The following is a 57,671-nucleotide window of genomic DNA, read 5'->3' as shown; positions in this document are numbered from 1 at the left end:
GCCGCGACCGGGGCCGTGGATCGGGCGGCGGCGGAGTTCGGACGGCTCGACATCCTGGTCAACAACGCCGGGATCGCGCCGTACGGGCCGCTGGAGGACGTCACCGCCGAGGAGCTCGACCTGACCCTCGCGCTGCACGTCCGCGCGGCGTTCGTGGCGGCGCAGGCGGCGGCCCGCCATCTCGGGCCGGGCGGGCGGATCGTCAACATCGGCAGCAGCCTCGCCGAGCGCGTCCCCTACCCCGGTTGGACGCTCTACGCCATGAGCAAGTCGGCGCTGACCGGGCTGACCCGGGGCCTGGCGCGCGATCTCGGGCCGCGCGGGATCACCGCGAACGTCGTCCAGCCGGGTTCGACCGACACCGAGATGAATCCGGCCGACTCGCCCGACGCCGAGTTCGAGCGGGGGTTCACGGCGCTCGGCCGGTACGGGCGCGCGGAGGAGATCGCCGCGATGGTCGCGCACCTGGCGGGCCCGGGCGGCGACTACGTGACGGGGGCGGCGATCGCCGTGGACGGGGGGTACGCGGCCTGATGGCCTGGGTGCTGCTGGTCGTCGCCTCCCTGATGGAGCTGGTGTGGGCGACGGCGCTGAAGGAGTCGGACGGCCTGACGAAGCTCTGGCCGACGGTCATCGGGCTGTCGGTCGCGGTCCTCAGCGTGGTGGTGCTGTCGCTGTCGCTGCGGGTGCTGCCGGTCGGCACGGCCTACGCGATCTTCGTCGGGCTGGGCGCGGTCGGGGTCGCGGTGGCGGGCATGGTCGCGTTCAGCGAGAGCGCGTCGCCCGTCCGGCTGGGGTTCCTCGCGCTCATCCTCGTCGGCGTCGTCGGCCTGCAAGTGGTGGAGGACTCGTAGGCCCGGCCCCCATCGGGCACAGTAAAGGCATGGCCACGGAGATGCTGGGGATCGACATCGGCGGGTCGGGGATCAAGGGCGCGCCCGTCGATCTGGCGGACGGCTCGTTCACCCGCGACCGGTTCCGGGTGGACACGCCGCAGCCGTCCAAGCCGAAGGCGGTCGTGAAGGTCGTCCGCGAGATCGTGGAGCATTTCGGGTGGGACGGCCCGGTCGGCGTCACCTATCCCGGGGTGGTGATCGACGGCGTGACGCTGTCGGCGGCGAACGTGTCCAAGCACTGGATCGGGCTGGACGCGGCGTCCATGTTCGCGGACGAGACCGGGCGGGACGTGACGCTGCTCAACGACGCCGACGCCGCCGGGCTCGCCGAGATGCGGCTCGGCGCGGGACGCGGCCGCGGCGGGACCGTCGTGGTGCTCACGCTCGGGACCGGCATCGGCAGCGCCCTGTTCACCGGCGGCGTCCTCGTCCCGAACACCGAGTTCGGGCACTTGGAGATCGGCGGGCGGGACGCCGAGGAGCGCGCGTCCGCCAAGGCCCGGGAGGACGAGGGACTCGGCTGGGAGAAGTGGGCGAAGCGGCTCGGCGTGTACCTGCGGCACCTGGAGGCGCTGATCTCCCCGTCATTGATCATCCTCGGCGGCGGGGTGAGCAGGCGGTCCGCGCAGTTCGTCCCGCTCATCACGGGGGTGCGGGCGGAGATCGTGCCGGCGCGGCTGGTGAACAACGCGGGCATCGTGGGCGCGGCCATGGCGGCGGCCCGGACGCAGTCCGTTTCTAAGGTCTGAGCCGCACCGTCGCGATCTCCCACGGGCGCAGCGCCAGCGCGGCCGACCCGTCGTGGACGTCGATGGGCAGCCCGGGACGTCCACGCAGGTCGACGCGGGTGGCCTCGGTGAACGCGCCGCGCAGGACGGCGGTCGTGGGCTCGTCGGACTGGGCGACCATCCGGGTCTCGATCCAGCCGTCGCGTGACCGGAGGGAGGTCATGACGACGCCGTCGCCCGAGATCGCGACACCCTCGCGGGACGGCGGAGCGGGCGCGGTGGCATGTCCGTAGCCGACGGCGGTGAGCAGGTCGTGCCGGTACGCCTCGGCCGCGCGGAGGACGTCGGCGCCGGGACGCCCGCCGCCGCACGGCATGATCGCGAAACCGGCCGTCCGGAGGCCCCGGCACTGGGCCGTCGGGGTCGGGAGCTGCGGACCGGCGGGCTGGTCGCGGTGGGCGTTGCGGTCCCGCGACAGGTAGCCGATCGAGCGGAGCAACGTGAGCGCCATCTCCCGTCCGCCGCCGGTGATCTCGTACTCGGTGGCGTGCTCCAGCAGGACGGCGAGCCCGCCTGCGGCCACGAATCCGGACGCCGGGTACGTCGGGACGGGACGCTCCCCGAAACCTCCCTCGGCCGTCAGCCCGCGCTCGGTGATCGCGAACTGGCCTTCGGCGAACGACGAGGCGGCCTGGCGCGGCAGCGGTACGTGCAGGCGGACGCGGTGGTCTTCGCAGCGGTTGTCGAACGTGACGCGCAGCCGCAGGAAGGGCTCGCCCGCGCGGAGTTCGGCCCGGGTGGTGACGGTCACGTCCTCCTCGGCGTCTGAGCGGGCGTCGCCTTCGACGTGTCCAGACGCGGGCCAGCGGTAGGTCCGGACGATGTCGTACGCGGCCAGCAGCGGGCCGCTCCAGACGGGCTCGACGTGCACGGTCAGCGGGTCCTCGATGACGCGGTCGGCGGCGGGCGGGGCGTAGTTGTAGGAGTCTCCGAGGTCGCCGCCGTCCACGATCCGTCCTGCGCCTTCGATGACCTGGCCGGACGGGGTGCGGAGGCTGAGCGTGCCGTCCTCGCGGATCTCCGCGCGCAGCAGCCCGTTGTCCAGGACGTTCCCGCCGGCCGTGACCGGGCCGTCCGGAGCGGGCGAACCGGCAGCCGGGGTCACCGTCGTCAAGCCCAGCGCGGGCACCTCGACGAGCGCGGCGACGGTGCGGCGCGGGTCGGCCAGGATCCGGACGCGCCACTCCCCCTCCGCCCCGCGCAGCGCCTCGCGCACGTCGCCGACGTCGAACGGGGCGTCGGCCCGGGACGTCACGTGGAAAGTGAGCGTGCGGTCGTCCCGCGACACCGACCAGTCGCGGATCTCCTGCCCGAACAGCACCCGCCCGTACACGCGCTCCAGGACGATGGGCAGGTCGGAGGCCGGATGGACGGCGTCGTCCAGCACGGTCGGCGCGATGTCGAGTGTCTGCGCGGGCACGGGACGCCCGTCGCCCGTGACGAGCCCCGGCCCCCCTTCCGGCGCCGGGACGTCCACGGTGATCAGGCCGGTGCGGGCCGCCGGGGTCGGGTTGAACACCAGGTGCGAGCCGAGCGGCACGGACGCGGCGCGCTCGGCGGTGACGAGGTCGCAGACGGCGCGTCCGAGCTGCTCCGCCTCCGCCATGTGCGCCGCGACCTGCTCGGCGGTCTCGTCGCTGCCGCAGCCGGTCACGGAGTCGTGGCAGCTCGTCTCGATGAGCCGCCGCCATGCCAGGTCGAGGAACGTCCGGGCCGATGAATCCGAACCGCGGCCCGCGTACCAGAGGGCGGTCAGCGGTTCGGCGTACCGCTCGACGAGCCGCTCGGCACGTCCCAGCAGCTGCTTGAGCCGGACGCGGGCGGAGATCACGCCGGGGAGGATGTTCGCGCGGGCGTGCGACCGCAGTTCGCCCCGGACGTGGAGCAGCCCGTCCACGGACGTCGTCTCCCCCGCGAAGTACCCGGCGAGGGTGTCGAGGCGCATGCCGGGGCCGGCGCCCGAGATCCGGTCGGCGAGGTCGGCGGCGGGCGCGGTGTGGTCGGCTCCGTACATGGCCAGCAGCGGCCCGCCGCGCGGATACCAGCGGCCCATCGCCTCGGCGAAACCGGCGGCGCGGCCCGGGAGCAGCGACGCACCGTCCTCCAGCCCCCGCCCACCACCATCCAACGGACGAGCTCCGCTCGACGGCCCGTGCCCGAACTCCTCGAACATCGAGGCGGCGTTGCCGTAGCCGCCCTCGGGCAGGTACTGGGTCCGGATCGCGGTCCCGTCCGGGGCCTCCCAGGCGAACGCGTGCGACCGGACGCGGTCGGGCACGCCGCGCCACACGCACGCGTGCTCGATCCCCGCCAGCTTCAGGATCTGCGGCGTCTGCGCGCAATGCCCGAACTGGTCGGGCAGGTAGCCGACCATCATCACGGCGCCCAGCTCCTCCGCGCGCCGCATCCCGAGCTCCAGGTTGCGGACGATGTTCTCCCCGGAGGACAGGAACTCGTCGTGCAGGATCTGCCAGGGCCCGACGGCCAGCCGCCCCTCGGTGACCAGCGCGGCCACGCGCGCGCGCCGCTCCGGACGGATCTCCAGGTAGTCGTCGACCGCCGCCATCTGCCCGTCCAGCGTGAAACGCCAGCGCGGGTCGGCGTCCATACGGTCGAGGACGCCGTCGAGCAGCGACACGAGCCGGAGCCGGAAACGCTGGAACGGCAGGTACCACTCGCGGTCCCAGTGGGTGTGGGGGACGACGACGATCTCGGGGGACGCCACCCGCCCCGCGGCCTCTACCCGCACAGTGCGATCACCTCGTTCTCATGGGTTTCCAGGCGGTGCATTCCCGGGCCGTCCGCCGGCATCCGGACGCGGTCGCCCCGGACGGCGGCGCGCCGCCCGTCCGGCCGGACGAGGACGGTCCCGTCCGCGCCGATCGCGATCAGCTCCCCGTCGACGCGCAGCAGGACGGGCGCGTCCGGCCCGGCGGAGATCGACGTGCGGCCCGCCGCGAGGCCGCCCAGCACGCCCGCCGCACCGTCGTCCTCGGCGAGGACCCAGGTGACGGGCTCGCCGACGTTCTTGAACTGGTCCGGGTCGTGGAAGTCGCTGCCGCCGAGCGGGACGACGCCGCCCGGACGCCACACGTCCGCCCATGCCAGCGGCGCGCCCCAGCGCCGGTCCCACCAGGTCGGATGCCAGATCTCGGCGAACCTGGGCCGGGACGCGGCGGGCAGCGGGTGGCGCCAGGCGCAGTCGCCGCTCAGCGGATGGTTGATCGACATGAGCCCGCCGCGCGCGTCGGCGAACGCGGCCCAGTCGGCGCTCGGCCGCCGGAAGTCGACCCAGCCGGTGTCGCCGAACACGTTCGCGTGCCCGAGGTCGGTGGTGACCTCCTGGCCGGGCAGCAGCGTGATCCCGGCGTGCGCCCCGGCGGCGGGCAGCCCGGGATGGTGGCTGACGGTGTTGTGGTCGGTGACGGCGAGGAAGTCCAGCCCGCGGGACGCGGCGAGACACGCCAGTTCGTGGACGGTGAGCGTCCCGTCGCTGTGGACGGTGTGGGAGTGCAGATCACCGGCGAGCCAGCGCATCCCGTCCGATGCGGGCAGGTCACGGCGCGGCGGGCGTTCCGGACGCGGCGGAGGCGTCTCGTCAGGCCGTGGTGGAAGCGCCCCGGAACAGGTGACCTTGACCTCGTACGGGACGCCGTCGGGCGGTATCCGGTGCAGGCCGAGCCAGACGTGCCACGTGCCCGGTTCCAGTTCCCCTGGCAGGTACCCAGGCGTCGCCCACTCGGCGGTCACCGTGTACTGGCGGCGTGCCCCGCCGGACCAGCCCCGGAACCCGTCCGGGCCGTGGCAGCCCAGGTCGATGACGCCTCCCTCGAAGGACAGCTCGACCGTGATCGACGCCGTGCCGGACGGGACGTCGATGGGCAGTTCGCGGAGCCCTCGCTCCAGGCGGTCCTCCAGGCTCCAGCGCCCCCGATGCACGGTCACCGTCATCCCTGTCCTCCGTCCTTGATCGTCGGAGCCATCGCGGGCGCCGCCGCCGTCACCAGTTCGCCGTCCCGGTAGAGCAGGACGCGGCCGGGGCGCGGCACCGCCCAGCCCTCGGTGCCCGGCTCGGGCTCGCTGCCCTCCGCCACGACGACGCGCACCGGTCCGCCCTCCCCGTCCAGGGTCACCAGCGAGGACCCGCCCAGGTGCTCGATGACGGACACCGTCCCGCCGAACGCGCCGCCCGCCGGATCGGCGGGGACCTCGCTGAAGTCAAGGTATTCGGGTCGTACCCCGCACACGACGTCCGTTCCGTCCGGAATTTCCCCCCGCACGTCATCCGGGACGGGCAGCCGCGCCCCCGCGACGGTGACGGACGCGTCCCGGACGGTCCCCGGAAGCAGGTTCATCGGCGTGGATCCGATGAACGCGGCGACGAAGAGGTTCGCGGGCCGCCGGAACACCTCGACCGGCGTGCCGAGCTGCCGGATCCGCCCGGCCTCCATGACCGCGATCCGGTCGGCGAGCGCGAGCGCCTCCGCCTGGTCGTGGGTGACGAAGACGGTGGTGACCCCGAGGTGCAGCTGGAGCCGTTTGAGCTGTGTGCGGGCCTCCAGCCGGAGCCGCGCGTCCAGGTTCGACAGCGGCTCGTCCAGCAGGAAGATCCGCGGTTCGGCGACCAGCGCGCGGGCCAGCGCGACCCGCTGCTGCTGGCCGCCGGAGAGTTCGGCGGGACGACGCCCGTCCAAGCCCAGCAGGCCGAGGAGGCCTGCGGCGTCCTTGGCCCGGCGGTAACGGTCCGCCCGGGCGGCCCTCTTGACGCGCAGCGGATACGCGATGTTGTCCAGGACGTTGATGTGCGGGAACAGCGCGTAGTCCTGGAACACCATGCCGACGTCGCGGCGTCCGGGAGGCAACCTCGTCACGTCGGAGCCGGCGAGCCGGATCGTCCCGTCGGTCGCGGTCTCCAGCCCGGCGATCGTGCGCAGCAGCGTCGTCTTCCCGCAGCCGGACGGGCCGAGCAGCGCGAAGAACTCGCCCTCCGCCACGTCGAGGTCGAGCGCGTCCAGAGCCCGGACGCCGCCCGGGTACACCTTCGTCAGCCCCCGGATCGTGATGTCGGCCATCAGCGCTTGATCCCTCCGTGGAAGCGGAATCCGTAGCGGCGGCTCACGAACAGGTACATGAGCACGACCGGCAGCGAGTACAGCAGCGAGAACGTGGAGATCAGCGGCAGGTCCGGCTGGCCGCCCTCGGTGTAGAAGGTGTACATGATCACCGAGGCCGGGGCCTTGTCCGGGTCGCGGAGCAGGAGGAACGGCATCAGGAAGTCGCCCCAGACCTGCGCGACCGTCCACACCGTGACGGTGGCGAGCCCCGGCCGGATCACCGGGACGACCACGTGCCGCAGGATCTGCAGCGGCGATGCCCCGAACACCCGCGCGGCCTCCTCGTAGGACGTCGGCGTCGCGTCGGTGAAGTCCTTCAGCAGGAAGATCGCCGCCGGGAGCAGCCCGCCGGTCAGCACCAGGATCACGCCGAGCCGCGAGTCGACCAGGTGCAGGTTGAAGGCCAGCAGGAAGATCGGCACCATCGCCGCCGTCCCGGTGATGATGGACGACAGCAGGAGCAGGACGTACAGCAGCGCGTCCCGCCCGGGCACGCGGACGCGGCTCAGCGCGTAGGCCGCCAGCGCCGCCGCCGTGACGACGAGCGCGGCCGTCCCCACGGCGAGCAGCACCGAGTTGCGCAGCGACGCGAGCGCGTACGGGTTGTCCATCAAGAGCTGGAAATTGTGCAGGGTGAACTCGGGCAGCGACGCCGAGATGCCGGGATCGGCGTCGAACGGCGCGAACGCCAGCCAGAGCAGCGGCAGCGAGAAGAACCCGAGGACGGCCGAGACGAACGTGGCCAGCCCGATCCTCCGCAGCACCTCCCGGACGGTCTCGTTCACGCCACCGCCGCCTTCCTGGAGCGGTCGCGCAGGGCGCGCAGGTACAGCAGCGCGATCACCAGGTTGATCAGGATCATGATCAGCGAGATGGCGGCGCCGAAGCCGAGCCGCCCGTCGCCGAGCGCCGTCCGGTACACGTAGACCGACATGATCTCCGACCGTCCGTCCGGGCCCCCGGCCGTGATCAGGAACGGTGTGAAGTCGTTGAACGTCCACAGGCTGACCAGCAGCAGACTCGTCAGGACGTGCCCGCGGATGCGCGGGAGCACCGCGTCCCGCAGCGTCTGCCACGTGGACGCGCCCGCGAGCCGCGCCGTCTCCAGGTGGGACGGCGGCACGTTCCCGATCGCCGCGCCGTACAGCATCATCGAGAACGCGGTGCCGCGCCAGATGTTGAACACGACGATGCACGCCATCGGATGGTCGAGCAGCCATGCCGTGCCCGGCGTGCCGAGAAGGGCGTTGAGGGTGCCGCCGTCGCGGTCCAGCAGCGCGATCCACAGGAACGCGATGACCGACCCCGGCAGGATCCACGCGAGCAGCACCAGCCCCTCCACCAGGCGCCGCAAAAGCCCGCGCCGGTCGCGCATCACCCACGCGATCGCGAACCCGAGGACGGTCTGCCCCAGCACCGCCGACCCGACGACGAACTGCAGCGTCAGCCACAGCGACCGGTGGAAGTCGCCGTCGCCGAGCACGTCGCCGTAGTTGTCCGCGCCGACGAACTTCGGGTCTGACGCCGCGATGCCGGTGAGCCGGTAGTCGGTCGTGCCGAGATACAGCGTCCAGAGGGCGGGGAACACCAGGAACACCGCGATGAGGACCAGCGCGGGCGCGACGAACGCCGCCGCCCGGCCGCGTCCCAGCCCGGCCGCGTCGTCCCCGGCGTCCCGTGGCGCCGGAGGTCCGAGGTCAGCGCGGGGTGACGTTGGCGGCGCCACCGACGATCCCTTCCAGCTTCTTCGCGTATTCGGCGGCGGCCTGGGCGGGGCTCTTGCCCGCCACGACGCTCGCCGTGGCCTCCTGCAACGCCGTCGAAACCTCCGGGTAGACGGCGAGGCCCGGACGGTACGACGTGACGGGCAGCACCTTCTCCGACACGAACGTCAGGAACGGGTCGCCCGCGAGGATCTCCTTGTTCACGTCCGTGCGGGACGTGAGCTCGGGCGTTCCGGCCGTCCGCGCCTTGGTCATCTCCGCCGAGTTCATGAAGGCCAGCAGCTCGAACGCCTGCTGCGGGTACTTCGTGTTCGGGTTCATGACGGTGACCGCGCCGCCCGACATGCTCACGTACGACTGGCCGCGGACGCCCTTGCCCGGGGCGACCGCCGGGATCAGCGCGTAGCCGACGTCCTGGTCGCGGGTCTTCATCTTCGCGACGCCGGTCTTCGGGTTGAGGACGTCCCGCCAGAAGTAGTCGCCCTCCGCCAGGATGCCGATCTTGCCGGCGGCGAACTCCTCGAACGACTTGTCGCGCCCCTTCGCCTCCTGCTGGAGCTTCGGGTCGCCGAGGCCCTCGGGGCCGTAGATCTGCGCGTACAGGCCGAGGACCTGCTTGACGGCCTGCCCGCCGCCCGTCCACGTGCCGCCGGTGTAGATCTCCGCGCCGGCACCGGCCAGCATCGGCAGGACGCCCTGCATGCTGGTCGCCTCGCCCATGGCGGTGCCCGCGTTGAGCTGGATCGGTGTCACGCTGGGGAGCCTTCTCAGGGCGCGGCCGGCCGCGATGATGTCCTGCCAGGTCTTCGGCTGCCAGCCGTCCGGGAGCCCGGCCCGCGCGAACAGCCTCTTGTTGCAGAACAGGACGCGCCCGTCGGTCGCGGGCGGGATGCCGTAGCGCCTCTCCTCGAACATGGCCAGCTTCTGGACCGTTCCAGGGATGGTCGGCCAGCCGTCCCACGCGTCCGCCGGCGCGCCGACCACCTCCGGCAGCGGCCTGAGGTAGCCGGCCTGCGCGAACTCCCCGACCCAGATGCCGTCGACGTCCATGATGTCGGCGCCCGACCGGGACTTCAGGTCGAGCGCCAGCTTCGTCTTGTACGACTCGTCGTCCACGCCCTGGCCGCGGAACGTCACCTTCGCGGTGACGCCCTTCGCCTTCTGCGCCGCGACGAACCCGGGGATCACCGTCCTGGTGATCCACTCCGCCTCTTCGGTGTTCTTGCCGCCCTCGATGGCGTTGCGGGTGATCGTCAGGGAGTAGCTCTTGGCGTCCTTGCCCCGGTTCGGATCGGTCGAGGACCCGCCGTCGCCGCACCCGGCGAGCGCCGCGCCCGCCATGACGAGCGCGGCCGCCGCGCCGATCCGCCTCGTGGAGAAGTCCCTGCCGGAATAGCCCATGGGTGACCTCCTACAAGCGTCACCACTTACGGTGAACGAAGAGGTCGATCGCGTAAAGGCGTGCGGGTCCGCGTCTTGGCGGCGTCCCGGTCAGGGGTCCATGAGCTCGGCGGAACGGGCGGCGAACGCGGCCATGGCCTTCGCGGTGATCGGGCCGGGCGCGGCGGCCAGGACCGTTCCGTCCACCGCGCGGATCGGCTGGACGTCCCGGGTCGTGGACGTCAGGAACGCCTCTTCCGCGCGGTACAGGTCGTCCAGCGCGACGTCATCCTCCTCGCCGCCGCACCACTCCAGCGTCAGCGCGCGCGTCACCCCGGCCAAACAACCGGACTCCAGCGGCGGCGTAATGAGCCGCCCGCCGAGGACGACGAAGACGTTCGTGCCCGTGCCCTCGCACAGGTTCCCGGCCGTGTTGCCGAAGATCGCCTCGCCGCCGCCCCGCTCTCTGGCGTACGCGAGGGCCAGCGCGTTCTCCGCGTAGGACGTGGTCTTGAGCCCGGCCAGCGCGCCGCGCTCGTTGCGCGACCACGGCACGACCGTCACGTCCGCCGTCGCCGGGAACGGGGGCTGCGGCGCCACGATGATCGACACCGTCGGCCCCGCGTCGCCGCGCGCCGACCCGAGCGGCCCCGGGCCGCTGGTGTAGGTGATGCGGACGCGGGCCAGCGGCCACTTCGGCGCCGCCGCCAGCACTTCGAGGGTCCCCTGGGCGAGCGCGTCATGGTCGGGCTCGGGCAGGCCGAGGCCGGTCGCGGAGCGGGCCAGCCGCCGCAGATGCCGGGTCAGCGCGAACGGCTCCCCGTCCGTCGCCTTCACCGTCTCGAAGACCCCGTCGCCGACGAGCATGCCGTGGTCGAAGACCGACACCGTCGCACGCTCAGGATCGACGAGTTCCCCGTTCAGCCAGATCGGGACCTGCGCCGTCACCGGAAGCCACCTCCAAAAGCCGAGCCGCCTTCAGCTCGGTCTCGCGCCATTCGCGAAGCGGATCGGACCCCCACGTGATGCCCGCGCCGGTACCGAACCGGAGCAGGCCGTTCTCCGCCCAGAAGCTCCGGATCCCCACCGCGAGGGCGCCGCGCCCGGCGTCCGCGTCCACCCAGCCGATGGCCCCACAGTACGGGCCGCGCGGCACCGGTTCGAGCACCTCCAGAAGGTCGAGCGCGCTCGCCTTCGGGGCGCCGGTGACCGAACCCGGAGGAAACGTCGCGGCGATCAGTTCCGGCCACCCTCCCCCGGCCATCCGCGCCCGGACGGTCGACACCAGGTGGACGAGCCCCGGATGCTCCTCCAGCTCGCACAGGCCCGGCACCTCCACCGACCCGACCTCGGCGACCCGTCCCAGATCGTTCCGGACGAGGTCGACGATCATCACGTTCTCGGCGTCGTCCTTGGCCGTCAGCCCGTCCACGGTCTTCGCCGTCCCCTTGATCGGACGGGACTCGACCACGTCCCCGTCCCGGGACAGGTACAACTCGGGCGACGCACACGCGACCTCAAGCCCGGGCACCTTCATCGTCATCGAGTACGGAGCCGGATTCCCCGTGGCGAGCCTCGCCCCCAGCCCCGCGATACTCGACTCGCCGGGCAGCTCCGCGGACAGCACCCGGCACAGGTTGGCCTGGTAGACGACACCGTCCGCGATCGCGCTCCGGATCCTCTCGACGCCTGCCATGTACGCGGCCTCGTCCAGCGAACTGCTCCACTCCCCCGGCCTCGCCCACACACCCCCCGGATGTTCTGCCGGTCTCACACTCTCGAACCGGGCGCACGTGGCCTTCCCCTCATAGGTCACGACCACGGCCCACCAGCCCTGCGAATCCAAGGCCCCCAGATCGTTCGTCAGATCGACGAGACCCGTCGCCAGCAGACCCCCCGCGTACGCGAAACTCACGGCAGCACGCACCCGAACGAACCGGCCAGCCCCGCCAGCCCCTTCTCCGTCACGACCAGCGCCCGGCGGGTCGTGCCCCGCTCGAACCAGCCCAGCTCGATCATCCGCGCCGTCAGCGCCGCGCCCAGCGCCCCGTTCAGATGCGGGCGCCGCTCCGTCCAGTCCAGGCACTGCCACGCGAACCTGCGGCGAGCCTTCCGCAACGCCGCCAGATCCAAGCCCAGCGCCCCGAACCGCTCCGCGCCCTTCTCAGTCACCTCGAACGCGTCGTCCCTACCCGCCTCGATGAGCCCGCCGCCGACCAGCGCCGCGAACAACGCGACCCCGGCCTCCCCGGCCAGATGGTCGTAGCACGTCCGGGCCTCGTGCAGCCGCCGCGCGTCCCGCGACTGCCGCAGGCTACGCACCTCCACCGGCGGGCTGATCCGCGACAGCGCCTCGATCACCTGCGCGACCTCGCCGCCCCGCAGCCGGTAGTACCGGTGCCGCCCCTGCTTGACCACCGTCACGAACCCGCCGTCCAGGAGCCGCGCCAGATGCGCGCTAGCCGTCGGCGCGCCGACGCCCGCCGCCCGCGCCAACTCCCCCGCCGCGAGCGGCCGCCCGTCCAGCAGCGCGGTCAGCATCGCCGCCCGCGCCCGGTCCGCCAGTAGCGCCGCGACCGGCGCGAAGTCCGCACTCAGACCATGCTCCGAGCCCATGCCCCGACTCTAGGCGACGCACTCTTCGCCCCACGTCGAAGCGTCCCGCCGCGAAACCGGTTTGGGGAACCGCCGAGGACGCGCTAAGGTTTTCCCCGTCGCCGCGAGGCGGCACAAGCGGAAGTGGCTCAGGGGTAGAGCATCACCTTGCCAAGGTGAGGGTCGCGGGTTCAAATCCCGTCTTCCGCTCTGAGGGGCCTTTCAGGCTGTGACCCAGAAGGTCTCCTTCTGGTGGAGTGGCCGAGAGGCGAGGCAACGGCCTGCAAAGCCGTGTACACGGGTTCAAATCCCGTCTCCACCTCGCAAGGGCGATTAGCTCAGTGGGAGAGCGCTACCTTGACACGGTAGAGGCCACTGGTTCAATCCCAGTATCGCCCACCACACTCCTGCGCAGGTCAGGGGCCATGCTCGTGTTGTTAACGACCGAGGCCTCAAGCCTGATTGGGCGATATCTGGGCGATGATCTTGCTCTCGTCCGCTGCCACCGCTCCCGACCTGCTTCCTCGTCCACAGTCTAGCGAGAACCTTCCTCATCTGGGGTGCGGCGGTGACGAGCCGGTCCCGCTCATCGGCCCGCAGAGCCAGCAACGAGGTCTCCCACCGCTTCTGCAGGGTCCGAAGAACCTCGCTCTTTCATCACGGGCGTCACGTCCTCGTAGACATCGGCCACCCCGGGCAGTCTGTGCCCCAGCCGGGCCGCGCGTGCCACATCGGGGACGCCGTCCTCGGCCGGCCAGGTCCGCTGGGCATGCCGTCCCTCGTGGAAGCTGAAGCCCCGCAGCACCGGTGCCCGACGCCGGTCCGGGTCGGGGTTGTCGAGGTCGCCGTCCCACGCCGACCGCCAGAACCGCCGAGCGAAGTGGCTGCGACGCTTTCGCGAAGATAGACGTTGCGCGGATGCGTGATCTTGTTGGCCAGGGCGTACTCCTCGGGGAAACGGCAGCGGCAGTAGGGCGCACCGTTGTTCCAGGAGCCTTCCATTTTGCGGTGGCAGATGCCGCAATGCAGGATGCCCCGCAGCATGTACAGATGACGGGCACGGTGTGGCTTGTGCCGGGCCGGTCCGTGACCCCGGGCCGCTAACCAGCTACGGACATGATCTTGTGGTGAGACCTGTCCTACCAGAGGCTTTACGTCCGCGTGCATCTACGGCTCGACACTCGGCCCGTCCGCAGAGCGCGCTGCGCGCTACCTCACGTAGATCATTTCACTGAGAAAACATCACTCAGTGGAAAATACGTCTACGGGAGGGGGTTCCGGATATGAGAGGGATTGCCCGTCCATGTCTATAGTCGACAAAGAGGAGGGTGCGGGATTTACTTTGTCGGCTGCGATTACAGCCATTTCTGCATCGAGTGCGGAGTCTTCCCGAGTATGCGAATGAGAATAAGCCGTCAAGCCAGTGACGTTCAATTGGACTTGCGTAACCCGGGCTGTTAGGTTCGAGATAGCCGTGTCCAGCTGATTCTGCATGTCCGCAATCTTCTGCTGCAGACCCGCAACCTTTTGTGCCGCAGAAGTCGCCTCAGAAATTGCCTGGCTGACCCTCGCCTGAAGGTCAGAGTTCAGAATCCTTCCCGTGACCTCAACATCCCCCTGAAAGTGTCCAGCCTTCCCCTGATCCGCCTTCGCGAATAGGGCATTCCCCTTCTTGGTCACCGCAATTACTCCGGTGCCCTCGTCGCAGGCTCCGAAGACGCCATGCCCCCCTGCCGCGAAACTAAAACCCACGACCCCACCGTGATGAGGATTCCGAGACTCGCCTCGCACCCCCTCGCTCGCCTCCGACTGGCCATGCACGGCGACGCCGGTCTTACTAAGACCGATGACGCCCGTGCCCTTGTCGGACTGCCCCCAGAGGCCTTGGCCACGCTCCCCCATGTGGAAGCCGGCGACACCAGACTTTCCGACTGTAGAGGAAATCCCACGTACGCCATCGTTGTGGTCACTTACTCCTACCACGCCGACGGAATTGGGGCCTGAGAATCCATGACCCCAAACTCCATTTCCTGTACCCCGGCCGTAGAGTCCGTTTCCGCCGCTCTCATTTACGCCAGCCACACCAGCTTGACCCTCGCCCTTGCTGACCCCGAGTACACCATTCCATTTCTCGCTCTCGCCCAGGACGCCAGGGGTGTTAGGAGTTGTTGCCGTGCCGTGGACTGTAGCCATTTGCGTTGCTCCATTCGTGGCTGACCATCAAGCGGCTGGTGACCGACGGCCGTTTTGTCCAGGAAGGACGCGGGCGCAAGGCCACCCTGCGGGCGACCACCGAGACACGGCGGTCGATCGAGCCCGACATCGAGTTCGTGCGGCTCATGTACCGGCAGGACCGCGGCGAGGCCCCGTGGGACGGGGTGTGGCACCTGGCGGGGTTCGCGATCCCGGAGTCGGCGCGGCCCGCCCGGGACGCACTCCGCGAGACGATCGTCCGTCTCGGCGGCGCCCCGTCCAGAGCGGCCTCTACATATCACCCAACGCTTGGGAGAACCTCATCGAACCCGAGGTCGCCAGGCTCGGCGTCCAGGAGCACGCCACCCTTCTCACCAGCCGGGACCTGCGCGTCGGTCCCGAACGCAACGCCCGCGCCCTGGCCTAGGCGGCGTCGGCGCGCTGTTCGGCGGCGGCCTGCGCGCGCTCGGCCTCGACCACCTTGGCCCATGCGGCATCGACGTCGCGGCGGCGGTCGGCCTCGGCGTCGCGGGCCTGCCACTCGGCGACGCGGCGGGCCTCGGCGTGCTGGTCGGCGGTCCGGCGGGCGGCGGCCGCGTCGCGCACCGCGCTGTCGCGGGCGTCCTCGGCCGCCTGCCGCGCGGCCTGGGCTTCGCGGTCTGCCGCTCGGCCTCGCCGACGCGGCCACCGACCGCCTCCAGCACCCGCTCGCCGGCGGCGCGGTCGGCCAGCACGCGGGTCAGCTCGCCCGGCCCCTGGCGGTCGACCTGCGCCGCCCCTGGGAGGAACCGGCCGAACCCACCAGGTTGAGCCCGGCCCGGGTGCGGCGGGGGTTCCGGAACCTCCACACGAAGACACCGTCTCCAGCACGTGCACCCAAACCCACCACGCCAGGCCCCGGGCGCCCATCCGGCTCGAAGAACCGCCGCCCGGCGACCCGCCATGATGTGGGACGCGTCCTCGCCACCGGCGAGGCATACGCCCGCCCCGCCCATCACAAGAAGGGCACCAAACCCCGCCGAACTGGATAAATAACAAGCTTAGTCTCTCGGCTCCGGCCGACCGCTTTCCGGCACAACGCGGCCATCGCCACCGCCTCGGCCGGCGTCATGGCGGCCGCGGCCGTCCTGGTCTTCGGGACCGTCTCCTCGGCCGCTACCGGCTCGGACGCGGCCAGCGCTCAGGGCACCGTCACCCGTGGGTCCACCGTCTGCGCCGGACCGGTGAACGTCCACCCGGACACGGGTTCGTTCCTGGCAGCCAACGGCTTCGCCTTTGACCGCAACAATCGCGACGGGATCGCCATCGACTGGACGGTCCGGCGTGGCGACGTCATCACTTCCCAGGGCGGCACGAGCTTATTCACCGCCGCCACCGTCATCCGCTCGGAGCACACCGCCCGCTTCCAGGTCACAGCGCCTGCGGGCGACGCGAACCTGCCCGGCTCCATCTGGATCTGCGGTACCTCGTCCCAAAGCCAGTCCATTTCGTGGACACGTCGCTGAACACTGTCGGAGCCTGACCCGGCAGCCTTCCTCGTCCGCGCCTCTCGCGCCTGGTTCGGCTGGGATCGCGGCACAGCCCCCGCGATCCCAGCCGATGGCCCGGCCATTGTTCGGCCCGGCAGCGGCTCAAGCCAATGGACGCGATCCGTCCAGCTCGGCGTGGATCGTCTCCTGCTGGAACCTGACAGCGGCCTGCCTGGCCTCCTGGCCGAGCCGCCGCCAGATGGCCAGGCTCGCCTCGGCGTGCTCGAGGGCCTCCTCCAGGCGTCCGAGCCCACGCATCGTCACCATCAGTTCCTGCAGGGCCATCGCCTCCTGGAAAGGGGAGGCGAGCGCGCGGCTGACGGTGAGCGCGGCGCGGAAGTCCTCGACGGCCTCGTCCGGACGGCCGAGCGCCCGCTTCGCCCGGCCGCGGTTGATCATCAGGTGCTGCCAGGCGGACGGCTGTCCCCCGACCCTGTCCGCCAGCGCCAGCCCGCGCTCCAGCCACGGCAGCGCCTCCAGGGGACGCCCGAGCCGGATGATGTAGAGATAGGCGATGTTGTTCAGCACCTCCAACTGCGACCACCAGTCGCCGGAGCGCCGGCTGATCGCCAGGCTCTCCTGGAAGGTCGCGAGCGCCTCCTCATGGTCTTGCCGATGGGAGGCGAGCAGGGCGGACACGTTGAGCAGCCGGTCCAGGATCGCCTCGTCCCCGCCGTCGTGGGCGGCCCGGATGCCGCGGCGGACCTGCGCTTCGCCCCCGTCCAGCCTGGCGACCTGCCATAGCCCGCCGCCGAGCATGTAACGGGCCCGGGCTTCGGCGGGGAACTCACCGCGCGCCTCCGCGGCGTCGGCGATCTCGGCGGCGGGACCGTTGAGCCGCGGCCATAGGAACGCGATGTCGCCCAGGGGGTCGAGGGCGAGCAGCAGGTCCGCGGCGACGGCGATCGGCGCGCCGGGGTCCCCGGCGGCACTGCGGACGGCTCCGAGGATGCCGTCGAGTTCGTTCAGCACCCAGGTCTGTCCCTCGGCCAGGTCGGCGAACGCGACCCCTGCCGAGTGGGTGGCCGCCATCGCGTCGGCGAGCTTGCAGCCGTTGCGCAGCAGCCGGTAGAGGTTCCGGGCGGAAGCGAGATAGTGGTCGAGGAGACGGCCCAGGACGGCGCGCCGGTCGGCCTCGGTGTCCTCTTCAAGAGCGAGGTGGGCGGCGTAGGTGTGCAGCAGGTCATGGAAGCGGTACCGGCCGAAGGTGCGTTGCTGCAGCAGGTGCACGTCCAGCAGGTCCTCCAGGAGCCGGTCGGCCTCCTGGAGCGCGATGTCGGCGACTCTGGCGGCGGTGTGAGCGTCGAAATCGGGACCCGGGTGCAGGCTCAGCAGCCGAAACAGCCGCTGCTGGACGGGTGTGAGCTGCCGGTAGGAGAGGGCGAACGCGGCGGCGACGCTGCGGTCGCCGGTGGCCAGCTCGCCCAGCCGCCGCTGCTGGTCGCCCAGGCGTTCGGCTAGGTGGGCGAGGGTCCAGGTGGGGCGGGTGCGCAGCCGGGCGGCGGCGATCCGGACCGCCAGCGGCAACAGGCCGCAGAGCCTCACCACCTCGTCCAGGGCCTGCGGTTCGGTGACGGCGCGCGCGTCGTCGGCGATCCGGGTGAAAAGTGCGGCGGCGTCGACGGGCGGCAGCACCTCCAGGGACAGCGTGCGGGCGGCCTCCAAATCGGTGAGCCGGCGGCGGCTGGTGATCAGCACCAGGCTGTCGGGGTCGCCGGGCAGCAGCGGCCTCACCTGTTCGGCGCTGGTGGCGTTGTCGAGGACGATCAGGGCCTTGAGGCCGGCCAGTTCGTCCCGCCACAGCCCGGCCCGTTGATGCAGCTTGTCGGGAATCCGCTCCCTCGGCACGCCTACCGCGCGCAGGAGCGTCTCCAAGGCGGCGGCCGTGGTGCCGAGCTCGTCTCCGGCGGTGTGCGCGTGCAGGTCGATGAACAGTTGCGCGTCGGGGTAGCGGTCGGCCAGCCGGTGTGCGGCGTGCACCGCGAGGGCGGTCTTGCCGATCCCCGCCATCCCGTCAATGGAGCTGATCACCACCGCGGTGGTCGGCTCCCCCTCCGCCGGCAGGGCGGAGATGAGCCGGTTCAGTTCGGTGGCGCGGCCGGTGAAGTCGGCGAGGTCGTGGGGCAGCTGGTGGACGCGCCTGCGTCGATCCGGTGGCGACGCCGCGAGGCCGGGGTCGTCGGAAAGGATCTGCTGGTGCAGTCGCTGTAACTGGTCGCCGGGGTCCAGGCCCAGTTCCTCGGCCAGCGTCTCGCGGGTGTCGTGGAAGACCCGCAGCGCTTCCGGCCGCCGACCGGCTCGGTGCAATGCCAGCATCAGCTGTCCGGCCAACCGTTCCCGGAGCGGGTGCGCGGCCACCTGCTCGCTCAGCTCGCTGATCACGCTGTGGTGCCGTCCGAGGTCCAGTTCCAGCTCGATGTCCTCCTCCAGCGCCGCCGTCCGTCGCTCCTCCCAACTGGTCACCTGCGGCTGAAGCGCCGGGCATTCCAGCCCCGCGAGCACCGGCCCCCGCCACAGGTGCAGGGCCGCGCGGAACTCGGCGACCGCCTCCGCCGGTTGCCCGTCGGCGGCATGCCTGCGGGCCCGCCTCACCCGGCTGTCGAACACGGCGGCGTCGAGCTCGCCCTCTCCGACGTCCAGCCGGTACCCGGCGCCCGCCGCCACCGGCCCTGCCAGGCCCCCGTCGGCGAGCAGCCCCCGCAGCTCGGACACCAGATTGCGGACGCGTTTCTCCGCGGTGGGAGGCGGCTCCTGCGGCCAGACCACATCCACCAAATGGCTCAGCGGCACCACATAACCTGCTGACAGTAACAATGCGGCCAGCACCTTCCGCTGCCCGGCACCGCTCAGTCGCAGCGGCTCCCCACCCGTCCAGACCTCCAGCGGGCCCAAGATCTTGAATTCTCCAGCCATACGACATCAACTCTCGGCATCTTGGCAGGCAAGGTCGGTCGCCGCCCAACTCGACACTGACCTCGAACACAATACTGCGTGTTTCGCGGCAGGCGAATGAATGCACTCTTCACCTGCACGGCAAGTATCTGGCCCGCCTCACGACTCTCCGTGACCCGGCGAACTCATGCGAGCGAAGACCGCCGTCTTTGTCGACATGAGTGCGGGCACCCGGAAGCGAAGAAACTTTCTTTTGGAAATCTCATTTCGTTGCGTAATTCCGTCCGCCCTTCGGGCATCTTCGCCGATGCCACGCCGAGCCATTAGCCGTCCCACCCCTAACTGCTATGGACCGGGCATGGACGGGACATGGACGGCGCCCGCCAAGCTTCTCGCATGGAAAGGCCCCAGCAGCTCTCACTCACGTACCTGACCGTGGCCTTCGCCCCGGCCACTCCAACGTCGCCGCCATCATCGGTCCGCGCTCTTGCGACCGGCTCGACGACCGCTCACCGTCAGCGACGTCATCCTCGACAACGAGCCGCGGCCTGACAGCGCGATGACCATCCACGACAGCCACGCCGCTCCCGGCCACCAGCTGACACGCGGCGACAGATCCGCACTGGAAACGGTGGCCGTCCTGTTCGGACTGGCCCTCATGCCCGTCATCACCGCGCCGCTGGCCTCCCTGATCGGCCCGGCCACCGACAGCAAGCAGGCCGCAGCCGAAAAGACCGCCACCGCGCCAGACCACGGCAGAGCGATCGGTCACACGACTGCGCTGACGACCACCACCCGGCGATGGACTCCTGTCACCCACACCACCGTCACTTTGAAAAAACGAGGGACGTACGAGGTGACGCAACAGGTCCGCGGCCAGTTCGTCACCGCACGGAACCGGTCCACTCACGCCTGGATCATCTCCCGGGTGTTCAACCTCACCGCCGGCGTCCCGGTCAAGGAAAGCAATCTCCTGGTCGCCACCAGCGCCAACCACCCGCCCGCCATCAATCGCGATTACGGCACCACCGCCAGCGGCCGCGCCTTCATCGACATCGACAGGCCCACCACCATCCGCCTGGAAGCCATGCAGGCATGGGACGCAGGCACAGTGACCAAAAGCCAGATCATCACCGATTCCAACGGATTGACCCAGCTCCTCTACAAAGAACTCGCCTGAGCCGTCCAGACAATGGAGCCGCAGCGCCTACTCCGGCAGCGCGGAATTCGTGAGCCGTATCGGGTTTGGTGAAGTTGTTGATGTACCCCGAGTTTGGTGGTGTCGGAATACCGGAATCTCATGCCAGCAGTGGGGCCGAGTGGATCCTCTCGTACTCGACCGGGCTCAGCATCCCGGGCGCGCTGTGGCGGCATCGGCGGTTGTGGAAGATCTCCAGGTACTCGAAAATCGCGTTGGCCAGTTCGATGCGGGTGCGCCGGCGCTGCCGGTTGAGCAGCTCGGTCTGCATGCGGCCAGTCGGGGGACGCTTCGCCAGCTAGAGCCCCATCGGAGGGCGACCACGAAGCGACACCTGGGCACGGAGTGCTACCGAGGGCGGCGTCCGACCCAACGTGTGCAGAAGGCCACCCGGCGGCGCGGCGTGTGCCATCTGCGTCCAGGTATCGCCCCTCTGCGGGCATCCATGCAGGTACCGAGCGTGTCTGGCACTGGCCTCCGGAGCCGTGTGAAGCGGGGGCCTTGCGGCCACCAGCCCCGCGTTCCGGTGGACTCGTTCGCGCGATGTGGTCTGTCGCATCGTCTCGCCGTTTGCGCGAACTAGCTCTCCGGCTCGGTAGTCGCGCGAGGCCGTGGTGTTGACCGGTTCGGGTCTCTCCCGGCGGTTGATCTCGTGGGTGGGCACGATGGGTGGATGAGTGCTTCGCGGCGGATTGTCCTCACGGCGGGTGTGTTGGGGTTCGGGGTTGCGCTGGTTGGGGTGGGGTTGTTGTTCGCCGTGGTGGGGTTGGAGGACGCCGACCGGTGGGGCAGCGTGTTGTCGGTTTTCTTGACCGCGGTGGGGCTGGGCGTTTCGGTGTACGGAGTCATCCTGGCGCGCCAGAGCATGAGGGCTGCGCGAAGTGGCGGGCAGCGGGCTGGCGAGGTGGCCGGGGACAACTACTAGTTCGGGCGTGTGAGGGGTGGGGTGCGGATCGGCCGCCGCACCAGCAGGCGCCGGCTGGCCGCGCCGCCGAACACGCCGGGGGTTCGTCAGGCGGCCAGTCGGACAGCGGGGGGCAGGTGGTCGGTGGCGTGCGAGGTGGCGGGAAGGCACCGACGGGTCAATGGGCCGGGGATGTGTTAGGGCCGAAATCCAGATCGGTTCGGCCGCTGGTGATGTCGTGGTGGTGTTGGAGCAGCCGCGGTTTCGGCTGGAGTTGCTGTCGCCGCGGCCACGGCCGCAGCGGATCCCCCGGTCGCAGCGATTGCCCTCGCATCTGCTGGACGCGCACCGCCAGGTGGTTCCCTACCGGCCCCGCCCGGCGGTGCAGGAGCAGTTGAGGGCTTGGAGGGGTTGACACACCTGATCCAGGAACTGGCGGGCTGGCCCCGGGCGAGCCCGGCCAACTCGCCCAGCGCATCCGGTCCACGCGGCCGTGATCACCATGATCTCCATGTCCCGGCCACCCAGCCGCCGGACCCGCGCACAGATCTGCCGAACCTGCCCGGCCGTCGGTATTGGACGGTCCTTGCCTGAACCGTCATGGTGGCCAGCGCCCAACCGGTCGAGTCTGAGTCCCTTGATGGGGTTGTGGGCGATCATGCGTTCGTTCACGGCTTCGGTGAGGACGATCGACAGCAGGGTGACGACCCCGCTGACGGTGCTGGGCGCATACCGCGCCGCCAACTCCTGCGCCTACTGCTTGACCGCCAGCCGACGGATCGCGTCCAGGCCGACCCCACCGAAGCCGGGGTACATCAAAGTGCCGGGCGGCGATGGGCATCCTCCGCTAGGCCGTCACCGCCGGCGGCCTGCTGCCTGATCCCGAAGTAGCGGCAGGACTGGGTGGCGTTGCCGGTGGCCTCTTCGACGTGGCGGAGACCGCCAGGCGGCGCTTGGCCTCACGGTCCAGCGGAGGGTTGGGACGGTCGAGTTGGGGTTGGTGGTGGACGCAGATGATTTCCGTGGTGGTCGGAGACCCGAGGGTCAACGATGATCGTCAGTTCTGGATCACACCGGCCACTAGGCGAAACACCCTCAGAATCGTCTCTCCCGCGCCGCCGTTGAACGTTTACTCGTAATGCGCCTCCGGCGTCCCCTGGCTTTCCTCCGCCGCCTGAACACCACTCAGTCAACAACCTGCTGACCAGGCACGGCTTGACGAAAGAGGGTGATTTTAGATTGGTGCATTGATGAGCGCAAGTAAAGCTTCCTTTAATGTCGTGGGAGGTGGATCATAGAGCGCATCGTGGGAGGCGCTTGTGCAGACCAGTGGGCCGAGCCTTGGCGGTCGTCACTGTGCGCGCATGAGATGTGACCTGTGTCATATTGAAGCCCTCCATCCCATCTGTTCGTATAGTCAAGTATCCAGTTGGCATAAGTAAATATAAGGTAAAAGAAGTGTTCACAGAGATGCGAAGGCGTCTACGGGTGAAGGGCCCGATATGGTCGCGAGCACGGTAGCGTTCAGCAGGGCGCGCTGACCCCGTTTCGTCATTCCGGCTGTTCATGAAGGGTTTCATGAATGACTGTGCGTGTCGGCATCAACGGATTCGGTCGCATCGGCCGCAGCTACCTGCGCGCGGTGCTCAGCCGGGGCGCCGACGTGGAAGTGGTCGCCGTCAACGACCTCGCCGACCCGGCCACGCTGGCTCACCTGCTGGCCTACGACAGCACGCTGGGCCGCTTCCGCGGCGAGGTGCGCGCCGACGGAGACTCCCTCCTCGTCAACAGGGCGCGGATCTTGGTGTCAGCCGAGCGGGATCCGACCACCCTGCCTTGGGCGAAGCTCGGTGCCGACCTCGTCATCGAGTCCACCGGCGTCTTCACCGACGCCGACCGGGCGCGCGCACACATCGAGACGGGCGCCGCGAAGGTCATCATCTCAGCCCCGGCGAAGAACGAGGACTTGACCTTCGTGTACGGCATCAACCACGACCAGTACGACCCCGAACGCCACGCCGTCGTCTCGAACGCCTCCTGCACCACCAACTGCCTGGCCCCGATGGCCAAGGTGCTGCACGAGGCCATCGGCATCGAGTCCGGCCTGGTGATCACCATCCACGCCTACACCTCTGACCAGAACCTGCTCGACGGCCCGCACCGCGACCTTCGCCGCGCTCGCAATGCGGCCACCAATGTCGTGCCCACCAGCACCGGCGCCGCCAAGGCCATCGGCCGGGTACTACCCGCCCTGGCCGGAAGGCTGGACGGTTTCGCCATGCGCGTCCCCGTCCCCACCGGTTCGGCCACCGACCTGACGGTGACCCTGAGCCGCGAGACGACCGCCGAGGAGATCAACAGTCTGTTCGCCCGGGCCGCCGAGGGATCGCTGGCCGGCATCCTGCGCTATACCGAGGACCCGATCGTCTCCAGTGACATCGTCGCCGACCCCGCGTCGTGCATCGTGGACGCGGGCCTCACCACGGTCGTCGGCGGCAGGCAGGCGAAGGTCGTGGGTTGGTACGACAACGAGTGGGGCTTCTCCAACCGGCTGCTGGACAGCACCCTGCTGGTCGTCGGCTCCCGCTGAACATCTGCCCGAACGCAGACACCCCCGGGCCACCGGTCGCGTAGCGGGGAACGCTTCAGAATCGTCGACGCCCCGACCACGCACGCGCATTCTTATCACCCGGCCTCGAACAACGGCGTTGAGTCCGTCGACTCTTCAACCGTGATCACGAGACGCCCGGGTCGAAGGAGAGGTGAACTGCCCATGCTCCTGGATGGCAAGACGGCGTCAATCATCGGTCAGATCCAAAGGCAGGTGCTGAGCTCACCAACATCGATCGCCGTGTCGGACGACACGGAATCCGTTTCCTATAGGGAACTCTGGCGCCGCACCGAGACGGTGACCCGGCTGTTGCGGGCGACGGGGAGCCGGCCCGGCAGGCCGGTCGGGTTGTGCATGTCCCCGACGGTCGACCGGGTGGCGTCGATGCTGGGGACGATGGGAAGCGGCTCGCCCTACGTGCCGATCGACCCGAACTTTCCAGACAGCCGGATTCGCGCGATCATTGATTCCGCCGCCGTGGAGCGCGTTGTCGTCGACGAGCGCACCGCGAAACGGTTCGCGGCGATGCCGTATGAACTTCTGGAATTCTCCGCCGCCTCATCCGGCTCGTCACCGGGTCCGGTGGACCGGGGTGTGGTGGAGCCGGGCGGTTCGGATCTCGCCTACATCATCCATACCTCGGGATCCACGGGTGAGCCGAAGGGCGTCGCCGTAGAACACGGCAGCGTCAACCACCTGTTCCACGCGTTGGACGGTGTGATACCGCAGCTGCCGGACCGGTCGGCGCAGTGCTGGTTGGCCGCGGCGAACGTCTGCTTCGACATGTCGATCGTGGACCTGTTCTGGCCGCTGACCAGAGGAGTTCCTCTCGTGGTGGCCGATGTCGGCGCCCTGGCCGGAAGGTCCTATCAGAGCGCCGAATTCTTGACCGGCGTACTGGCCAGTGGCAGGGTCACCCACTTCCAGTCGACTCCGTCCCTTGTGCAGCTGATGCTGCAGGACCCCGTTCTCGCCGCTTCGATCCACCAGCTCCACGTGTTGATCATGGGAGGTGAGATCGTGCAGCCCGAGCTGGTCGCCCAGCTCAGGCCGGTCCCCCACATCTTCAACGGCTACGGGCCTACCGAGACCACCGTGTACACCACGCTGCACGAGTGCTCCGATGGCGACACCGAGCACGTACCGATCGGGCGGGCCCTCGGCGGTGTGGACCTTCGTGTGGTCGATGAGTCCGGACGCGACTGCCCGCCCGGCGTACTCGGCGAGCTGCTGATCGGCGGGCCGGGACTGGCCCGGGGCTACATCAACGACGAGGATCTCACGGCCCGGAAGTTCCCGGTGCTGGGCGATCGGGAGAGCCGCCGCCGCTGGTACCGCACTGGTGACGTGGTCAGCATCGACGAGGCCGGGACCGTGCGCTACCAGGGACGCGTTGACGGTCAGGTGAAGGTCCGAGGATTCCGGGTCGAGCTGGGCGAGATCGAGGCGGCGATCCGTGCGGTGCCCGGGATCGAGGAGGCCGCGGTGTTTCCGGTCCGGGACCCGAGCGCGAGAGTGACCGGGTTGACCGCGGTGGTGAAGTCCGCGTCGGCCGCCGTTTCCGAGGCCGGTGTCATCGCCGAGATCAGCAAGGTGCTGCCGCCGTACGCGGTGCCGAACACGGTGAAGGTGCTTCCAGAACTGCCGATCGGCGTCACCGGAAAACTCGACCGGAAGACCCTGGAACATCAGCTCGCGGCAATGGCGCCCGCCGCGCGCCTGAAGAAGGCGGACGAAGATCCGGCAGGCCGGCCTGCCGGGTCTTACGAGCGGATCGTCGCCGAGACTTGGAGTTCGGTTCTGGGCGAGGCGATCGACACCGACGGAAACTTCTTCGATCTTGGAGGGAACTCGATCCTGCTCGGCTCGGTTCATACCCGTCTTCGCGGGCGCTTTCCAGAGGCGAACCTGCAAATGGTCGAGATGTACCGGTATCCCACGATAGCCACGCTGGCGGCGCGGCTCAGGACAGGACCGCCGACGGCACACGGCGCGCCCGCTCGGCCCCAGCCGCCGGTCGGCGGCTCCGTCCAGCCAGACAGGCGTCGGCGCGTTCCGCCGAACACGGCGGACCGGAGACGGCTGGCCCGCCGAGCGGACAACCGGGGTAACGCCACAGAAGGGAGGGACTCGGCATGAGCCGGCACGAATCCAGTGAACACGATGGGCCGGAAGACGAGCACCCGTACAGCGACTCGCAGGGTGTGGCGATCATCGGAATGGCCTGCCGATTCGCGGACGCGGAGTCTCCGGCGCGGTTCTGGTCGAATCTGGTCGACGGAGTGGAGTCGATCACTGTCGAGGATGGTGCGGCCCCTGACGGGCGGCTGCGCGCTGCCTCGACCCTTGACGGCATCGACGAGTTCGACGCCGGGTTCTTCGGCTACAACCCGCGCGAAGCCGCACTTCTCGACCCGCAGCATCGGCTGTTCCTCGAGGTCTGCTGGGAGGCACTCGAGGACGGCGGTAGCGCCGGCCGGCGGCGCACCACCGATATCGGGGTATACGGAGGCAGCGGAACCAGCCTGTATCTGATGCACAACCTCATCGGTCAGGCGGGCAGGCCCCTGCCGAACTTTCTGGACTCCACCGACGATCTGCAGCTGGCCATGGCCGCGGATCGCGACTATCTGACCAGCCGGGTGGCGTACAAACTCGGTCTCAGCGGTCCCAGCGTCACCGTCCAGGCCGCTTGCGGCACCTCGCTGTACGCGCTCCACCTGGCGTGTCAGGCGCTCCTGGCCGGTGAGTGCGACCTGGCACTGGCCGGCGGAGCGCACGTGCCGGTCCCGCAGATCGACGGCTACCAGCCGGAACCCGGGCTGGTCATGTCGCAGGACGGCCACTGCAGGGCCTTCGACGCGCGGGCCACGGGCACGGTCTTCGGCAGCGGCGTCGGCGTGGTGCTGCTGAAGCCCCTGGCACAGGCGCTGGCAGACGGCGACAGCATGTACGCGGTCGTCCGGGGTACCGCGGTCAACAATGACGGCTCGGGAAAGCCGGGCTTCAGCACCCCGAGCGTGGCCGGCCAGGCCGCGGTGATCCGGCAGGCGCTCGCCGCGGCGAATGTCGAGGCCGGTTCGATCTCCTACGTCGAGGCGCACGGCACCGCGACGCCGACCGGCGATCCCATCGAGATCGCGGCGCTGACCGAGGCCTTCCAGGGCGTGCGCCCGCAATCCTGCGCCCTGGGATCGGTCAAGACGAACATCGGGCACCTGAGCTGGGCCGGCGGCGTCTCCGGGCTCATCAAGGTCGCACTCTCGCTGCGGCACCGGAAGCTGCCGGCCTCTCTGCATTTCCGGGAGCCCAACCCGGCGATCGACTTCGCCGCGTCACCGTTCTACGTGCAGTCGGAGACCACGGGATGGGACGTCCACGGCGGGCCGCGCCGCGCCGGAGTCAGCGCCTTCGGGCTCGGCGGCACGAACGCCCACGCGATCCTGGAGGAACCACCGGATGCTCCTGCCGGCAGGAACGTTCCCGCCCGCGCCGTGGCGCCGGGCCCTCAGGTGCTGCCGATCTCTGGACACTCCGAGTCCGCGCTCCGCGACCTGGCGGCCCGGGTCAGCAGGGCGCTGCTGGATGACGACGCCGCACCGGAGGTCATCGACGCGGCGTACACCCTCGGGACCGGTCGTCAGCACTTTGCCCATCGGGCGGCCGTCGTCGGTTCGGATCACAAGACGCTGGCCGCCCTCCTGGACGCCGTGGCGGACGGCCAGGACGACGTGTCCGACAGGTTCGACGGCGAGATCGGTCTCGCGTCCGGGCGTGCGGCCGACCCGCCGCCGCGGCTGACCACGCTGTTCTCCGGGCAGGGAGGGGAATACCTGGAAGCGTGCCGTGACCTCTATCTGTCCGAGCCCGTCTTCCAGGAGTTCGTTGACAGCACCGATCCGTACTTCCGGCAGCACACCGGATACCGGCTTTCGGAGTTCCTCTATCAGGACGGCGCGCGCCGCGGCATGCCCATCGCCGACATTCGGCTGGCCCAGCCCATCGTCTACGCACTGCAGGTCGGGCTGATGCGCCTGTGGCGCGGTTGGGGGATCACGCCGGACACCTACATCGGCCACAGTCTGGGAGAGTACGCCGCGGCGCACTGCGCCGGCGTGTTCGACTTCGAAACCGGGCTTTACCTCGTCTGTGAGCGGGGGAAACTGCTCGATACCCTGCCCGATTCCGGCGCCATGGCGGCCGTCTTCGCCGGCGAGCCGGACGTGCTCGACCTGCTGGAGGGCAACGACCAGGTCGATATCGCGGCGGTCAACGCGCCGAACCGTATCGTGATCTCCGGCGACCGAAGCGCGCTCCACGATGTCGTCACCGAGGCCGAGAAGCGTGGCATCACCTGCCGGAAACTGCGCATCAGCCGGGCCGGACACTCCAGGCAGATGGACGCCATCCAGGACGGTTACTCCGCCGTCCTGGAATCCGTCGAGATGCGCCCGCCGACGCACACGATCATCTCCACGCTGACCGGATCCGTGATCGGCGACGAGATCGCGACAGCCGGGTACTGGCGGCGGCAGCTGCGACACCCGGTGCGTTTCTTCGAAGCGCTCCGCGGGGCCGCCTCCGACGTCTTCCTGGAGATCGGCCTGTCCAACACACTCGCCAATCTGGCCCAGGTGGCGCTGGGCGACGGCGGGGAGGGTGAGCCGACGTTCCTGGAAACGCTTCGCTGGGAACGCGACGACATCGCCTCCACCCGGCTGGCGCTGGCCGGTGCGTACTCGGCCGGCATGGCGGTGGATTGGGCGGCCGTGTCCCCAGGTGGCCGCATGGTCACCCTGCCCACGTACCCGTTCCAGCGCAGCCGTCATTGGATCTCGCCGACCGGCCCGACCGGCGTCGCGGCGGCCGGGCGCGTCGCCAGCGACGCGATGGGAGCGGTCGACGCACCCGTGACGGATCACCCGCACGCCGACGGCACCGGCCACTACGTGGTCACCTGGGCCGACGCTCCTCCAGTTGCTTCGGCGCCGGTCGCCGAACCTCTGGCAGGCAGGCGATGCCTGGTCGTCGAGCCCTCGACGAAATCGGGCGCGGACCTGGCGCGGGAGTTGGAACGCCTGGGCGCCGAGGTGCTGGTCCATGCGCTCTCGGACGAGCACGACGACGCGGTGGCGGCCGCCGCGCGGGCGATCGCCGAGTACCGGCCGGCCACGGTCGTCAACGCCGTGCCGGCCCTGCGCAAGCGGCACGCCGACCTCGGCGGCCTTCCGCTCACCACGGAGTCGGTGTCCGGCGACGTGGTCGCCGCCGGTGGCCTGGCCACTCTGCGGACGTTCCAGGCGGTGTCCGCGGCGAACCCGCACGACGTCACCGTCTGCACGGTCACTTCAGGAGCACACCAGGTCCTGACATCGGATGACGTGATTCCCGCGCAGGGAGCGGTCATCGGTGTCGCGCGGACCGCCAGAACAGAACTCTCGACCGTGCACCACATGCTCATAGACCTGGACCCCGCCGACACCAGGCAGCGGTGGAGCGCGGCCGTCGCGCGGCTGGCGGCGGCCATCGGTTCGGCACCGGCCGGTGACGCGGAACTGGCGCTGCGCGGCGACCGCACGCTGCTGCCGTGTCTGCGCCCCGCCATGCCCCCGTCCGGAGGCGGACGCGTCCGTATCGATCCGGGGGGTTGGTACATCCTCACCGGAGGGTTGTCCGGGATCGGCCTGGAATGCGCGCGGGCACTGCTGGAGCTGGGCGCCAGGAGGCTGGTCGTCAGCGGCCGTCGGGCTCCCCGCCGGGAACTGGCGGAGCGGATGCGGCGACTGCGGCAGGAGTTCGCCGCGGACATCCGGACCGAAACCGTCGACGTCACGTCACGGCCACAGGTCGCCAGGCTGCTCGCCGACTATTCCTCCGGGGACTTTGCCGTGCGCGGCATCATCCACGCCGCGGGCGTTATCGACGACGGGATCATCGACCGCACGGACTGGAGCCGGATGGCCCGCGTGCTCGCACCAAAGGCGCAAGGTGCGTGGAATCTCCACCGGTGCGCCACCGAGTACGCACCCGATCTCGACCTCTTCGTCATGACCTCCTCCTATGGCGGCCTGTTCGGCAATCCCGGGCAGGCCGGTCACGCCGCGGCCAACACCTTCCTCGACGCGCTGGCGGGCCACCGGCGAGCGGTCGGCTTGCCTGGCCTCTCCCTGGACCTGGGGTCCTGGTCAGATGTCGGGTACCTCGCCGGCAACGATGGCTATCTTCGCCGGCTCGAGGAACAGGGCGTCGGCACGATCTCCAGCTCGGAGGGCCGACCGGTCGTGCGAGCCGCGATCGAGGGCTGGCCCGCGGGACAGGTCGCCATCCTGCCCACGCGGTGGCACGACCTCGATCCAGATCACCATCTGGCCTCGAACCCCGTCCTGAACGGAGTGACCGGCGACGGGTCCGCCTTTTCACCCGGTGACGCGGATGCTCCGGCACCGGTGACGCCGGCCGACATCATGGCCTGCTGCCAGGGCGTGGTGGCCCGCGTGCTGGGCTACGACGTCGAGGAGCTCGGCCGGATCGACCTGGCGGAAGCCGGCATGGACTCCCTCAACGCGCTCACCATACGGAACAGGCTGCAACGACTGCTGTCGGTGCCGCTGCCCGCCTCGATCTGCTTCGACAGGCCGACGCTCAGCGAGCTCGCCGCCGATATCGAGAAGCGGATGACGGAGATTCGGAGCTGATATGAAAATGACGGTCGGGCCTCATGAAGGCCATGATTCCGTGTATTCGGAGAGAATTACTGGTGCGTCGTCGGAAGAATTCCTCCCGCTCGTCCGGGAGTTCGACCGGATCCACCGGGACGGCGCCGATTCGAACGCCGAGCTTTGTGTCTACGTGGAGGGCGAGGAACGGGTCTCCCTGCGTTCCCAGGGGCAGGAACCCGATCGGCTGCAGAACGTGCGTTCGGTCAGCAAGGCCCTGCTTTCGGTCATCGTGCACGCCCTGCATGAGCGGGGAGTCATCGATATCGACAGCCCCATGGCCGGGATCTGGCCGCAGTTCGCGGTGGCCGGAAAGGAGTCCATCACCCTGGCCACCTTCCTCAGCCACCAGGCCGGGCTGATCGGCGTCGATCGCCGGCTCTCCGCCGACGACGTGATCGACTGGTATCCGGCGGTCGAGGCGCTCGCCGCACAGCGCCCGTACTGGGAGCCGGGAACCGATCACGGTTATCACGACCTGACCTTCGGCTGGGGCGTGGGCGAATATCTGCGGCGGGCAACCGGGAAGTCCGTGGACGAGCTCTTTGGGGACGAGTTCCGAAAGCCGCTCGACGCGGAGGTCCGCATCGGCATCGGCGCGGAGGACTTTGCCCGTGTCGTGCCATTCCAGGCGTCGCGGTCCGCGGGTAACGGCGCGGCCGCCGAAATCATGCACCTGCTGGGAGACAAGTCCTCTCTGCTCAGCAGGTCTCAGATGAATCCGAACCTGCTGGACGCAGAAAGGTCCATGCGCTATCTGAGCGCGGAAGTCCCCGGCTGCAACGCCGTCTCCACCGCCCGGCCGTTGGCCCGGATATTCGCCGCGACCCTCGGGCCCGTTGACGGGGTACGCCTCTGGAACCGGGAGACCCTGCTGCGTGCCTCCCGGCTGCGGAAACGCGGAACGGATCGTGTCTTCGCCCGTGAACGGGCCTATTCGCAAGGCTTCATGCTGCCCGACCCGAACCTGCCGCAGGCGGGTCCGGAGGTGGAGTCGTTCGGCCACTACGGGCAGGATTGCGCACTGGTCTTCGCCGTCCCGCGACACAACCTGGCCTTCGCCTACACCTCGACGCAGTTGAACCATCGGCTCGATCAGTACACCAAGACCGACGACCGTTCCAGTCGGCTCGGCCGGATGGCTGTCGAGTCGGCGCGCGAGACTCGCTGAGACGCGTCAAGCCGCCGACCCTCCCTTCGGCGCGACACCGAACAGGCTCCAGCACAGTTCCGCCACCCAATCGACGATGGGGGTTTGCGATGACAAATGCTCGAATGGATGACAGTCCACGTCTCCGGGAAATTCTCGACCGGTTGAGCGCTATGTCGATCGAGGACTACTACAACCCGTACCAGATGTTCCAGTGGCCGGACACGTTGCCCGAGGACATGTGGTGGATGAGCCCCGAGTTGACCACGACATTCGAGACGGAGGTCGCCGAGGAGCTGACGCGGGAACAACTCTTCGCGCTGTCCAGGTTCGAGAGCGTCAACTTCTACAGTCTCAACGTCCACGGCATCCGGGAACTGCTCATCGAGATCACCGAACGCATCCACACAGACGACTTCGCCAGTGCCTCCGAGTTCTTCCACCACTTCATCGGTGAGGAGAACGAGCACATGTGGTTCTTCGCCGAGTTCTGTCAGCGGTACGGCGGGAAGATCTACAAGCAGCTCCGCGGTGGGGCCGAGACCGTGCCGCCGGGTGAGGCGGCGAGCCTGCTCGTCTTCGCCCGCATACTCATCTTCGAGGAACTGGTCGATCACTTCAACGTCCGGATGGCGTCGGATGAGCGACTGGACGACACCATCCGGCAGATCAATCGCATCCATCACCAGGACGAGTCCCGGCACATCGCGTTCGGCCGGGAGCTGGTCAAAGTCCTGTTCGAGCGCTTCCGCAGCCGCGCGACGCAGGAGGAGCTCGACGAGGTGCGCGGCTACCTCGGGCGGTACCTGACCTACAGCTTCGAAACGCTGTTCAACCCCCAGGTCTATCGGGACGCCGGCATCCCGAATCCGCTGGAGGTCCGGCGGCGGCTGCTCGAGGGACCGCGGCGGCACGAGTTCGAGGCGCAGGTGTTCCGCAAGACGCTGCCGTATCTGACCAAGATCGGCCTGGTCACGCACGAGACCGGGTCCGCCGTACCGTCCGTGGAGGCAGCACAGTGACCCGCGTAGGAGACAGCCGGATCGCCGAGGGCCTCGCCATCCTCGGCCCCGCGGAGACCGCACTGCTTCGGCTCCTGGACGACGCCTTTCGCGGCTGGGGGATCGACGCGGGCGCCGACGAGATCTCGGCGCCACCGGTCTATCCGGTGGACGAGTTGGCGGACCTGGACCTCTACGTGAACTTCCCCCATCTCGCGCTCGTCGCCGGGGGGTTGGAGACGCCCACCGACGGGCCGTCCAAAGGACGGTTCTCGCCCGCCCAGGTGGCGGGCCCCCACCTCGGCCTGTCCACCGCGACTTGCTTCGCCGCGTATCTGCTGCACCAGCACACGCGAGTGCCCCCGGAGACTCTGGTGACGCTCGTGAACCAATGCTTCCGCAGGGAAAGCCGTTTCGACGGACTGCGCCGACTGCTCAGCTTCCAGATGCGAGAGATCGTCGCGATCGGGTCCTTCGAGCACACGCAGGACGTGATAGCCCGGTTCCGGGAGCGAATCGAGGACTTCCTTGGCCGACTGGACCTCGACGTCGAAGTGGAGGCCGCGACCGATCCGTTCTTCCAGGGTGGGGGCGCGCGCGCCCTACTGCAGCGCATGGAGCCGGTCAAGCACGAGTTCCAAGTCGACGGCCTCGCCATCGCCTCGGTCAACACGCACCGGAACTTCTTCGGTGAGCGGTGCCGGATCACCTTCGGGAACGACGACTCGACGGCGTTCACCGGGTGCGTCGCCTTCGGGCTGGAACGCTGGGTGAGCGTCCTGATCGACCGCTACGGCACTGCCGAGAAGGCCCGGACGAGATCCGAGCAGGTGCTCCATGAAACCTACTCCGCCTAGCCCATCACGCATCGGGGTGGACATCATGCTGATCTGCCACGCCGTGCTGATCTCCCGCGCCGAGGAACTCGTCGCGCCGGATCGTCGGAGCCGGTGCCGGGCCGGTCGTCCACCTCCACGGGAGCGGCCGCACCGCTGGCCGAGGCCGCCCGGCTGGATCCCCGAGACATCGGTCAGCCCGGCCCGCGAGGGCGCGTATGCCGTGGCGGTCGCGACGGCCGCCCGAACATGAGACCGAACATGAGACCACACAGGAGAGGTGTCACAGTGACCGAGCCGAAGGCAACGGGTATCGGCGTCATCAAGGACTGGATCCTGGCCAAACACGAGAGCCGGACCGACGTCGGCCCCGACGAGGATCTGATCGAGAACCGCCTGGTCGACTCGCTGTCCTTCGTCGAGTTCGTCTTCCTGATCCAGGAGACGAGCGGCGTAGAGATCGACCTGGACTGCCTGGGCATCAACGACGTGCGCACCCTGGCCACCATCGAGAAGCGTTTCCTGGCCGGCTGAGCCGGCCCGCCACCCCGTCCGGGCCGACGCGAACGAGAAGGAGAACACCTACGTGGACGACATCTCCTATACCGCTCAGTGGACCGCGGCCGCCCGCGCCCTGGAGAGTGAACGTGCGGATGGCCTGATCCGTGACGACTACGCCCGGCACCTGGCCGAGCCCCGCGGGTTCGAGCTGCTCGACAGGTACCGGGGAGCCGCCGTCAGCGACTTCATCGCGGTACGCACCCGCTACATGGACGACGCCCTCACGCGCGTCCTCGGCCACACCGGGATCCGGCAGATCGTGCTGTTGGCCAACGGTATGGACACGCGCACCCACCGCCTCGACTGGCCTGAGGGCGCCACCGTCTACGAAGTGGACCACGGAGCGCTACTCGCCGAGAAGCAGTCGCGCTTGGCCGCGCTCGTGGTCGAGCCGAGGGTACGGACCGTGCCCGTCAAGGCCGACCTGGCCGGAGACTGGCTGGAGGCGTTGAAGTCAGGCGGCTTCGACACAGCCCAGAGCACCCTGTGGGTCGCCGAAGGCTTGGTCTTCTTCCTCACCGAGCAGCAGGTCGGGCAGCTGCTCGAGACGGTGGCCGGCGCCTGTCCTCCCGAGAGCTGGCTGGTCGTCGACATGACCAGCGCGACCCTGCTGCGCCACCCGATGACCCAGCCGTTTCTCCGGTCCCTGCGGGAAGACGGGACACCGTGGCGGTTCGGCACCGACCAACCGGAGGAGTTCTTGAGCGACCACGGCTTTGCGGTGCGCGACCTCAGGCAGCCCGGCGAGGCGGGCGCCGGCGCGGGGCGCTGGCCGTACGCCGTCACCCCGCGTGAGGTGCGCGGTGTGCCGAGGAACTGGCTGATCAGCGCCGTCACGAAGGCATGACGACAACGGGCGGCACAACGAGCCTGAGAAGAAGGTGAGGATGAGCGCGCCGCTGGAAGCCCTGGTGACCGGCCAGGCCACTAATGACGAGGTCGAACGGATTCGGGTCCCCGACGAATACCTCGCCGCGCACTTGCGCGTGGAGGACGTCGGCATGTTCGGCGACACGGACGACAAGGACGTGCGCAAGTCGCTGCGGGTCGGTCCGGTCCCCATGCCGGAACTCGCCCCGGACGAGGTGCTGGTCGCTGTGATGGCGAGTTCGGTGAACTACAACACCGTGTGGTCGGCGATGTTCGAGCCGCTACCGACATTCCGGTTCCTCAAGCAGTTCGGCCGGCAGGGCGGCTGGGCGAGCCGGCATGATCAGCCCTATCACGTCGTCGGTTCCGACGCCGCCGGCGTCATCCTCCGAGTCGGCTCAGGGGTCCGCCGCTGGCGGCCGGGCGACCATGTCGTGGTGAGTCCTGCCTACGTCGACGACCAGGAGCCGGGCACCCACGCCGACGGCATGCTCGGTGCCGAGCAGCGCGCCTGGGGTTTCGAAACCAACTTCGGCGGGCTGGCCGAGTACGCCGTGGTGCGGGCCAGTCAGCTCATCCCCAAACCCGGCCACCTGAGTTGGGAGGAAGCCGCGACGAACCCGCTGTGCGCGGGGACGGCGTACCGGATGCTGGTGGGCAACCGCGGCGCCCGGCTCAAGCAGGGCGATGTGGTGCTGATCTGGGGTGCGGCGGGTGGGCTCGGCGCGTACGCGGTGCAGTTCGCCAGAAATGGCGGGGCGATCCCAGTCGGCGTGGTCGGATCACCGCACAAGGCCGAGTTGCTGCACCGGCTCGGCTGCGACGTCGTGATCGACCGCAATGAGATCGGCCTGAGCGATGACGCCGCCGACGATCCCGACCGGGTACTGGAGATCGGCAAGCGGCTCGGCGCGATCATCCGCGATCGGGTGGGGCGCGACCCGGACATCGTGTTCGAGCACGTCGGACGGGCCACCTTCGGGGTCTCGGTGTTCGTGGTCCGCCGCGGCGGCGTCGTGGTCACATGTGGCTCCAGCAGCGGCTACCAGCACAGCTACGACAACCGCTACCTGTGGATGCGGTTGAAGAAGGTCATCGGCAGCCACGTCGCGAACCTGCAGGAACAGTGGGACTGCAACACGCTCTTCGAACTCGGCCACATCGTGCCGACCCTGTCGGTGGTCTATCCGCTGGCCCAGGCGCCCGAGGCGACCAGGCTGATGCAGACCAACCAGCACACCGGCAAAGTGGCGGTGCTGTGCCAGGCGCCGCGGCCGGGGCTCGGCGTCACGAACGCGGCACGGCGCGCCTCCGTCGGCGAGGAGCGGCTCGCCCTTTTCCGGGAGTCCGGCCGGCTCGAGGAAAAGGTCGGGGCGTGAGCCGGCGGGCCATCGGCCTGCTCGGCCCAGTCTGGCCAAAGGGCAGGCGGCGATGCCGACACAATCGACGGGTCGTCGAAACATGACGTGCCCTCAACTGATTTGGAGGTCTCAACGCGGTGGCGGAAAACGAGAGGTCTGCCGACACGTCTCCCTGGCGGGCACAGACAGCAATTCTGGCGCTCGGCGCATTCGTGGTCGGTACCGACGGATTCATCATCGTCGGTCTCCTTCCCGAGATCAGTAGAACTCTGCACGTCAGCACCGGTGCCGCCGGTCAGATGGTCAGCCTGTTCTCCCTTGCCTACGCGACCCTGGGGCCGATCCTCGCCGCCGCCACGGGCACATGGTCCAGGCGCCGGGTCCTCGTGGCCGGTGTCGCGCTTCTCGCGGCCGGCAACGCCGTGACCGCGTCGGCGTCGAACTACGGGTTGGTCCTCGCGTCCCGCACGCTCGCAGGAGCCGGCGCGGCGCTGTTCATGGCGAGCGCCGTGGCCACGGCCGCCTACCTGGCCGGTGAGCGGCGGCGGGGCAAGGCCATCGCCACGGTGACCGCCGGGGCGACGCTGGCGCTGGTGCTCGGCGCTCCGCTCGGCACCCTCATCGGCGGGATCTGGGGTTGGCGCGCGGCGATCTGGTTCGTCGCCGCGATCGCCGCCGTCGTCGCGGCCGTCGTCGCCCTCCTGCTGCCGTCCGTCAGGCTCGACCGGGGCGCGACACTGCGGCAGCGCTTCGCGCCGCTCGCCGACCGGCGGGTCCTGAACATCCTGGTGGTCACGCTGCTGGCGTTCATCGCGATCTTCCTTCCCTTCACGTACATGAGTGCGGTCTTCGCCCCGGCCCTCGACGGCGAGCAGTCCCGGCTCGCGCTCCTGCTCCTGGTGTTCGGCGTCACCGCCACAGGGGGGAACCTGGCGGCCGGCGCACTGGCCGACCGGTACGACCCGCGGCGCGTCGTCATCGCCGCCACCGTGGGCGTCACCGCGGTGTTCATGATCATGCTGCCGGTCCGGGAGATCTTCGTCCTAGCGGTGATCGCCACGGCGCTCAGCGGCATCGTGTCGTACTCGGTCATCGGCCCGCAGCAGCACCGGATCATCACATACGCGTCTTCGGGAGGCGCGCCGCTGCTGACCTCGCTCAACACGTCCGCCGCGTACCTCGGCAACTTCCTGTCCAGCATCATCGGAGCGATCGTCCTCACCCGATCCGCGGCCCTGCTGCTGCCCGTCGGCGCGACCTTCGCGGCCTGCGCGGCTCTCCTCACCTGGTGGCTGTCACGCGGTGGAGACGCCGTCGACGAGGCCGGCGACCCGGGGGGCCGCGAAGTGACGCCGCCGCGCAACGCACCTTCGAGAGAACAGGACAGAACACCTTGAGTATGACGAAGCACCAGGTCGACATCGCCGGAATTCCCGTGGGCTACTACGTGGACGGTCAAGGGCCGGAACTCGTCCTCGTGCACGGCGGCACCGGACATCCGGAGACGAGCTTCGCGAGCCTGCTCGAGGAGTTCACGCCGCACCGGACCACGATCGTGCCCGGGTACTCGGGTAGCACCCTCACCCCCCTCCCTGATGGCGAGGTGGACGTCGATCTCCTGGCTGATCAGGTGCTGGGAGTGGTGAGGGCCGCCGCGAACGGCCCGGTGGACATGTTCGGAATCTCCACCGGCGCGGTCGTCGCCGCCGCTGTGGCCAGCAAGGACGCGGAACTCATCCGCCGCCTGGTGGTCCTGGGCGGATTCGTCCACTACCGCCATCCGTGGCAGCGCCTTCTCCTCCGGACATGGCGTCGGCTCGCCGATCTGGACGCGGATGCCTTCGCCGAGTACACGCTCCTCCATGTTCTGTCGGACGCGTTCCTGGATTCCATGAGCGCGAGTGAACGCCTTCGGCTGCGCGCTGGACTGGCGCCGTCCGAGGGAATGGTCGCATTGATCGACTTCGTGGGCCAGGTGGACATCAGCGGCCGTGTCGGAGACATCAAGTCACCGACGCTCGTCGTCGGAATGAGGCATGACCAGCTGGTTCCCGTGCGGTACGCGAAACAGTTTCATGCAGCGATACCGGGCAGTGAGTACGTCGAGATCGACTCAGGTCACGCAGCAGCGATCGAGAAACCGGCCGAGCTTCTCAAGCACATCAAGGAGTTCCTCGCCCAGTAGGCGGGGCGAGGCATCCACGGTTTTCCGCACCCGGTGCTCCTCGAAGACGGGCGAGCCGAACTCTCGGCCGCACGCTCGGAGCAAGGGGCGCGATGGGAGTCGGTGCTGTTGCTGGGGTCACCGGATGCGGTCGAAGCGGCGCGACGCTGGCACCGGACCGTGACGTCTCGCAGGTCCACACCTGCGTCCAGCATGGTGGTCACGAAGGTGCGCCACCGGTGGGGATGAGTTGTTCCCCGGCAGCTCGTGCTGGCGCGGATCATCAAGCCGACCAGCAAGGAGGACAACGTCCGGGTTCCTTGAGGAGGTCGGCGTGAACGCAACTCGCCGAGTCAGGTGACAAGGGTCTCGATCGGCATCCTCACAAGATCCGCCTGGTTCCTCCAGGTTGACGCATACCCATATGGGAATATGATGGTGGTCATGGCACGAGCAGCGACGACGTCGGACGTCTTCAACGCGATCGCCGAGCCGCAGCGCCGGGAGATCCTGGTGCTGTTGCGGGCGGGTGAGCGGCCGGTGACCGAGTTGGCCCGGGAGCTGGGGATGACCCAGCCGGGGGCGTCCAAGCACCTGCGGGTGCTCCGGGAGGTCGGGCTGGTGCGGGACCGCAAGGCGGGCAAGCAGCGCCTGTACGGCCTTGACGCCCGCGGGCTGCGGCCGGTCCACGAGTGGACCGGCGGGTTCGAGCGGTTCTGGAACGAGAGCTTCGACCGGCTGGACGCGTACGTGCAGGACCTGAAGCAGGCAAGGCAGGAGGAATAGCTGATGAGCGCGACACGACGAGGAGCGCCGGCGCAGTCCGCGACGGCCGACCGCGAGGTCGTCATCTCCCGGGTCATCGACGCCCCACGGGAGCTGGTGTTCGAGGCCTTCACCGAGGTCCGGCACCTGTCACGGTGGTGGGGACCGGAGGGGTTCACCACGACCACGCGGTCGTTCGAGTTCCGCGCCGGCGGGGTGTGGGACTTCGTGATGCACGGACCGGATGGGACGGACTACACCGAGTGGATCTCCTGGACCGAGATCGCCCCGCCGGAGCGGATCGCGCTGCTGCACGGCGAGTCCCGCGGTGATCCGAACGCCTTCGAGTCGGTCCTGACGTTCGCGCCCGACGGCGCGGCGACCCGGATCGTGATGCGCACGGTGTTCCCCACCAAGGAGCTGCGCGACGAGGCCGTCGAGAAGTACCACGCGATCGAGGGCGGCCGGCAGACCCTGAGCAACCTGGCCGCCTACGTCACCGAGATCGTTCGGAAGGGAGTGGAGGACTGATGGCCGGAAAGGTGTTCTTCAGCGTGTCGATGTCGCTGGACGGGTTCATCGCGCCCGAGTCCGCCGGGGAGTTGATGGGGCGGCAATGGATGGAACTGCAGGCGTGGGTCTTTCCGCAGCGGTTCTTCCGGGAGAACCTGAAGCTTGGCGAGGGCGGCGAGGAAGGGCGCGACAATGACATCGTGCGGGAGACGTTCGAGCGCACCGGCGCGAGCGTGATGGGCAAGCGCATGTTCGACGCCGGCGAGCGGATGTGGCCGGAGGAGGCGCCGTTCCACACGCCGGTCTTCGTCGTGACGCACGAGAAGCGTGATCCCTGGGAGCGGCCGGGCGGGACCACCTTCCACTTCGTCAACGACGGCATCGAGTCCGCGCTCGACCAGGCCCGCCAGGCCGCCGGCGACCGGGACGTCCGCATCGCTGGCGGCGGCGCGACGATCTTGGAGTACGTGAACGCCGGCCTGATCGACGAGTTCTCGATCGCGCTGTCGCCTGTGCTGTTCGGCTCCGGAATCCGCCTGTTCGAGGGCGTGGACGCGGCCCGCGTGGCTCTGGAGCCTATCCGCGCGGAGCCCTCCCCGAGGGTGACGCACCTGACCTACGCCGTCCGGGAGCGGTAGGCGCTCGGCGGACGGGCCCTGGCCGACCAGGCGACCGGCTGGGCGACCACGTCGAACGCGCTTCGTTTTGCGAGTTATCGATAGTCCGGTGGGTCCTGATTTGTGGGGCTTGGGGTAGTTAACGGACATGCTAGAGGTCGATATGGCCGCGGTATTCGACATGGAGCCCGTGGCGTGCGCGGTCATCTCTCCCGAGCTGGTGTTCGTTGCGGTGAACCAGGCTTATGAGCGGCTGGCGGGCCCCCGCGATCGGCTGATCGGCCGCAACGTGTTCGAGGCTCTCCCCGGCGGCCTGTCCGGCAAGAACGCCCGGCATTGGCAGGCCGCGTTGGATTGGGTGCCGGCGGAGGGCGTGCCGTACGTCATGCCGTGGGGACGCTACGACCTCCAGGTGCCGGGGCGGCCAGGGCAGTACGAGCGGCGGTACTGGAGCACGGTGGACGCGCCGCTGCTGGGTCCCGACGGCAAGGTCGCGCTGATCATCCACCGGATCGAGGACATCACCGCGTTCATCGAACAGGTTCACGACGTCCAGCCGTCCGGCAGTGCGCAGCCCGAGGGTCTGCTGGCGGCCGAGATCGAACTCTACGCTCGGTCACGGGAACTGCAGGAGGTGAACGAGCGGCTGCGGCACGCTCGGGCACAGGAACGCCATGCCATCGCTGCGCTGGAAGAAACGGTCGAGCGGCAGCGGCAGGAGGTCACCGACGCTTCCCACGACCTGCGCAATCCCCTCACCGGCTTGCAGACGCGGCTGGAGGACGCCCTCTGCGACCCCGACATCGATTCACGCCAGGTCCTGAACGCCGCGCTGCAGGACGCCGAGCGGCTGAGCGACATCGTCGCCGACCTGCTGGAGTTGGCCCGCATGGACGCCGGCACCCCCGTGTCCACCGAACCGGTCGATCTGTCCCGCCTGGTCCGCGACACTCTGGCGGCGCGTCCCCTGCCCGCATGCCCTCGACACCCATCTTCAGGACCCGGCCGTGGTGCACGGCTCCCGCCCTCGCCTGCTCCGCCTGCTGAGCAACCTGGTGGTCAACGCAGAACGGCACGCCCGAACCCGGATCGAGGTATCCGTCACCACCGAAAACGATCACGCGGCCCTCCAGGTCATCGACGACGGGCCCGGTATCCCCGCCGCTGACGCGAACTGGTCTTCCGCCGCTTCTACCGCCGCGCCGACGCCCGCCGCGCCGATCCCGCGGGCACCGGCCTCGGCCCGGCGATCGCCCGCCAGATCGCCCACGCCCACAACGGCACCCTGCGGATAGCAGACCACCCCGCAGGAACCTGCATGGTCCTGCAACTCCCCCTGCAGGTCCCACCGCGTTGAACCAACGCGAATGGGACGGCCCCGGGCGCGATCCCGGCCGGGTGTGGAGCGCGGCGTCCACGGCTAGGGGTTACGCGCGCAGGACTTCCGGGGAGGGGCTCGGCTTGTCGACGCCTGTTGAGCGGAATGTGGTCCGGTAGGCGCTGGGGGCCACGCCCAGGGTCGCGCTCATCTGCTGGCGGAGCGCCGCGCCGGTGCCGAAACCCGAATGGCGCGCCACCTGGTCGATGGCCAGGTCCGTGGTCTCCAGCAGGTGCCGGGCCCGCTCGACGCGCTGCTGGATGATCCACTTTCGCGGGCTGAGCCCGGTCTCCTGGCGGAACCGGCGGGTGAACGTGCGAATGCTCATCCGGGCCCGCGCGGCCAGGGCGTGCAGGTCCAGCGGCTCGTGGAGGTGTTCCAGCGCCCACGCGCGGGCCGCGGCGGTGGAGGTGTCGGTCACCTCGGGGATCGGACGAACGATGTACTGCGACTGGCCGCCCGGGCGCCACGGCGGGACGACGCAGCGACGCGCGGTCATGTTCGCGATCCCGCTGCCGTGGTCGTCCCGGACGACCTGGAGGCACAGGTCGACGCCCGCGCCGACGCCCGCCGAGGTGAGGAGGTCGCCCTCGTCGACGAACAGCACGTCCGGGTCGAGGTCGACGTCCGGGAAGAGGCGGCGGAAGTTGTCGGCGTGCGCCCAGTGCGTGGTGGCCCGGCGGCCGTCCAGCAGACCGGCCGCGGCCAGCACGAACGCGCCCGTGCAGACCGACATGACTCGTGCGCCGCGGTGCGCCGCCGTCCGCAGGGCGACCCGTACCGGTTCGTCGAGGGTGCCGTCGGACAGGACCTGCGCGCCGTAGTGCACGCCCGCCACGAGGATCGTGTCCGCCTCCGCCAGCAGTTCCAGGCCGTGCTCGGACGCGATGACCAGCCCCGCCGAGCTGCGCACCGGGCGGCCGCCGGGGGTGCAGATCCGTACCTGGTAGAGCCGCCGGTCCTGCTCGTCGCGGGCCGCGGGGAAGACCTGGGTCGGCGTGCCGAGGTCGAACGCGACCACCTCGTCCAGCGCGAGCACGGCGATCTGGTGCGGCCGGTGGTCCATGGCCCAATTCTTGCACATGATGGCCAAAGAGCCACTTCCCGGGACGGTGCCGCACTGAGCACTCTTACCGAATGACCCACAACAAACAACTCATATGGCCGTGGATGATCGCGGGCATCGGTTTCGCCGCGCTCGTCGGCGCGGCCGGGTTCCGGTCCACCCCGGGCGCGCTGGTGGAACCGCTGCAGGACGAGTTCGGCTGGTCGACCGGCACCATCGGTTTCGCCATGTCGGTGAACCTCGCGTTGTACGGGATCACCGCGCCATTCGCCACCGCGCTGATGGAACGGTTCGGTGTGCGCAAGGTGACCGCCGGTGCGATGGCGTTGATCGCGCTGGGCAGCGGTTTGACCGTGTACATGACGGCGGCGTGGCAGCTCATTCTGCTCTGGGGCGTGATGGTGGGCCTCGGCGCCGGTTCGATCTCCCTGGGATTCGTGGCCACCATCGGCACCCGGTGGTTCGTCAAGCGCCAGGGCCTGGTCACCGGCGTCCTCTCGGCCGGCGGCGCGACCGGTTCGCTGATCTTCCTGCCGCTGGTGACGGCGTTGAGCGAGTCGGCGGGCGGGTGGCGCAGCGCCGCGGTGGTGGTCGCCCTGGTCGCGGCCGCCGCGGTGCCGATGGTGCTGTTCTTCTTCCGCGAACACCCTGCCGACCTGGGAATCCCGCCATACGGCGCCGAGGAGGTCGTGGCCCCGCCGGCCGTCACGGGCAGTGCCGCGCGGCACGCCGTCGACCAGTTGAAGAGCGCCGCCCGCACAAAGCCGTTCTGGTTCCTCGCGGTGAGCTTCTTCATCTGCGGTGCCACCACCAACGGCATCGTCTTCACCCATTTCATCCCCGCCGCCCACGATCACGGCATGCACCGGGTCACCGCCGCGGGCCTGCTCGCCGTGATCGGTATCTTCGACCTCGTCGGCACGATCCTTTCCGGCTGGCTCAGCGACCACATCAATCCCCGGATACTGCTGGCCGTTTTCTACGTACTGCGCGGCGTCTCACTGCTCGTCCTGCCCCAGGTGTTCGACGACAAGGTCACCGGGTTCATGATCGTGTTCGTCGTCTTCTACGGGTTGGACTTCATCGCCACCGTTCCGCCGACGATCACCCTGTGCCGGGAGCACTTCGGGATGTCCGCGCCGGTCGTCTTCGGCTGGGTCTTCGCCGCGCACCAGATCGGCGCCGCCTGCGCGTCCACCCTGGCCGGCCTGGCCCGCGACAGCTTCGGCGACTACGCGCCCGCCTGGTACACGGCCGGCCTTCTCAGCGTCGGCGCGGCGTTCCTCTCCATGGCGATCAAGCGCGCGCCGGCCGAGAGCGAGACCAAGACCCTCACGCCCGCCTGAGCCCGTCCGCGCGGCCAGTGGTGTCGCGTTTCGCGGCAGGTCGGCGCGGCCGGTTTGATCGGTTGATTGATTCGATTCCCTGGGATGGCAGCCAATCCGATGTTTTGTTGAACTCTGATCGGCGCGAAGGCCCCAGCGGCCGTGCCCGAGTTTCGACGTCATCGACCAGACGATGTTCAAGGGGGAAGTGTGCGATCATCCCGTGCCGTCCGGACCGCGGAATTGCCCGGCAGCGGTGTAACGGACGCGACCACGCGCGACGCGGCCACGAACGACACGACCACGCGGGCCCGCGAGAGCGCGATCATCAGCTACCACGGCACCGAGCCGGAGAACGCGCTCATCCCCGGCCACACGACCGAATCCGGCGGCGTCAAGGTGATCGCCGCGCTGTTTCGCGGGCTGGTCTCCTACGACCCGGTCGACGCCCATCCGAGGAACGCGGTCGCGGAATCGATCGAGACCGCCGACTCCAGGATCTTCACCATCAGGCTGAAGCGCGGCTGGACGTTCCACGACGGCACGCCGGTCACCGCGAGCAGCTTCGTCAACGCCTGGAACTACACCGCACACGGCCCGAACATGATGCAGGCGGCGAGTTTCCTTTCGCACATCGAGGGCTTCGACGAGGTGAACTCCCCCGGCTCCACGGTCAGGGAGCTGTCCGGTCTGAAGATCATCGATGACCGGACTTTCGCCGTGACACTGTCGGCGCCGTTCTCCGAGTTCCCCGTCACGCTCGGCTGCAGCGCGTTCTTCCCGCTGCCGGACGCCTTCTTCGAGGACCGGGAGGCGTTCGAGGCGCACCCGATCGGCAACGGCGCCTTCAGCTTCGTGTCCCGTGAGCGCGAGAAGAACATCCTGCTCAAGCGCTACGACGAGTACGCCGGGGACGACATGCCCAGCATCGGCGGCGTCGACTTCCGGATCTACGCCGACCTGGCGGACGCCTACCATGATGTGGTGGCGGACGAGCTCGACTACCTGGACGTCACACCGTTCTGGGCGCTGGAGGGCGACCGGTACCTGAAGGACCTGCCGAATCGCACCCACGATCGGACGTATCTCGGGATCCAGACCATCTCGTTCCCGCTCTATGACCCGCGCTACGCCGACCCCCGGCTGCGGCAGGCGATCTCCATGGCGATCGACCGGGTCAAGCTGATCGACAAGATCTTCCAGGGCCACCAGGTGCCGGCCGACGGCCTCGTCCCGCCGGCCATCTCGGGCCGCGCCGAGAACCAGGGCGGCGAGTTGTGCGCCTACTCCCCCGGGCGGGCCAGGGAGCTGTTCGAGGCGTGCGGGTTCGCGGGCCACATCGAGCTGACCTCCAACATCGACTCGCCGAACCGGCCCTGGATGGAGGAGATCTGCGCCTCGGTCACCGAGACGCTCGGCGTGCCCTGCCGTTTCGTGGCGATCCCGACGCTCGGGGAGTTCCGCCGCAGGCTGAACGCCCGGGAGATGACCGCCGTGTTCCGCTCCGGCTGGGTCGCGGACTACCCGTCGATCGAGAACTTCCTGAGTTCGATCTACCGGACCGGCGCCGCGGACAACGTCGGCGGCTACAGCAATCCCGCGGTCGACGCCCTGCTGTCCGCCGCGGAGAGCGCACCGACCAGGGAGCGGGGCTGGGATCTCTACCAGCAGGCGGAACGGGCGATCCTGCGGGACATGCCGACGATCCCGATCTGGTTCCAGAGCACGCTGTCGGCCTGGTCGACGCGGCTGCGGGACGTCCAGCCCAACCCGTTCCGCGAGCTCGACCTCTACAGCGTCACCGTGGCGGAGTCCGGCGGCGACCCCGGCTGATGCTCCCGCCTCCGGGAGCGCGATCGGTACCGTCGCCGGCCGGTTGATTGATGGCAATGGTCAGAAGAGGGAGAAAAGGCGTGGACATCGAGGTTCAGCAGGCCAGGGCGGCATCGCTGCGGGCGCTGCATGAAAGCGGAGTGCTCGTGCTGCCGAACGCGTGGGACGCGGGCAGCGCAGCGCTCATCGCCCGGGCGGGCGCGCAGGCGATCGCGACGACCAGCGGCGGGGTGTCGTGGTCGCTCGGCCGCCCGGACGGGCACGGCCTGACCCGGGACGAGATGGTCGAGGCGGTCCGGCGGATCGCCGCGGCGGTCGACGTCCCGGTGACCGCGGACATCGAGGGCGGTTACGGCGAGAGCCCCGAGGACGTCGCCGCGACGGTGGCGGGGATCGTCGGGGCAGGCGCGGTCGGGGTGAACATCGAGGACTCCAGGGCGCCCGGCGGCCCGCTCTTCGACGCCGCCGAGCAGGGGGCGCGGTTGCGCGCGGCCCGGGACGCGGCGACGAGGGCCGGCCTGCCGGGCCTGGTGATCAATGTGCGCACCGACGTCTTCCTCTTCGGCATCGGGGAGGAGGCGGGCCGGCTGGACGACGTCATCGCGCGCACCGGCTTCTACGCCGAGGCGGGCGCGGACAGCCTGTTCGTCCCGGGCCTGATCGACCTCGACGCGCTGGGCAGGCTGGTGAAGGCGTCGCCGCTGCCGGTGAACGTGATGGCATGGCCCGGCGCGCCGACGGTCGCCGAGTTCGAGGCCGTGGGCGTGCGCCGGGTCAGTCTCGGCACCGCGCTGAGCCAGGCGGCCTACTCCGTCGCGGAGCGCGCGGCCACCGAACTGCTCAGCCAGGGCACCTACACCGCGCTGGAGGGGGCGCTCGACTTCGGCAGCATCAACGGCGCCGTCAGCCGCTGACGGCGGCCTCCGGCGGTCCTGACGATCACCCGGCGAACGGACGGAGCGGAACGGCCCAGGGCACCGGCGTATAGGCCGGCACCACGTCATTTTTTCGACCGGCGGTCACGCATTCGCGTGACCGCCGGTTTTGTTTGTTTGTTCTGCGAAATTCGCACTTGATTGTTCGTTGCGGTCAATCCTTTCGGTCAAATACCCGGCTGGCTTGAATGGCGGTCAGGCGGCGATCGCCGCCGGCCCCCCAGCAATCGCATTCACGATCGAGGGAGCGAACAGATGGCCACTGCACCCAGCCGTCCGGCCGCCGCCGAAGCCCCGGCGGCGGCGCCGGCTCCGGCGCCGCCGCGAACGGGCGAGGAAATCCTCCGCCGCGTCCGGGCGATCGTCCCGGAGCTGCGGGCGCGCTCGTCCGAGATCGAGCGCGAGCGCCGGCTGCCGATGGACGTCGTCGAGCTGCTGCGCGGCACCGGCGTGTTCCGGATGGGCTTCGCGCACGGCTGGGGCGGCCCCGAGCTGAGCTCGATCGAGCAGACCGAGATCATCGAGGCGATCTCCTACGGCGACCCGGCGGCCGGCTGGTGCGCGATGATCGGCTCCGACACCGGCCTGTACGCGGCGTTCCTCGACGAGCCGGTGGCGAAGGAGATGTTCCCGAGCCTCGACATGATCACCGCGGGCCTGCTGTTCCCGACCGGGCGCGCCGAGATCGTGCCGGGCGGGTACCGGCTCTCCGGCCGCTGGCAGTTCGGCAGCGGCGTCACCCACGCCGACTGGGTGATCTCCGGTGCCTTCGTCTACCGCGACGGCGCCCCGGAGCCGGGTCCGGAGGGCGACCCGCACGACTCCAAGCTCATGATGGTGCCGCGCGAGGACGTCGAGGTCGTCGACACCTGGTACACCACCGGGCTGGCGGGCAGCGGCAGCTGCGACTACACGATCACCGACGTGTTCGTGCCGGCCGAGCGCACCCTGACGTTCGACACCGTGCGCAACGGCGAGGGCCCGCTGGCCCAGCCCGAGGTGCACATGCGCAACATGCCGGGGGTGCCGCTGGGCATCGCGCGGGCCGCGCTCGACCATGCCCGCGAACTCGTCGCGGCGCGCGGCAAGGGGGACGACTACCGCACCCAGGTCGTCGTCGCCGACTGCGAGGCCGACCTCGTCGCCAGCCGCCACGGCGTGTACGGGGCGATGAGGCGCCAGCACGAGCTCCTGGCCGCCGGCGGCACGCTCGACGATCTCACCCCGGAGGAGCGGGCCGCGCTGCCGCTCTCGCGCAGGCACGCGTTCCGCACCGCGCGGTCGATCGTCGGCCGGCTGTACGACCTCCTGCAGACCAGCTCGATCTACCAGCCGTCCCCGATGGACCGCTGGCTCCGTGACACCCACACCATGTGCCAGCACGTCGTGGCGCAGGAGCGCATCCTGCAGTCGGCGGGGGCGTACCTGCTGGGCGCGAAGCCCGGGTTCCCGCTGTGCCTCGGCATCACCGCCGCGAAACCGGCCGGCGCCGCCCGGCCCGCGTCGTGACCTTCTCCCGATGAGCCGATCCGACGGCTCCCTCGCTCCGCCCGCACGGGCGCGACTCTCTCGGCCGGCCCGTACCGGGGCGCCGACCGGAACGACAGGTGGGATTGTGACAGTCCAAGAAGTTGACATTCTGATGATCGGCGCGGGCCCGGCCAACCTGGCGCTCGCCGTGGCGCTGGAGGAGTCGGCTCCGGCCGAGATGGCGCGCAGCGCGCTGATCCTCGAACAGCACTCCGACGTGAAATGGCAGCGCGGCCTGCTGCTGCCGTGGGCCCGCAGCCAGGTCTCCTTCCTCAAGGACCTGGTGACGCTGCGGAACCCGCGCAGCCGGTTCTCCTTCCTCAACTTCCTGCACGAGACGGGCGAGCTGGACAGGTTCGTCAACCTGAGCACCTTCAACCCCTACCGCTGGCAGCTGTCGGCGTATCAGCAGTGGGTCGCCGGGTCCTTCCAGCATGTGAAGATCCGCTACAACGCCCGCGGCGAGCGGGTCGTTCCCCGGCTCGGCGACGACGGCTCGATCGCCGGGTGGACGGTCACGCTCGCCGGCGGAGACGTGGTGCACTGCCGCGACCTGGTGATCGGCGCCGGGCGCGATCCGCACATCCCCGAGGTGTTCGCGGACCTGCCGGCGGAGCGGGTCGTCCACAGCTCGCAGTACAGCACCCGCCTCGCCGAGGCCGACCCCGGCCGGACGCTGCGGCCGGTGGTCGTCGGCGGGGCGCAGAGCGCCGTCGAGATGTTCATGGCGCTGTCGCAGGACCTGCCGCAGAGCCGCCCGACCATCGTGCTGCGCTCGATCGGGTTCCAGAACTACCAGACCAGCAAGTTCGTCAACGAGCTGTTCTTCCCCTCGTTCGTCGACGAGTTCTTCACGATGCAGCCCGAGACCCGCGAGCAGGTCCTGAAGGAGATGCATCTGACGAACTACGCGGGGCTCGCCCCGCCCTTCGCCGACGAGCTGTACAACATGCTCTACCAGCAGCGGATGCTCGGCGACCAGCGCTCCACCGTACGTCCCCTCACCGAGGTGGTCGGTGCCCGCGCCGACCGGGACGACGTCGTCCTGGACCTGCGCGACCGCAAGAACGGCAAGGTCGAGCCGCTGCGCTGCGACCTCGTGCTCCTCGGCACCGGCTACGACGCGCGGATGCCCGCCATGGTCCGCGACCTCGCGGCCCGCACGGGCCTCGACGAGGTCGCTGTCAGCCGGCGCTACCGCGTCGAGCTGGGCCGGCCGGCGTCGGGCGCGCTCTACCTGCAGGGCGTCAACGAGGCGACGCACGGCATCGCCGACTCCCTGATCAGCGTCCTGTCGCACCGCTCCCAGGACATCACCGACGACATGCTCGCCCGCCGCGCATCCGAGCCCGCCCAGGGCGGGCGCCTGACGGAGCGGGTGCGGACCGCATGATCGAGATCCGAACGCTGGACCGGGCGGGCCTGACCCGCGCCTACGGCCTGGACTCCGAGCGGCTGCTGCCGTGGCCCGCGCTCAACGCCCCGTTCGAGGGCGCGTGGTGCGTCCTGCGGGCCCGGACGGAGTCGGCTCCGCACGCGCATCACGAGTACGAGATCTTCATCGCGATGACCGGCCGCGCCAGGCTCCGCGTCGACGGCGAGGACATGCCGTTCGTCGCCGGCGACATCGTCCACCTGCCGCCGGGCTGCACCCACCAGGTGGTGAACGACACCGACGAGGACTTCGAGTACTACGGCGTCTGGTGGGACGGCGAGATGTCGGAGAGGTTCCTCGACCGGCACCGGGGGCGGCCGTCATGACCGAGCGGACGGTGGTGATCTCGCCGGCGCCCACGGCCAACGGCGACCTGCACCTCGGGCACCTCGCCGGCCCGTTCCTGGCCGCGGACGTCCACACCCGCTACCTGCGGGCCACCGGGCGGACGGCGTACTTCGGGACGGGATTCCAGGACACGTCCACCTTCGTCGTGACCACGGCCGCACGGCGGGGGGTGACCCCGGCGGCGCTGGTGGAGCGGTCGGCCGGGCAGATCGCGTCGAGCCTCGGCGCGGTGGGCATCGACGTCGACGGGTTCACCGGCGACGACGAGCGCTTCACCAAGTGGGTCGCCGACTTCTGGGGGCGGGTCCACAGCGCGGGGAAGCTCGAACTGAAGACGATGAGCTTCCTGTACTCGCCGAAGACCGGTCGGTTCCTCGTGGACGGCTTCGCCACCGGCGGCTGCCCGCACTGCCTGGCCGACGGCTGCGCCGGTCTCTGCGAGACCTGCGGGAACCCGGTCGCGGCGGCCGACCTCATCGACCCGCGGTCCACGCTGGAACCCGGCGACCCCGTCGAGCCGCGCGAGGCGCAGGTGCTCGTGCTGCCGATGGAGCGCTACCGGGAGCGGCTGCGGGAGTACTTCGACGTCCACGCGACCGCGATGCGCCCGCACATGGCGCAGGCGCTGAGGGAGATGCTCTCCCGTCCGCTGCCGGACTATCCGGTCACCTACCCGATCTCCTGGGGGATCCCGGCGCCCTTCCCCGAGGTCCCCGGGCAGGTGATCAACCCGAACGCGGAGCCGGCGCCGTGGAGCATGCACGCGTCCGCCCTGTCGGCGGAGCGCTGGGGCGAGGTGCCCGGGACCGACGACGCGCTCTGGCTGCCGGACGCGGGCACGAAGGTGGTGTACTTCCTCGGCTTCGACAACACCTTCCCCTTCGCCGTCGCGATGATGGCGGTGCTGCTGGCGCACGGGGACCAGTACGCGCTGCCGGTCGAGTTCGTCACCAACGAGTTCTACCTGCTGGACCACGACAAGTTCTCCACCAGCCGGGGGCACGTGGTCCGGGCCGCGGACCTCGCCGCCGAGATGCCGCGCGACCTCGTCCGGTTCTACCTGGCCGCGACCAGCCCGGAGAACCAGTGCACCAACTTCAGCCGGCCGGACATGGCTAAGGTGACGCGGTCGTGGCTGGCCGGGCCCTGGAACCGGGTCGCGGCGAAGGCCGGCCGGTGGACCGGCCGCGGGCCGCTGCCGGTGTCGGAGCGATCCCGCGGCGCCGCCGCGCGGATCGTCGACCGGTTCGCCGCGTCGTACGAGCTCGAGTGCTTCAGCCTCGTCCGGGCGGCGCAGACGCTCACCGAGCAGATCGCGCGGCTGGACCGGTGGGACGTCGCGCCGGACGAGGCGGGCGACTTCTGCCACGAGGCCGAGGTCGTGCTCCGCTGCGCCGCGCCGATCCTCATCGACCTGGCCGCCGCCCTGCCGGACACGGCGATCCGCCGCGACGGCCCGTCCACGATCACCCCGGTGCGGCTGCCCGGGCTGGACGGGGGCGTGGCCTGAGATGGCCGGGAGCACTCTGGCCGAGCCGCTGCGCGGCTGGACGGACCAGCGGATCGTCATCGTCGGCGCGGGTGTCACCGGGCTGCTGGCCGCGGTGCGGGCCGTGCTGCTGGGCCATCAGGTGGTGGTGCTGGAGCGGGGCGCGATCCCGAACCCCGGCGCCAGCTCGTTCGACCACCACCGGGCCGTGCGGGCGCTCGTCCCGGGTGACCCGTCCGCGACGCGGCGGGCCGCCGACGCCCACCGCCGATGGGTCGAGCTGGAGTCCCTGCTGTGCGGCCCCCGGCCGGGCGCGGGCTTCTACCGCCGGATCGGCGTCGTGACCGCGTGGCCGGAGGCCGAGATCCCCTCGGTGGCCGCGGCGGCCCGCGACGCGGGCCTGCGGGTCAGGCTCGTCGGGCCGCGCGAGATGTGGCCCATCGGATTCCCGGCCGGCACGTCCGGCGTCCTGGAACTCGACGCCGGTGTCCTGCTGGCCGACCGGGTGCTGGCGGCGGCGGCCCGATGGCTGGACCGCCATCCGGCGGCCGAGCTCAGACCCGGGCAGGACGTGGTGGCGGTGGACGCCGGCACCGCGAGGGTCGAGCTGGCCGACGGCACCGTGGAGCACGGCGACCTGGTGCTGGTCGCCGCCGGGCCGTGGTCGCTCCGGCTGGTGGACGTGCCCGTGGTGGTGCACCGGCAGACCATGGTCTACCTGTCCCCGCCCGCCGGGCTGGCCGGACGGTGGGAGCGCATGCCCAGCGCGGGCCGGGTCGGGGCGGACGGGCGGGGCTGGCTGATGCCGCCCGGCGACGGCGCCCTCCTCAAGATCAGCACTGACGCGGCCTGCCGGGAGGTCACCTCCCCCGACCAGGACGGCGACGGCGGCGGCGTCATGGGCGACGCGGACGACCGGGCCTGGGCCGAGAAGATCCTCGCCGCCGGGATCCTGGCCGACGCGGACGGCTACACGGTGGCCGCCGTCAAGCGGTGCCACTACGCGGTGGACGCGGGCACCGGCACGGGCCGCCTGGCCCGGGTCGGGACCTCGGTCTGGGCCCGCGCGGCCAGCGGCGGCGACGGCTTCCGCACCGCTCCGCTCGTCGCCGACCAGATCGCCGGCGCGCTCGTCGGGGCGGCGGCATGAGCCCCTCGCCCCCGGCACTACCCAACCCCTGCCGGATCGGAAGGAAAGAGATGAACGACTCCAAGAGCGTGCTGCTGGTGATCGGCAGCGGGCTGAAGCTCTACCGCGAGTACCTGATCCGCTCGGCGAGCGCCCGCGCCCGCGCGGCGGGCCTGGAGCTCGTTTTGATCAACAACCTCAGGCCCACCTGGCAGCACCCGTACTTCGACGAGATCCACGTCGTCAACGTCTTCGACCACGACACGCTGCGGACCGCGGCGCGCGAGGTCTCCGCGCGGCGCACCATCGCGGGCCTCGTCTGCTACGACGAGCCGCTGGTGATGCCGGCGGCCGAGCTCGCCGCCGAGTTCGGCGTGCCGGGCCTGTCCATCCCCGGCGCGCTGGGGTGCCGCGACAAGCGCAGCACCCGGTCGCGGCTCACCGCCGCGGGCGTCCTGCAGCCCGCTTTCGAGATGACCGACAGCCTGGAGCAGGCCCGCGCGGCGGCCGAGCGGATCGGCTACCCGGTCGTCGTCAAGCCCCGCGCGCTCGGCGCCAGCATGGGCGTCGTCCTCGCCGCCGACGAGGCCGGCCTGGACGCCGCCTACCGCGTCGCGCACGAGGCCAGCCTGGTCGGCGACGAGGAGTACCGCGGCGGCGCCATCGTCGAGGAGTACGCGGACGGCCCGGAGATCAGCATCGACGCCGCCGTGCACAAGGGCGAGTACCTGCCGATGTTCCTCGCCCGCAAGCGCACCGGGCAGTACCCGTACTTCGAGGAGGTCGGGCACGTCATCGACGCGGACGATGAGCTGCTGCGCGACCCCGAGCTGCTCGGCACCCTCGCCCGCGCGCACCGCGTCCTGGAGATCGAGGACGGCATCACCCACACCGAGGTGCGGCTGACCGCGCGCGGCCCGCTGATCATCGAGATCAACGGCCGGCTCGGCGGCGACCTGATCCCGTTCGTGGGCAAGATCGCCACCGGGATCGACCCCGGCCACGTGCTCGTCGACGCCGCCATCGGCACCCGGCCCGACATCGCGGCGACGAGGAGCGGCGTCGCGGGCATCCGGTTCGGCTATCCCGAACACGACTGCGTCGTGCACGCGGTCCGCGTGCCCACGGCGGCCCCCGGCCTGGTCACGGCGGCGCCGATGGTCGACCCCGGGACGACGCTGCGGCTCCCGCCGGGCGGCTACATCGCCCGCCACTCCTTCGTGGTGGCCGAGGCCGCCGATCCCGCGTCCTGCGACGCCCGGCTCGACGGCGCGCTCGCGCGGGTCGAGATCGACGCCGAGGAGATCGAGCCGCCGCCGCCGGGCACCCGCCTGGAGATGCCGGCCGGGCTGCTGGACGCGGACGCGTGACGATCGACTACGAGGGCCGGCTGTTCCAGCGAGCGGGCGGCGGTGACGGCACCGTCGCCCGCTACCGGCAGGACGGCGATCTGGTGTGGGCCCACTTCACCGGCGGGAAGGTGCGGCGCGGCACGGTCACCGGCACCTGCGAACCGGACGGCACGCTGCGGCTGGGCTACGTCATGGTGCTGGTGACCGGCGAGGTGATCTCCGGGCACACCGTGAACGTCCCGGAGCGGCGCGCGGACGGCCGGCTGCTGCTGCGCGAGGAATGGGAGCGGTTCGGGGAGCACGCCGGTGTCGGCGTCTCCTACCTGGAAGAGGTCGGACCCGGGGCCGGGGCGGAGGCGGGACCCGCCGTCCACCACGCGGATCCGCCCGCGGGCGGATCCGCGGACGAAGCCACGAACGTGCGGATGTGACGGGAGCGGTCTGATGATCGAGTGGACGGATCTGCGCGGGCTCGTCGACGGGCGGCTGTGGCTGCCCGGCGACGCCGGGTTCGGCGAGCGGAGCCGGGCTCACAACGAGCGGTACCGGGACGTGCGCCCGGCCGCGGTGCTCTCGGTGGCCTCCGCCGCCGACGTCGCGGCGGCGATCGGCTGGGCGCGGCGGCATCGCGTGCCGGTCGTCGCCCGCGGCGGCGGCCACGGCTACGCGGGCACGTCGGTGAACACCGGGCTGGTGCTGGACCTCCAGGACCTGGACGAGGTCCTGGTCGACCCGGCGACGGCGCTGGTGACCGTCGGCGGCGGCGCCCGGACCAAGGGCATTCACGACGTGCTGCGCAAGTTCGATCTGATGTTCCCGCTGGGCAACGGTGACGACGTCGGGATCGGCGGGCTCGTGCTGGGCGGCGGCGTCGCGGCCTCGTCCCGGGCGCTCGGGCTGACCTGCGACTCGCTGGTCGAGACGGAGATCGTCCTGGCCGACGGGTCGATCCTGACGTGCGACGAGAGCGAGAACGCGGACCTGTTCTGGGCATGCCGGGGCGGTGGCGGCGGCACCTTCGGGGTGAACACGTCGTTCACCTTCCAGGCCCGTCCCGTGATGGACGTGTCCACCTGCCTGCTGCTGTGGCACTGGGAGCACGCCGCCGACGTGCTGACCGTCATGCAGGAGGTCATGCGCGACGCGCCGGACCGCTTCGCCGCCCGTATCGGCATCGGCCGGTCGTCCGGTCAGGACGGCGTGGTCTCGGTGATCGGGCAGCACCTGGGCCCCGCCGCCGAGCTCCGCGAACTGCTGGCACCCGCGCTGGCGACGGCCCGGCCGCACCGGGCGGACATCGCGGACCGAACGTACTGGGACGCGGTGGAGTACCTGCACCACGCCTCCGCGGGCGGCGCGTTCGCCGTGCGGACCCGCACCACCCCGGCGCCGCTGTCCGGCGCCGGGGTGCGGACGCTGGTGGCCGCGGTCGAGGAATGGCCGGGCAGCGGCAATCCCGACGGCGGCGGCGCGGCGCTGTTCACCTGGGGCGGGGCGATCAACCGCGTCGGGACGGCGGAGACGGCGTTCCCGCATCGGGACGCGCTGTTCCTGCTCTCGCTGGACACGGCGTGGGAGCCCGGTGATCCGCCGGAGACGGTGCGCGCGAATCTCGACTGGCTGGCCCGGCTGCATCAGGACATGGGCGAGTTCGCGGCGGACGCGTCGTACATCAACTTCACCGACCCGGACCTGCGGGGCTGGCCATCGGCCTACCACGGACCGAACCTCGCGCGGCTCATCGAGATCAAGCGCCGCCACGACCCGGACCGGGTCTTCGATTCCCCGCAGGCGATCCGGCCATGACGCGGTCATCGCCGGACACGCCGGACACGGTCGCGCCGCTGGATCTGCGCGGGGTGATGCGGAGCTTCGCGACCGGGGTGTGCGTCGCGGCGACGTACGCCGACCGGGCGGGCGAACGGCACCACGACGCGGTGACGATCAACTCGCTGAGCTCGGTGTCGCTCCACCCCCCGCTGGTGTCGGTGTGCATGCGGACGGAGTCGCTGTTCCTGGCCGACCTGCTGGCGACGAAGAAGTGGGCGGTGTCGGTCCTGCCGCACGGCGCCCGTGAGATCGCCGGGACGCTGGCCAGGGAGCGGGCGGTGCGGAGGGGCGCGATCGACGCCCTGCCCGCCTCGCCCGGACCGCGGACCGGCGCGCTGGTGCTCCGGTCGGCGAGCTGGCTGGAGTGCGAGCTGTGGGACGCCTTCGAGCTCGGTGACCACATGCTCGTGGTGGGCGAGGTCGTCGCGGCCGGGCCGCGTCGCGACGGCCCGCCGCTGCTGTTCGTGGACGGCGGTTACGGCGTCCCGGCGGACCCGGGCCCGTCGCCCTCGAACGAGATCCCCGATTCCCCGTGGTGGTAGGAGCCCGGCGAGGGATGCCCGGCCGGATCGGACGCGCCGATTCCGGCCGAGGGCCGTCAACTGAAGATCGATCTTTGGTTCATCTTCGGGATCACGTACCGGACGACGAAGGCGCGTACCAGCGGGTCGAGCCGGTACGCGCCGACGCGGTCATCGTGCCGGAGCAGACCGGCGGCGGCCAGCTCGTCCACCAGCTCCTCGCCGATCGGCGCGGTCGCCGCGAGATCGTCGGCCCGGCACGCCGGTTCTTCGGGCGAGCGGTGAGCGAGCTCGTGCAGCAGCGTCTGCGCCGCACCGCCGAGTTGGAGATACGCGGATCTCAGCAGATCGGCCACGGACACGTCACCGATGCGCAGCCAGTCCAGCAGCGTGCCGCGATCGGTCAGCCTCCTGATGAGCCGGACCAGGGGAACGTCCGGACGGGCCACCAATTTGCGGACCGCGATATCGATGGCGAGCGGAAGGTCGCCGCAAAGCTCGGCGAACCGGCTGCAGTCAACAAGATCAGCCGCGACGCGGTCGGACAGCGCATCGGAGATCATCGTGACCGAATCCTCGCGGGGCAGGACATCCAATCGCATGCGGCGGACGTCCCGCAAGCCGAGCAGCGGATTGCGGCTGACCACGATAATGGCACCGCACCGCGGCTCGGCCAGCAACTGCCGCACCTGCCGCTCATCGCGCACATTCTCCAGTAACATCAGCAGCTTTCGCTCGGCCAGCATTGAGCGGAGCACCCCGGCGCGCTGATCGAGGGCGGCGGGCAACTGCTCGTCGGGCATGCCGCACGCGCGCAGGAAACACGTCACCAGGCATTGCCCGTCGGACGGGGCCGATCCGAGATCGGCATAGAGTTGGCCATCGACCATCTCGGCGGCGATTTGATGGGCGTAATCCAGCGCGAACGCGCTTTTGCCAACTCCCACCGGACCGCAGATGACGATCGGCGCGGCATTCGACTTGTTGAGCAGACTCCGCTCCCGGGAGCGGCCCACGAGCCCTCGCGGCCGCAGCGGTAACTGCGCCGGGGGCGGCAGGGCCATGCGGCCCTGCGCGATCGCGCGGCCCGGGAAGTCCCGCAGCGGTGGAGGGGAGGGGGGC

Annotated in this window: 48 protein-coding genes, 3 tRNA genes and 5 pseudogenes (1 of these 56 running past the window's edge); 41 read left to right on the top strand and 15 right to left on the bottom strand. The window is 70.1% G+C overall.

Going from position 1 to position 57,671, the window contains the following annotated elements; genetic code table 11:
• The 3 genes in view from ETD83_RS04330 to ppgK are tightly spaced (at most 29 nt apart) and all read left to right on the top strand, a layout consistent with a single transcriptional unit that may run on beyond the window.
• Window positions 1-534 carry the 3' portion of an SDR family oxidoreductase gene (locus tag ETD83_RS04330; RefSeq protein ID WP_138643722.1) on the top strand. 210 nt of this gene lie to the left of the window's left edge, so 534 of the gene's 744 nt are visible here — the last part of the coding sequence; the start codon falls outside the window, past its left edge; the stop codon is at window positions 532-534.
• Window positions 534-854 (top strand): DMT family transporter, encoded by a 321-nt coding sequence (locus ETD83_RS04325; protein ID WP_138643721.1) that lies wholly within the window; start codon window positions 534-536, stop codon window positions 852-854. The genes ETD83_RS04330 and ETD83_RS04325 overlap by 1 nt, the downstream gene beginning before the upstream one ends.
• Window positions 855-883: 29 nt before the next feature.
• On the top strand, window positions 884-1,645 hold the full coding sequence (gene ppgK, locus ETD83_RS04320) for a polyphosphate--glucose phosphotransferase (RefSeq protein ID WP_138643720.1): 762 nt from the start codon (window positions 884-886) through the stop codon (window positions 1,643-1,645).
• On the opposite strand, the gene ETD83_RS04315 is transcribed toward ppgK, so the two are convergent.
• The 9 genes from ETD83_RS04315 to ETD83_RS04275 all read right to left on the bottom strand — a co-directional run bounded on the left by ETD83_RS04315 (window position 1,635) and on the right by ETD83_RS04275 (window position 12,518).
• Window positions 1,635-4,433, bottom strand: coding sequence for a glycoside hydrolase family 38 N-terminal domain-containing protein (locus ETD83_RS04315; RefSeq protein ID WP_230420662.1), 2,799 nt, complete (start codon window positions 4,431-4,433; stop codon window positions 1,635-1,637). The two genes, ppgK and ETD83_RS04315, sit on opposite strands and share 11 nt — an antisense overlap.
• Window positions 4,424-5,635: a CehA/McbA family metallohydrolase gene (locus tag ETD83_RS04310; protein WP_138643719.1), complete on the bottom strand. Its 1,212-nt coding sequence runs from the start codon at window positions 5,633-5,635 to the stop codon at window positions 4,424-4,426. The genes ETD83_RS04315 and ETD83_RS04310 overlap by 10 nt, the downstream gene beginning before the upstream one ends.
• On the bottom strand, window positions 5,632-6,756 hold the full coding sequence (locus ETD83_RS04305) for an ABC transporter ATP-binding protein (protein WP_138643718.1): 1,125 nt from the start codon (window positions 6,754-6,756) through the stop codon (window positions 5,632-5,634). Before ETD83_RS04305 ends, ETD83_RS04310 begins: the two co-directional genes overlap by 4 nt.
• Window positions 6,756-7,583: a carbohydrate ABC transporter permease gene (locus ETD83_RS04300; protein WP_138643717.1), complete on the bottom strand. Its 828-nt coding sequence runs from the start codon at window positions 7,581-7,583 to the stop codon at window positions 6,756-6,758. Before ETD83_RS04300 ends, ETD83_RS04305 begins: the two co-directional genes overlap by 1 nt.
• A complete protein-coding gene (locus ETD83_RS04295; RefSeq protein WP_138643716.1) occupies window positions 7,580-8,524 on the bottom strand; it encodes a carbohydrate ABC transporter permease in 945 nt (314 codons plus the stop codon). The genes ETD83_RS04300 and ETD83_RS04295 overlap by 4 nt, the downstream gene beginning before the upstream one ends.
• Window positions 8,496-9,923, bottom strand: a complete 1,428-nt coding sequence (locus tag ETD83_RS04290) for an extracellular solute-binding protein (protein ID WP_230420661.1) — start codon at window positions 9,921-9,923, stop codon at window positions 8,496-8,498. The genes ETD83_RS04295 and ETD83_RS04290 overlap by 29 nt, the downstream gene beginning before the upstream one ends.
• Window positions 9,924-10,013: 90 nt before the next feature.
• Complete coding sequence (locus tag ETD83_RS04285; RefSeq protein WP_230420660.1) at window positions 10,014-10,850, bottom strand: aminotransferase class IV; 837 nt, start codon at window positions 10,848-10,850, stop codon at window positions 10,014-10,016.
• Window positions 10,801-11,817 (bottom strand): chorismate-binding protein, encoded by a 1,017-nt coding sequence (locus tag ETD83_RS04280; protein ID WP_230420659.1) that lies wholly within the window; start codon window positions 11,815-11,817, stop codon window positions 10,801-10,803. Before ETD83_RS04280 ends, ETD83_RS04285 begins: the two co-directional genes overlap by 50 nt.
• Window positions 11,814-12,518, bottom strand: a complete 705-nt coding sequence (locus ETD83_RS04275) for an ArsR/SmtB family transcription factor (RefSeq protein WP_138643715.1) — start codon at window positions 12,516-12,518, stop codon at window positions 11,814-11,816. The genes ETD83_RS04280 and ETD83_RS04275 overlap by 4 nt, the downstream gene beginning before the upstream one ends.
• A gap of 117 nt (window positions 12,519-12,635) precedes the next feature.
• On the opposite strand from ETD83_RS04275, the gene ETD83_RS04270 reads away from it, so the two are divergent.
• From ETD83_RS04270 to ETD83_RS04260, 3 genes are all read left to right on the top strand, one after another.
• Window positions 12,636-12,707 (top strand) — tRNA-Gly (locus tag ETD83_RS04270).
• A gap of 41 nt (window positions 12,708-12,748) precedes the next feature.
• A tRNA-Cys gene (locus tag ETD83_RS04265) sits at window positions 12,749-12,819 on the top strand.
• Between the two features lie 5 nt (window positions 12,820-12,824).
• A tRNA-Val gene (locus tag ETD83_RS04260) sits at window positions 12,825-12,899 on the top strand.
• 840 nt (window positions 12,900-13,739) lie between these two features.
• Here the strand turns inward: ETD83_RS04260 and ETD83_RS04255 are convergent.
• Entirely contained in the window at window positions 13,740-14,690 is a 951-nt protein-coding gene (locus ETD83_RS04255; RefSeq protein WP_138643714.1) for a hypothetical protein, read from the bottom strand.
• Between the two features lie 146 nt (window positions 14,691-14,836).
• Between ETD83_RS04255 and ETD83_RS45845 the strand changes: the two are divergent.
• Window positions 14,837-14,917, top strand: a pseudogene (locus ETD83_RS45845) (hypothetical protein); the annotation flags it as partial.
• Window positions 14,878-15,117 (top strand): hypothetical protein, encoded by a 240-nt coding sequence (locus tag ETD83_RS04250; protein WP_138643713.1) that lies wholly within the window; start codon window positions 14,878-14,880, stop codon window positions 15,115-15,117. The pseudogene ETD83_RS45845 and the gene ETD83_RS04250, both read left to right, overlap by 40 nt.
• Here the strand turns inward: ETD83_RS04250 and ETD83_RS42230 are convergent.
• Entirely contained in the window at window positions 15,114-15,296 is a 183-nt protein-coding gene (locus ETD83_RS42230; protein WP_171064012.1) for a hypothetical protein, read from the bottom strand. The genes ETD83_RS04250 and ETD83_RS42230 overlap by 4 nt on opposite strands.
• Window positions 15,297-15,799: 503 nt before the next feature.
• Here ETD83_RS42230 and ETD83_RS04240 point away from each other — a divergent pair.
• The gene (locus ETD83_RS04240) at window positions 15,800-16,195 is read left to right on the top strand and encodes a hypothetical protein (protein ID WP_138643712.1); all 396 of its coding nucleotides are present in this window, start codon (window positions 15,800-15,802) and stop codon (window positions 16,193-16,195) included.
• 126 nt (window positions 16,196-16,321) lie between these two features.
• On the opposite strand, the gene ETD83_RS04235 is transcribed toward ETD83_RS04240, so the two are convergent.
• The gene (locus ETD83_RS04235; protein ID WP_138643711.1) at window positions 16,322-19,132 is read right to left on the bottom strand and encodes an AfsR/SARP family transcriptional regulator; all 2,811 of its coding nucleotides are present in this window, start codon (window positions 19,130-19,132) and stop codon (window positions 16,322-16,324) included.
• A 538-nt stretch (window positions 19,133-19,670) separates the two neighbouring features.
• On the opposite strand from ETD83_RS04235, the gene ETD83_RS04230 reads away from it, so the two are divergent.
• Complete coding sequence (locus ETD83_RS04230) at window positions 19,671-20,291, top strand: hypothetical protein (RefSeq protein WP_138643710.1); 621 nt, start codon at window positions 19,671-19,673, stop codon at window positions 20,289-20,291.
• A 118-nt stretch (window positions 20,292-20,409) separates the two neighbouring features.
• Here ETD83_RS04230 and ETD83_RS04225 read toward each other — a convergent pair.
• Window positions 20,410-20,580 (bottom strand): annotated as a pseudogene (locus ETD83_RS04225) (IS3 family transposase); the annotation flags it as partial.
• Between the two features lie 402 nt (window positions 20,581-20,982).
• On the opposite strand from ETD83_RS04225, the gene ETD83_RS04220 reads away from it, so the two are divergent.
• The 19 genes and pseudogenes from ETD83_RS04220 (at window position 20,983) to ETD83_RS45835 (ending at window position 41,735) form a co-directional block, all read left to right on the top strand.
• Window positions 20,983-21,234 carry a hypothetical protein gene (locus tag ETD83_RS04220; RefSeq protein ID WP_138643708.1) on the top strand — a complete coding sequence of 84 codons (252 nt, stop codon included), beginning with the start codon at window positions 20,983-20,985 and terminating at the stop codon, window positions 21,232-21,234.
• 1,561 nt (window positions 21,235-22,795) lie between these two features.
• Entirely contained in the window at window positions 22,796-23,803 is a 1,008-nt protein-coding gene (gap, locus tag ETD83_RS04210) for a type I glyceraldehyde-3-phosphate dehydrogenase (protein WP_138643707.1), read from the top strand.
• Between the two features lie 183 nt (window positions 23,804-23,986).
• The gene (locus ETD83_RS04205) at window positions 23,987-25,963 is read left to right on the top strand and encodes a non-ribosomal peptide synthetase (RefSeq protein WP_138643706.1); all 1,977 of its coding nucleotides are present in this window, start codon (window positions 23,987-23,989) and stop codon (window positions 25,961-25,963) included.
• On the top strand, window positions 25,960-30,519 hold the full coding sequence (locus ETD83_RS04200) for a type I polyketide synthase (RefSeq protein ID WP_138643705.1): 4,560 nt from the start codon (window positions 25,960-25,962) through the stop codon (window positions 30,517-30,519). Before ETD83_RS04205 ends, ETD83_RS04200 begins: the two co-directional genes overlap by 4 nt.
• Before the next feature lies 1 nt (window position 30,520).
• Window positions 30,521-31,711, top strand: a complete 1,191-nt coding sequence (locus ETD83_RS04195; RefSeq protein WP_138643704.1) for a serine hydrolase domain-containing protein — start codon at window positions 30,521-30,523, stop codon at window positions 31,709-31,711.
• 89 nt (window positions 31,712-31,800) lie between these two features.
• Complete coding sequence (locus ETD83_RS04190; RefSeq protein WP_138643703.1) at window positions 31,801-32,712, top strand: diiron oxygenase; 912 nt, start codon at window positions 31,801-31,803, stop codon at window positions 32,710-32,712.
• Window positions 32,709-33,548 (top strand): class-II aminoacyl-tRNA synthetase family protein, encoded by an 840-nt coding sequence (locus ETD83_RS04185; protein WP_138643702.1) that lies wholly within the window; start codon window positions 32,709-32,711, stop codon window positions 33,546-33,548. Before ETD83_RS04190 ends, ETD83_RS04185 begins: the two co-directional genes overlap by 4 nt.
• 25 nt (window positions 33,549-33,573) lie before the next feature.
• Window positions 33,574-33,780: a hypothetical protein gene (locus ETD83_RS04180; RefSeq protein WP_138643701.1), complete on the top strand. Its 207-nt coding sequence runs from the start codon at window positions 33,574-33,576 to the stop codon at window positions 33,778-33,780.
• A 35-nt stretch (window positions 33,781-33,815) separates the two neighbouring features.
• Complete coding sequence (locus ETD83_RS04175) at window positions 33,816-34,061, top strand: acyl carrier protein (RefSeq protein ID WP_205717485.1); 246 nt, start codon at window positions 33,816-33,818, stop codon at window positions 34,059-34,061.
• A 52-nt stretch (window positions 34,062-34,113) separates the two neighbouring features.
• Complete coding sequence (locus ETD83_RS04170) at window positions 34,114-34,935, top strand: class I SAM-dependent methyltransferase (protein WP_138643699.1); 822 nt, start codon at window positions 34,114-34,116, stop codon at window positions 34,933-34,935.
• 40 nt (window positions 34,936-34,975) lie between these two features.
• The gene (gene ccrA / locus ETD83_RS04165) at window positions 34,976-36,337 is read left to right on the top strand and encodes a crotonyl-CoA carboxylase/reductase (protein ID WP_138643698.1); all 1,362 of its coding nucleotides are present in this window, start codon (window positions 34,976-34,978) and stop codon (window positions 36,335-36,337) included.
• A gap of 119 nt (window positions 36,338-36,456) precedes the next feature.
• A complete protein-coding gene (locus tag ETD83_RS04160; RefSeq protein WP_268920408.1) occupies window positions 36,457-37,716 on the top strand; it encodes an MFS transporter in 1,260 nt (419 codons plus the stop codon).
• Window positions 37,717-37,754: 38 nt separating this feature from the next.
• Window positions 37,755-38,504: an alpha/beta fold hydrolase gene (locus tag ETD83_RS04155; protein ID WP_171064011.1), complete on the top strand. Its 750-nt coding sequence runs from the start codon at window positions 37,755-37,757 to the stop codon at window positions 38,502-38,504.
• A 423-nt stretch (window positions 38,505-38,927) separates the two neighbouring features.
• Window positions 38,928-39,269, top strand: coding sequence for an ArsR/SmtB family transcription factor (locus ETD83_RS04145; protein ID WP_138643695.1), 342 nt, complete (start codon window positions 38,928-38,930; stop codon window positions 39,267-39,269).
• 3 nt (window positions 39,270-39,272) lie between these two features.
• Complete coding sequence (locus ETD83_RS04140) at window positions 39,273-39,779, top strand: SRPBCC family protein (protein WP_138643694.1); 507 nt, start codon at window positions 39,273-39,275, stop codon at window positions 39,777-39,779.
• Window positions 39,779-40,399 carry a dihydrofolate reductase family protein gene (locus ETD83_RS04135; RefSeq protein ID WP_138643693.1) on the top strand — a complete coding sequence of 207 codons (621 nt, stop codon included), beginning with the start codon at window positions 39,779-39,781 and terminating at the stop codon, window positions 40,397-40,399. The genes ETD83_RS04140 and ETD83_RS04135 overlap by 1 nt, the downstream gene beginning before the upstream one ends.
• Before the next feature lie 127 nt (window positions 40,400-40,526).
• Window positions 40,527-41,267: pseudogene (locus tag ETD83_RS04130) on the top strand (PAS domain-containing sensor histidine kinase); the annotation flags it as partial.
• A gap of 118 nt (window positions 41,268-41,385) precedes the next feature.
• A pseudogene (locus ETD83_RS45840) lies at window positions 41,386-41,490 on the top strand (hypothetical protein); the annotation flags it as partial.
• Window positions 41,491-41,552: 62 nt separating this feature from the next.
• Window positions 41,553-41,735, top strand: coding sequence for an ATP-binding protein (locus ETD83_RS45835; RefSeq protein WP_138643726.1), 183 nt, complete (start codon window positions 41,553-41,555; stop codon window positions 41,733-41,735).
• Window positions 41,736-41,805: 70 nt separating this feature from the next.
• On the opposite strand, the gene ETD83_RS04115 is transcribed toward ETD83_RS45835, so the two are convergent.
• Complete coding sequence (locus ETD83_RS04115; RefSeq protein WP_230420658.1) at window positions 41,806-42,822, bottom strand: GlxA family transcriptional regulator; 1,017 nt, start codon at window positions 42,820-42,822, stop codon at window positions 41,806-41,808.
• 71 nt (window positions 42,823-42,893) lie between these two features.
• Between ETD83_RS04115 and ETD83_RS04110 the strand changes: the two genes are divergently transcribed.
• The 12 genes from ETD83_RS04110 (at window position 42,894) to ETD83_RS04055 (ending at window position 56,570) form a co-directional block, all read left to right on the top strand.
• Window positions 42,894-44,168: an MFS transporter gene (locus tag ETD83_RS04110; protein ID WP_138643690.1), complete on the top strand. Its 1,275-nt coding sequence runs from the start codon at window positions 42,894-42,896 to the stop codon at window positions 44,166-44,168.
• Window positions 44,169-44,357: 189 nt separating this feature from the next.
• On the top strand, window positions 44,358-45,980 hold the full coding sequence (locus tag ETD83_RS04105; RefSeq protein WP_138643689.1) for a peptide ABC transporter substrate-binding protein: 1,623 nt from the start codon (window positions 44,358-44,360) through the stop codon (window positions 45,978-45,980).
• Between the two features lie 80 nt (window positions 45,981-46,060).
• Window positions 46,061-46,894 (top strand): isocitrate lyase/PEP mutase family protein, encoded by an 834-nt coding sequence (locus ETD83_RS04100; protein ID WP_230420657.1) that lies wholly within the window; start codon window positions 46,061-46,063, stop codon window positions 46,892-46,894.
• 276 nt (window positions 46,895-47,170) lie between these two features.
• A complete protein-coding gene (locus ETD83_RS04095) occupies window positions 47,171-48,424 on the top strand; it encodes an acyl-CoA dehydrogenase family protein (RefSeq protein ID WP_138643687.1) in 1,254 nt (417 codons plus the stop codon).
• 106 nt (window positions 48,425-48,530) lie between these two features.
• A complete protein-coding gene (locus ETD83_RS04090) occupies window positions 48,531-49,838 on the top strand; it encodes a SidA/IucD/PvdA family monooxygenase (RefSeq protein ID WP_138643686.1) in 1,308 nt (435 codons plus the stop codon).
• Window positions 49,835-50,206 (top strand): cupin domain-containing protein, encoded by a 372-nt coding sequence (locus ETD83_RS04085; protein WP_205717483.1) that lies wholly within the window; start codon window positions 49,835-49,837, stop codon window positions 50,204-50,206. The genes ETD83_RS04090 and ETD83_RS04085 overlap by 4 nt, the downstream gene beginning before the upstream one ends.
• Complete coding sequence (locus ETD83_RS04080) at window positions 50,203-51,738, top strand: class I tRNA ligase family protein (protein WP_138643685.1); 1,536 nt, start codon at window positions 50,203-50,205, stop codon at window positions 51,736-51,738. Before ETD83_RS04085 ends, ETD83_RS04080 begins: the two co-directional genes overlap by 4 nt.
• Before the next feature lies 1 nt (window position 51,739).
• The gene (locus ETD83_RS04075) at window positions 51,740-52,867 is read left to right on the top strand and encodes an NAD(P)/FAD-dependent oxidoreductase (protein ID WP_138643684.1); all 1,128 of its coding nucleotides are present in this window, start codon (window positions 51,740-51,742) and stop codon (window positions 52,865-52,867) included.
• Between the two features lie 50 nt (window positions 52,868-52,917).
• Window positions 52,918-54,216 carry an ATP-grasp domain-containing protein gene (locus ETD83_RS04070; RefSeq protein ID WP_138643683.1) on the top strand — a complete coding sequence of 433 codons (1,299 nt, stop codon included), beginning with the start codon at window positions 52,918-52,920 and terminating at the stop codon, window positions 54,214-54,216.
• Window positions 54,213-54,629, top strand: coding sequence for a hypothetical protein (locus tag ETD83_RS04065; RefSeq protein WP_205717482.1), 417 nt, complete (start codon window positions 54,213-54,215; stop codon window positions 54,627-54,629). Before ETD83_RS04070 ends, ETD83_RS04065 begins: the two co-directional genes overlap by 4 nt.
• 13 nt (window positions 54,630-54,642) lie before the next feature.
• A complete protein-coding gene (locus ETD83_RS04060) occupies window positions 54,643-56,004 on the top strand; it encodes an FAD-binding oxidoreductase (RefSeq protein WP_138643682.1) in 1,362 nt (453 codons plus the stop codon).
• Window positions 56,001-56,570 carry a flavin reductase family protein gene (locus ETD83_RS04055; protein ID WP_138643681.1) on the top strand — a complete coding sequence of 190 codons (570 nt, stop codon included), beginning with the start codon at window positions 56,001-56,003 and terminating at the stop codon, window positions 56,568-56,570. The genes ETD83_RS04060 and ETD83_RS04055 overlap by 4 nt, the downstream gene beginning before the upstream one ends.
• Window positions 56,571-56,626: 56 nt before the next feature.
• On the opposite strand, the pseudogene ETD83_RS04050 reads toward ETD83_RS04055, so the two are convergent.
• Window positions 56,627-57,671 (bottom strand): annotated as a pseudogene (locus ETD83_RS04050) (hypothetical protein); the annotation flags it as partial.

It is taken from the genome of Actinomadura soli, assembly GCF_005889715.1.
Lineage (GTDB): Bacteria > Actinomycetota > Actinomycetes > Streptosporangiales > Streptosporangiaceae > Spirillospora > Spirillospora soli.
This window is presented reverse-complemented; position numbering and strand designations above follow the sequence as displayed.

Excerpts from the sequence above, each read along its gene's own strand:
- ETD83_RS04325 (WP_138643721.1), top strand. The coding sequence starts at position 534 with ATGGCCTGGGTGCTGCTGGTCGTCGCCTCCCTGATGGAGCTGGTGTGG.
- ppgK (WP_138643720.1), top strand. The coding sequence starts at position 884 with ATGGCCACGGAGATGCTGGGGATCGACATCGGCGGGTCGGGGATCAAG.
- ETD83_RS04310 (WP_138643719.1), bottom strand. The coding sequence starts at position 5,635 with ATGACGGTGACCGTGCATCGGGGGCGCTGGAGCCTGGAGGACCGCCTG.
- ETD83_RS04305 (WP_138643718.1), bottom strand. The coding sequence starts at position 6,756 with ATGGCCGACATCACGATCCGGGGGCTGACGAAGGTGTACCCGGGCGGC.
- ETD83_RS04290 (WP_230420661.1), bottom strand. The coding sequence starts at position 9,923 with ATGGGCTATTCCGGCAGGGACTTCTCCACGAGGCGGATCGGCGCGGCG.
- ETD83_RS04275 (WP_138643715.1), bottom strand. The coding sequence starts at position 12,518 with ATGGGCTCGGAGCATGGTCTGAGTGCGGACTTCGCGCCGGTCGCGGCG.
- ETD83_RS04255 (WP_138643714.1), bottom strand. The coding sequence starts at position 14,690 with ATGGCTACAGTCCACGGCACGGCAACAACTCCTAACACCCCTGGCGTC.
- ETD83_RS04240 (WP_138643712.1), top strand. The coding sequence starts at position 15,800 with ATGGCGGCCGCGGCCGTCCTGGTCTTCGGGACCGTCTCCTCGGCCGCT.
- ETD83_RS04235 (WP_138643711.1), bottom strand. The coding sequence starts at position 19,132 with ATGGCTGGAGAATTCAAGATCTTGGGCCCGCTGGAGGTCTGGACGGGT.
- ETD83_RS04230 (WP_138643710.1), top strand. The coding sequence starts at position 19,671 with ATGACCATCCACGACAGCCACGCCGCTCCCGGCCACCAGCTGACACGC.
- ETD83_RS04220 (WP_138643708.1), top strand. The coding sequence starts at position 20,983 with ATGAGTGCTTCGCGGCGGATTGTCCTCACGGCGGGTGTGTTGGGGTTC.
- gap (WP_138643707.1), top strand. The coding sequence starts at position 22,796 with ATGACTGTGCGTGTCGGCATCAACGGATTCGGTCGCATCGGCCGCAGC.
- ETD83_RS04205 (WP_138643706.1), top strand. The coding sequence starts at position 23,987 with ATGCTCCTGGATGGCAAGACGGCGTCAATCATCGGTCAGATCCAAAGG.
- ETD83_RS04200 (WP_138643705.1), top strand. The coding sequence starts at position 25,960 with ATGAGCCGGCACGAATCCAGTGAACACGATGGGCCGGAAGACGAGCAC.
- ETD83_RS04195 (WP_138643704.1), top strand. The coding sequence starts at position 30,521 with ATGAAAATGACGGTCGGGCCTCATGAAGGCCATGATTCCGTGTATTCG.
- ETD83_RS04190 (WP_138643703.1), top strand. The coding sequence starts at position 31,801 with ATGACAAATGCTCGAATGGATGACAGTCCACGTCTCCGGGAAATTCTC.
- ETD83_RS04180 (WP_138643701.1), top strand. The coding sequence starts at position 33,574 with ATGCTGATCTGCCACGCCGTGCTGATCTCCCGCGCCGAGGAACTCGTC.
- ccrA (WP_138643698.1), top strand. The coding sequence starts at position 34,976 with ATGAGCGCGCCGCTGGAAGCCCTGGTGACCGGCCAGGCCACTAATGAC.
- ETD83_RS04145 (WP_138643695.1), top strand. The coding sequence starts at position 38,928 with ATGGCACGAGCAGCGACGACGTCGGACGTCTTCAACGCGATCGCCGAG.
- ETD83_RS04140 (WP_138643694.1), top strand. The coding sequence starts at position 39,273 with ATGAGCGCGACACGACGAGGAGCGCCGGCGCAGTCCGCGACGGCCGAC.
- ETD83_RS04135 (WP_138643693.1), top strand. The coding sequence starts at position 39,779 with ATGGCCGGAAAGGTGTTCTTCAGCGTGTCGATGTCGCTGGACGGGTTC.
- ETD83_RS04115 (WP_230420658.1), bottom strand. The coding sequence starts at position 42,822 with ATGGACCACCGGCCGCACCAGATCGCCGTGCTCGCGCTGGACGAGGTG.
- ETD83_RS04110 (WP_138643690.1), top strand. The coding sequence starts at position 42,894 with ATGACCCACAACAAACAACTCATATGGCCGTGGATGATCGCGGGCATC.
- ETD83_RS04095 (WP_138643687.1), top strand. The coding sequence starts at position 47,171 with ATGGCCACTGCACCCAGCCGTCCGGCCGCCGCCGAAGCCCCGGCGGCG.
- ETD83_RS04085 (WP_205717483.1), top strand. The coding sequence starts at position 49,835 with ATGATCGAGATCCGAACGCTGGACCGGGCGGGCCTGACCCGCGCCTAC.
- ETD83_RS04080 (WP_138643685.1), top strand. The coding sequence starts at position 50,203 with ATGACCGAGCGGACGGTGGTGATCTCGCCGGCGCCCACGGCCAACGGC.
- ETD83_RS04075 (WP_138643684.1), top strand. The coding sequence starts at position 51,740 with ATGGCCGGGAGCACTCTGGCCGAGCCGCTGCGCGGCTGGACGGACCAG.
- ETD83_RS04070 (WP_138643683.1), top strand. The coding sequence starts at position 52,918 with ATGAACGACTCCAAGAGCGTGCTGCTGGTGATCGGCAGCGGGCTGAAG.
- ETD83_RS04060 (WP_138643682.1), top strand. The coding sequence starts at position 54,643 with ATGATCGAGTGGACGGATCTGCGCGGGCTCGTCGACGGGCGGCTGTGG.
- ETD83_RS04055 (WP_138643681.1), top strand. The coding sequence starts at position 56,001 with ATGACGCGGTCATCGCCGGACACGCCGGACACGGTCGCGCCGCTGGAT.